At 56.3% G+C, this 55,947-nt stretch carries 58 protein-coding genes and 2 pseudogenes (2 of these 60 cut by a window edge); 23 read left to right on the forward strand and 37 right to left on the reverse strand.

Annotation, left to right across the window (positions count from 1 at the left end; translation table 11 throughout):
- Positions 1–29, reverse strand: the start of a protein-coding gene (locus ACIP1X_RS01900) for a hypothetical protein (RefSeq protein WP_400748755.1). Its footprint begins 394 nt before the window's first position; 29 of the gene's 423 nt are visible here — the first part of the coding sequence; its start codon is at positions 27–29; its stop codon lies off the left edge, out of view.
- Between the two features lie 273 nt (positions 30–302).
- On the opposite strand from ACIP1X_RS01900, the pseudogene ACIP1X_RS01905 reads away from it, so the two are divergent.
- Positions 303–1,037 (forward strand): annotated as a pseudogene (locus ACIP1X_RS01905) (MCP four helix bundle domain-containing protein); the annotation flags it as partial.
- A gap of 378 nt (positions 1,038–1,415) precedes the next feature.
- Positions 1,416–1,922: pseudogene (locus tag ACIP1X_RS01910) on the forward strand (methyl-accepting chemotaxis protein); the annotation flags it as partial.
- On the opposite strand, the gene ACIP1X_RS01915 reads toward ACIP1X_RS01910, so the two are convergent.
- From ACIP1X_RS01915 to ACIP1X_RS01925, 3 genes are all read right to left on the reverse strand, one after another.
- On the reverse strand, positions 1,912–2,655 hold the full coding sequence (locus ACIP1X_RS01915; protein WP_400748758.1) for a class I SAM-dependent methyltransferase: 744 nt from the start codon (positions 2,653–2,655) through the stop codon (positions 1,912–1,914). The pseudogene ACIP1X_RS01910 and the gene ACIP1X_RS01915 sit on opposite strands and share 11 nt — an antisense overlap.
- Positions 2,656–2,762: 107 nt before the next feature.
- Positions 2,763–3,272, reverse strand: coding sequence for a nucleoside deaminase (locus tag ACIP1X_RS01920; protein WP_400748761.1), 510 nt, complete (start codon positions 3,270–3,272; stop codon positions 2,763–2,765).
- Between the two features lie 30 nt (positions 3,273–3,302).
- Positions 3,303–4,643, reverse strand: a complete 1,341-nt coding sequence (locus ACIP1X_RS01925) for a nucleobase:cation symporter-2 family protein (protein ID WP_400748763.1) — start codon at positions 4,641–4,643, stop codon at positions 3,303–3,305.
- Positions 4,644–4,868: 225 nt separating this feature from the next.
- On the opposite strand from ACIP1X_RS01925, the gene ACIP1X_RS01930 reads away from it, so the two are divergent.
- Positions 4,869–5,783 (forward strand): LysR family transcriptional regulator, encoded by a 915-nt coding sequence (locus tag ACIP1X_RS01930; RefSeq protein ID WP_400748766.1) that lies wholly within the window; start codon positions 4,869–4,871, stop codon positions 5,781–5,783.
- On the opposite strand, the gene ACIP1X_RS01935 is transcribed toward ACIP1X_RS01930, so the two are convergent.
- The 7 genes from ACIP1X_RS01935 to ACIP1X_RS01965 form a co-directional block, all read right to left on the reverse strand.
- A complete protein-coding gene (locus ACIP1X_RS01935) occupies positions 5,770–6,213 on the reverse strand; it encodes an SRPBCC family protein (RefSeq protein ID WP_400748769.1) in 444 nt (147 codons plus the stop codon). The genes ACIP1X_RS01930 and ACIP1X_RS01935 overlap by 14 nt on opposite strands.
- Positions 6,214–6,277: 64 nt before the next feature.
- Positions 6,278–6,664: a nuclear transport factor 2 family protein gene (locus tag ACIP1X_RS01940; RefSeq protein ID WP_400748771.1), complete on the reverse strand. Its 387-nt coding sequence runs from the start codon at positions 6,662–6,664 to the stop codon at positions 6,278–6,280.
- An 88-nt stretch (positions 6,665–6,752) separates the two neighbouring features.
- The gene (locus ACIP1X_RS01945; protein WP_053119623.1) at positions 6,753–7,496 is read right to left on the reverse strand and encodes an SDR family oxidoreductase; all 744 of its coding nucleotides are present in this window, start codon (positions 7,494–7,496) and stop codon (positions 6,753–6,755) included.
- A gap of 67 nt (positions 7,497–7,563) precedes the next feature.
- On the reverse strand, positions 7,564–8,667 hold the full coding sequence (locus tag ACIP1X_RS01950; protein WP_400748774.1) for an alkene reductase: 1,104 nt from the start codon (positions 8,665–8,667) through the stop codon (positions 7,564–7,566).
- 54 nt (positions 8,668–8,721) lie between these two features.
- A complete protein-coding gene (locus ACIP1X_RS01955) occupies positions 8,722–9,303 on the reverse strand; it encodes a TetR/AcrR family transcriptional regulator (protein ID WP_053119618.1) in 582 nt (193 codons plus the stop codon).
- A 66-nt stretch (positions 9,304–9,369) separates the two neighbouring features.
- On the reverse strand, positions 9,370–10,626 hold the full coding sequence (locus ACIP1X_RS01960) for a cation:dicarboxylate symporter family transporter (protein WP_400748777.1): 1,257 nt from the start codon (positions 10,624–10,626) through the stop codon (positions 9,370–9,372).
- A gap of 113 nt (positions 10,627–10,739) precedes the next feature.
- Positions 10,740–11,165 carry a VOC family protein gene (locus ACIP1X_RS01965; protein WP_400748780.1) on the reverse strand — a complete coding sequence of 142 codons (426 nt, stop codon included), beginning with the start codon at positions 11,163–11,165 and terminating at the stop codon, positions 10,740–10,742.
- A gap of 154 nt (positions 11,166–11,319) precedes the next feature.
- On the opposite strand from ACIP1X_RS01965, the gene ACIP1X_RS01970 reads away from it, so the two are divergent.
- From ACIP1X_RS01970 to ACIP1X_RS01980, 3 genes are all read left to right on the forward strand, one after another.
- Positions 11,320–12,192, forward strand: a complete 873-nt coding sequence (locus ACIP1X_RS01970) for a LysR substrate-binding domain-containing protein (protein WP_400748781.1) — start codon at positions 11,320–11,322, stop codon at positions 12,190–12,192.
- Positions 12,193–12,381 (forward strand): hypothetical protein, encoded by a 189-nt coding sequence (locus ACIP1X_RS01975; RefSeq protein WP_400748783.1) that lies wholly within the window; start codon positions 12,193–12,195, stop codon positions 12,379–12,381. It begins immediately after the preceding gene.
- Between the two features lie 439 nt (positions 12,382–12,820).
- Positions 12,821–13,183: a DUF6124 family protein gene (locus ACIP1X_RS01980; protein ID WP_400748786.1), complete on the forward strand. Its 363-nt coding sequence runs from the start codon at positions 12,821–12,823 to the stop codon at positions 13,181–13,183.
- A gap of 86 nt (positions 13,184–13,269) precedes the next feature.
- Here ACIP1X_RS01980 and ACIP1X_RS01985 read toward each other — a convergent pair whose 3' ends face one another.
- On the reverse strand, positions 13,270–13,725 hold the full coding sequence (locus ACIP1X_RS01985; RefSeq protein ID WP_400748788.1) for a GNAT family N-acetyltransferase: 456 nt from the start codon (positions 13,723–13,725) through the stop codon (positions 13,270–13,272).
- 209 nt (positions 13,726–13,934) lie between these two features.
- On the opposite strand from ACIP1X_RS01985, the gene ACIP1X_RS01990 reads away from it, so the two are divergent.
- Positions 13,935–14,606, forward strand: coding sequence for a lipopolysaccharide kinase InaA family protein (locus ACIP1X_RS01990; RefSeq protein ID WP_400748791.1), 672 nt, complete (start codon positions 13,935–13,937; stop codon positions 14,604–14,606).
- A 154-nt stretch (positions 14,607–14,760) separates the two neighbouring features.
- Complete coding sequence (locus ACIP1X_RS01995; RefSeq protein WP_400748794.1) at positions 14,761–15,648, forward strand: serine hydrolase domain-containing protein; 888 nt, start codon at positions 14,761–14,763, stop codon at positions 15,646–15,648.
- Between the two features lie 18 nt (positions 15,649–15,666).
- Here the strand turns inward: ACIP1X_RS01995 and ACIP1X_RS02000 are convergent, their stop codons facing one another.
- Complete coding sequence (locus ACIP1X_RS02000; RefSeq protein WP_400748797.1) at positions 15,667–17,013, reverse strand: DUF1254 domain-containing protein; 1,347 nt, start codon at positions 17,011–17,013, stop codon at positions 15,667–15,669.
- A gap of 258 nt (positions 17,014–17,271) precedes the next feature.
- Between ACIP1X_RS02000 and ACIP1X_RS02005 the strand changes: the two genes are divergently transcribed.
- Entirely contained in the window at positions 17,272–18,738 is a 1,467-nt protein-coding gene (locus ACIP1X_RS02005; RefSeq protein WP_400748798.1) for a DUF1254 domain-containing protein, read from the forward strand.
- Between the two features lie 208 nt (positions 18,739–18,946).
- On the opposite strand, the gene ACIP1X_RS02010 is transcribed toward ACIP1X_RS02005, so the two are convergent.
- From ACIP1X_RS02010 to ACIP1X_RS02020, 3 genes are all read right to left on the reverse strand, one after another.
- Positions 18,947–19,675, reverse strand: coding sequence for an SDR family oxidoreductase (locus ACIP1X_RS02010; protein WP_400748801.1), 729 nt, complete (start codon positions 19,673–19,675; stop codon positions 18,947–18,949).
- 122 nt (positions 19,676–19,797) lie between these two features.
- Positions 19,798–20,274 carry a nuclear transport factor 2 family protein gene (locus ACIP1X_RS02015; RefSeq protein ID WP_400748803.1) on the reverse strand — a complete coding sequence of 159 codons (477 nt, stop codon included), beginning with the start codon at positions 20,272–20,274 and terminating at the stop codon, positions 19,798–19,800.
- A 46-nt stretch (positions 20,275–20,320) separates the two neighbouring features.
- Positions 20,321–21,061 (reverse strand): SDR family NAD(P)-dependent oxidoreductase, encoded by a 741-nt coding sequence (locus ACIP1X_RS02020; RefSeq protein ID WP_400748805.1) that lies wholly within the window; start codon positions 21,059–21,061, stop codon positions 20,321–20,323.
- Positions 21,062–21,235: 174 nt separating this feature from the next.
- Between ACIP1X_RS02020 and ACIP1X_RS02025 the strand changes: the two genes are divergently transcribed.
- Positions 21,236–21,826 carry a TetR/AcrR family transcriptional regulator gene (locus tag ACIP1X_RS02025; protein ID WP_400748808.1) on the forward strand — a complete coding sequence of 197 codons (591 nt, stop codon included), beginning with the start codon at positions 21,236–21,238 and terminating at the stop codon, positions 21,824–21,826.
- A 32-nt stretch (positions 21,827–21,858) separates the two neighbouring features.
- Here the strand turns inward: ACIP1X_RS02025 and ACIP1X_RS02030 are convergent, their stop codons facing one another.
- Genes ACIP1X_RS02030 through ACIP1X_RS02040 form a run of 3 tightly spaced genes read right to left on the reverse strand, consistent with a single transcriptional unit; the run spans position 21,859 to position 24,015 of the window.
- Entirely contained in the window at positions 21,859–22,836 is a 978-nt protein-coding gene (locus tag ACIP1X_RS02030; protein ID WP_400748810.1) for a saccharopine dehydrogenase family protein, read from the reverse strand.
- Entirely contained in the window at positions 22,833–23,234 is a 402-nt protein-coding gene (locus ACIP1X_RS02035) for a VOC family protein (RefSeq protein ID WP_400748813.1), read from the reverse strand. The genes ACIP1X_RS02030 and ACIP1X_RS02035 overlap by 4 nt, the downstream gene beginning before the upstream one ends.
- Before the next feature lie 37 nt (positions 23,235–23,271).
- Positions 23,272–24,015: an SDR family NAD(P)-dependent oxidoreductase gene (locus tag ACIP1X_RS02040; protein ID WP_400748816.1), complete on the reverse strand. Its 744-nt coding sequence runs from the start codon at positions 24,013–24,015 to the stop codon at positions 23,272–23,274.
- 138 nt (positions 24,016–24,153) lie between these two features.
- On the opposite strand from ACIP1X_RS02040, the gene ACIP1X_RS02045 reads away from it, so the two are divergent.
- Positions 24,154–25,038 (forward strand): AraC family transcriptional regulator N-terminal domain-containing protein, encoded by an 885-nt coding sequence (locus ACIP1X_RS02045; protein ID WP_400748819.1) that lies wholly within the window; start codon positions 24,154–24,156, stop codon positions 25,036–25,038.
- A 5-nt stretch (positions 25,039–25,043) separates the two neighbouring features.
- On the opposite strand, the gene ACIP1X_RS02050 is transcribed toward ACIP1X_RS02045, so the two are convergent.
- Positions 25,044–25,793, reverse strand: coding sequence for an SDR family oxidoreductase (locus ACIP1X_RS02050; protein WP_400748821.1), 750 nt, complete (start codon positions 25,791–25,793; stop codon positions 25,044–25,046).
- A gap of 155 nt (positions 25,794–25,948) precedes the next feature.
- Between ACIP1X_RS02050 and ACIP1X_RS02055 the strand changes: the two genes are divergently transcribed.
- Positions 25,949–26,860 (forward strand): LysR substrate-binding domain-containing protein, encoded by a 912-nt coding sequence (locus ACIP1X_RS02055; protein ID WP_400748824.1) that lies wholly within the window; start codon positions 25,949–25,951, stop codon positions 26,858–26,860.
- A gap of 4 nt (positions 26,861–26,864) precedes the next feature.
- On the opposite strand, the gene ACIP1X_RS02060 is transcribed toward ACIP1X_RS02055, so the two are convergent.
- Both ACIP1X_RS02060 and ACIP1X_RS02065 read right to left on the reverse strand, forming a co-directional pair.
- The gene (locus ACIP1X_RS02060; protein ID WP_400748827.1) at positions 26,865–28,064 is read right to left on the reverse strand and encodes an MFS transporter; all 1,200 of its coding nucleotides are present in this window, start codon (positions 28,062–28,064) and stop codon (positions 26,865–26,867) included.
- Between the two features lie 62 nt (positions 28,065–28,126).
- Complete coding sequence (locus ACIP1X_RS02065; protein ID WP_400748830.1) at positions 28,127–28,876, reverse strand: glucose 1-dehydrogenase; 750 nt, start codon at positions 28,874–28,876, stop codon at positions 28,127–28,129.
- 191 nt (positions 28,877–29,067) lie between these two features.
- On the opposite strand from ACIP1X_RS02065, the gene ACIP1X_RS02070 reads away from it, so the two are divergent.
- The 3 genes from ACIP1X_RS02070 (at position 29,068) to ACIP1X_RS02080 (ending at position 31,130) form a co-directional block, all read left to right on the forward strand.
- Positions 29,068–29,979 carry an AraC family transcriptional regulator N-terminal domain-containing protein gene (locus ACIP1X_RS02070; RefSeq protein WP_400748833.1) on the forward strand — a complete coding sequence of 304 codons (912 nt, stop codon included), beginning with the start codon at positions 29,068–29,070 and terminating at the stop codon, positions 29,977–29,979.
- A 320-nt stretch (positions 29,980–30,299) separates the two neighbouring features.
- The gene (locus ACIP1X_RS02075; protein ID WP_400748836.1) at positions 30,300–30,716 is read left to right on the forward strand and encodes a glycine zipper domain-containing protein; all 417 of its coding nucleotides are present in this window, start codon (positions 30,300–30,302) and stop codon (positions 30,714–30,716) included.
- A 141-nt stretch (positions 30,717–30,857) separates the two neighbouring features.
- Entirely contained in the window at positions 30,858–31,130 is a 273-nt protein-coding gene (locus ACIP1X_RS02080; RefSeq protein WP_212546112.1) for a hypothetical protein, read from the forward strand.
- Between the two features lie 44 nt (positions 31,131–31,174).
- Here the strand turns inward: ACIP1X_RS02080 and ACIP1X_RS02085 are convergent, their stop codons facing one another.
- On the reverse strand, positions 31,175–31,696 hold the full coding sequence (locus ACIP1X_RS02085) for a hypothetical protein (RefSeq protein WP_053119598.1): 522 nt from the start codon (positions 31,694–31,696) through the stop codon (positions 31,175–31,177).
- Between the two features lie 270 nt (positions 31,697–31,966).
- Entirely contained in the window at positions 31,967–32,848 is an 882-nt protein-coding gene (locus tag ACIP1X_RS02090) for a LysR family transcriptional regulator (RefSeq protein WP_400748839.1), read from the reverse strand.
- A 139-nt stretch (positions 32,849–32,987) separates the two neighbouring features.
- On the opposite strand from ACIP1X_RS02090, the gene ACIP1X_RS02095 reads away from it, so the two are divergent.
- The gene (locus ACIP1X_RS02095; protein WP_400748842.1) at positions 32,988–33,965 is read left to right on the forward strand and encodes a hypothetical protein; all 978 of its coding nucleotides are present in this window, start codon (positions 32,988–32,990) and stop codon (positions 33,963–33,965) included.
- A 116-nt stretch (positions 33,966–34,081) separates the two neighbouring features.
- A complete protein-coding gene (locus ACIP1X_RS02100) occupies positions 34,082–34,888 on the forward strand; it encodes a sulfite exporter TauE/SafE family protein (RefSeq protein ID WP_400748844.1) in 807 nt (268 codons plus the stop codon).
- A gap of 63 nt (positions 34,889–34,951) precedes the next feature.
- Here ACIP1X_RS02100 and ACIP1X_RS02105 read toward each other — a convergent pair whose 3' ends face one another.
- From ACIP1X_RS02105 to ACIP1X_RS02125, 5 genes are all read right to left on the reverse strand, one after another.
- A complete protein-coding gene (locus ACIP1X_RS02105) occupies positions 34,952–35,113 on the reverse strand; it encodes a hypothetical protein (RefSeq protein ID WP_400748847.1) in 162 nt (53 codons plus the stop codon).
- A 100-nt stretch (positions 35,114–35,213) separates the two neighbouring features.
- Positions 35,214–35,396 carry a DUF1289 domain-containing protein gene (locus tag ACIP1X_RS02110; protein ID WP_007974813.1) on the reverse strand — a complete coding sequence of 61 codons (183 nt, stop codon included), beginning with the start codon at positions 35,394–35,396 and terminating at the stop codon, positions 35,214–35,216.
- A 1-nt stretch (position 35,397) separates the two neighbouring features.
- A complete protein-coding gene (locus ACIP1X_RS02115) occupies positions 35,398–35,754 on the reverse strand; it encodes a hypothetical protein (protein WP_400748850.1) in 357 nt (118 codons plus the stop codon).
- Between the two features lie 34 nt (positions 35,755–35,788).
- Positions 35,789–36,706 (reverse strand): CDF family Co(II)/Ni(II) efflux transporter DmeF, encoded by a 918-nt coding sequence (gene dmeF, locus ACIP1X_RS02120; RefSeq protein WP_400748852.1) that lies wholly within the window; start codon positions 36,704–36,706, stop codon positions 35,789–35,791.
- Positions 36,707–36,726: 20 nt separating this feature from the next.
- On the reverse strand, positions 36,727–37,002 hold the full coding sequence (locus tag ACIP1X_RS02125) for a metal/formaldehyde-sensitive transcriptional repressor (RefSeq protein WP_400748855.1): 276 nt from the start codon (positions 37,000–37,002) through the stop codon (positions 36,727–36,729).
- A gap of 142 nt (positions 37,003–37,144) precedes the next feature.
- On the opposite strand from ACIP1X_RS02125, the gene ACIP1X_RS02130 reads away from it, so the two are divergent.
- From ACIP1X_RS02130 to ACIP1X_RS02155, 6 genes are all read left to right on the forward strand, one after another.
- On the forward strand, positions 37,145–37,603 hold the full coding sequence (locus ACIP1X_RS02130) for a metallophosphoesterase family protein (protein WP_400748981.1): 459 nt from the start codon (positions 37,145–37,147) through the stop codon (positions 37,601–37,603).
- Positions 37,604–37,685: 82 nt separating this feature from the next.
- Positions 37,686–37,988 (forward strand): helix-turn-helix transcriptional regulator, encoded by a 303-nt coding sequence (locus tag ACIP1X_RS02135; RefSeq protein ID WP_053119590.1) that lies wholly within the window; start codon positions 37,686–37,688, stop codon positions 37,986–37,988.
- Between the two features lie 63 nt (positions 37,989–38,051).
- On the forward strand, positions 38,052–39,032 hold the full coding sequence (locus ACIP1X_RS02140) for a zinc-dependent alcohol dehydrogenase family protein (protein WP_400748858.1): 981 nt from the start codon (positions 38,052–38,054) through the stop codon (positions 39,030–39,032).
- 37 nt (positions 39,033–39,069) lie between these two features.
- A complete protein-coding gene (locus ACIP1X_RS02145; protein ID WP_053119586.1) occupies positions 39,070–39,366 on the forward strand; it encodes an antibiotic biosynthesis monooxygenase in 297 nt (98 codons plus the stop codon).
- A 202-nt stretch (positions 39,367–39,568) separates the two neighbouring features.
- Positions 39,569–41,944, forward strand: a complete 2,376-nt coding sequence (locus ACIP1X_RS02150) for a DUF3772 domain-containing protein (protein ID WP_400748862.1) — start codon at positions 39,569–39,571, stop codon at positions 41,942–41,944.
- A gap of 241 nt (positions 41,945–42,185) precedes the next feature.
- Positions 42,186–42,647, forward strand: coding sequence for a DUF3574 domain-containing protein (locus tag ACIP1X_RS02155; RefSeq protein ID WP_400748865.1), 462 nt, complete (start codon positions 42,186–42,188; stop codon positions 42,645–42,647).
- Positions 42,648–43,023: 376 nt separating this feature from the next.
- Here ACIP1X_RS02155 and ACIP1X_RS02160 read toward each other — a convergent pair whose 3' ends face one another.
- The 8 genes from ACIP1X_RS02160 to ACIP1X_RS02195 form a co-directional block, all read right to left on the reverse strand.
- Positions 43,024–45,222, reverse strand: a complete 2,199-nt coding sequence (locus ACIP1X_RS02160) for an OsmC domain/YcaO domain-containing protein (protein WP_212550649.1) — start codon at positions 45,220–45,222, stop codon at positions 43,024–43,026.
- Positions 45,223–45,338: 116 nt separating this feature from the next.
- On the reverse strand, positions 45,339–46,907 hold the full coding sequence (locus tag ACIP1X_RS02165; RefSeq protein ID WP_400748868.1) for a diguanylate cyclase domain-containing protein: 1,569 nt from the start codon (positions 46,905–46,907) through the stop codon (positions 45,339–45,341).
- A 23-nt stretch (positions 46,908–46,930) separates the two neighbouring features.
- Entirely contained in the window at positions 46,931–47,236 is a 306-nt protein-coding gene (locus tag ACIP1X_RS02170) for a hypothetical protein (RefSeq protein ID WP_400748871.1), read from the reverse strand.
- A gap of 90 nt (positions 47,237–47,326) precedes the next feature.
- Positions 47,327–48,958, reverse strand: a complete 1,632-nt coding sequence (locus tag ACIP1X_RS02175) for a methyl-accepting chemotaxis protein (RefSeq protein WP_400748874.1) — start codon at positions 48,956–48,958, stop codon at positions 47,327–47,329.
- Positions 48,959–49,234: 276 nt separating this feature from the next.
- A complete protein-coding gene (locus ACIP1X_RS02180) occupies positions 49,235–49,882 on the reverse strand; it encodes a response regulator (RefSeq protein WP_159812139.1) in 648 nt (215 codons plus the stop codon).
- A 42-nt stretch (positions 49,883–49,924) separates the two neighbouring features.
- A complete protein-coding gene (locus ACIP1X_RS02185; RefSeq protein ID WP_400748877.1) occupies positions 49,925–53,134 on the reverse strand; it encodes an ATP-binding protein in 3,210 nt (1,069 codons plus the stop codon).
- 85 nt (positions 53,135–53,219) lie between these two features.
- Complete coding sequence (locus ACIP1X_RS02190) at positions 53,220–54,407, reverse strand: EAL domain-containing protein (RefSeq protein WP_256671825.1); 1,188 nt, start codon at positions 54,405–54,407, stop codon at positions 53,220–53,222.
- A protein-coding gene (locus tag ACIP1X_RS02195) for a response regulator (protein ID WP_400748879.1) crosses the window boundary here: on the reverse strand, positions 54,397–55,947 show its 3' portion. 1,221 nt of this gene lie beyond the right edge of the window; 1,551 of the gene's 2,772 nt are visible here — the last part of the coding sequence; the start codon falls outside the window, past its right edge — the gene reads right to left on this strand; its stop codon occupies positions 54,397–54,399. The genes ACIP1X_RS02190 and ACIP1X_RS02195 overlap by 11 nt, the downstream gene beginning before the upstream one ends.

Here is a 55,947-nt window from a genome sequence, read left to right on the forward strand (position 1 = left end):
AACTTGAGTGCTTGCAGTCGAGTGATCAATTCTCGCGCTCCTGCGGGTCGTCCTGGCCGAGTCCGGTGGCCGGTTCAGTGACTATAGATCAGAAGTCGAATGCCACACGAGGCCGCGATCGGCAGGCGCGACCGTGCCCGGCATCTGGCCGGCACGTGTATCGATGGCGGCTGTTTTTAGGGTTTACCTGATGTTTCTGGCCTCCGTGGGCCGCTAACGTGGGTGCGTAGCTAACCTACCCCACCCTCGGCCAATCGCGGGCCATGGAAACTGTCAATTTATACTGGACCTCTAAAAAAATGATGATCAGACGCATACGGCTAAGCGCACGCGCCACCCTTTGCTTTGGGGTGATCAGCCTCTTGTTGATGTGCATGGGCGGTCTGTCCGCCTGGAAAATGTCGGTCATTGGCGCGCAGGCGAAAAGGCTGGAAGTCGACTGGCTGCCGAGCATTCAGGCGTCTGCGTTGATAAAGTCGACCGCCTACAACGTCCGCCTTGCGCTGACAAACTTCATTGTTCAAGGGGCAAACGATAACGGCGAGTCCCGCGCCAAAGTCATCGAGTTGGAAAACAAACTCGATGAAGTGACCCGTAACTACGACCCCAATGTTTCTTCGCCGGCCGAGCGCGAAAAATACGAGAAAGTCCAGGCGCTGGTAAAAAACTACCACGACAAAGTCGAAGTCTTACTGGCGCAGGCGGACAAGCAATCCCAGGCAGACTCCTTTGCGTATATACGCAGCGTCACCGCTCCTTTAGCGGTGGATTTGATGGACGGTATCGATACGTTGGCCGGCGTTAACACCGCTGGCGCTGCCACATCGGGCGTCGCCGCGCGCGCTGCGTTTGAGAGCGGTCAGATGTGGGTGATCGCGATCATCATCATTGGCTTGGCACTCACGGTGTCGATCGCCATCTTCTTTACCCGTAGCATCGTATTGCCGATGCAGGCACTGCTGAACGTCAATCAGAAAATTGCCGAAGGCGATCTGCGCGGCAACGTGGAAGTGTCAGGCGCGGATGAACTCACGGCGCTGCAACAGTCAGCCGCGACCATGCTGAGCAACCTCAAAAGCACGATCAATCACATCTCCGAATCCTCTTCGTTGCTGGCCTCGGCGGCTGAAGAAATGAGTGCGATCACCGAAGAGTCGAAAAGCGGCATACAACGCCAAAATGTCGAGACCGAACAAGCAGCAACGGCCGTCAACGAGATGACCGTGGCGGTGGAAGATGTTGCGCGCAATGCCGTGTCGGCCTCCAAGTCCACTCAGCAATCCGGCACAGCCGCGCAGACCGGTCTGGACCGGGTCTCGCAGACCATTTCGTCGATTGAGAACCTCGCCGGTGCGGTCGGTCAGACGAGCAACGACCTTGAGCAATTGGCACAGCAAACCCAAGGCATCAGAAAGGTGCTGGACGTGATCCGGGCGATTGCCGAGCAGACCAATCTGCTGGCCTTGAACGCCGCGATTGAAGCCGCGCGCGCGGGCGAACAAGGCCGGGGTTTTGCCGTGGTCGCCGATGAAGTCAGAGCCTTGGCTCACCGCACACAGGAATCGACTCAAGAAATCGAGCAAATGATGAGCGGCATCCTCGCCGGCTCGGACAAGTCCGTGTTGTCGATGCAGCAGAGCAGCGCCGAAGCCATCAGAACCCTGGAAATTGCCCGTCAAGCAGGTCAGGCGATCCGCGATATCTCCGCTGCGGTGGCTGACATCAACGAACGCAACCTGTTGATCGCCACGGCGTCCGAGCAACAGGCACACGTTGCCCGATCCGTAGATCAGAATTTGATGAGCATCAAGGATTTGTCGATTCAAAGCACATCGGCGGCTGATCAAACGTCGATTGCCAGCAATGAACTGTCGAAGCTGGCGATCGGATTGAGCAAAGTGGTATCGCGGTTTACGGTTTAACGGCGCGTTTTTCGAAGGTGCGCGGTTGCTCTTCCTTAACCATCAGCCATGCCCCCCAGAATAAACTGCTGAAAAATCGCGTCGCCTGAGCAAAACCCGCCTCCTGCAACAACGCCTGAACCGCCGCCTCAGAGTGCGGCGGATCAGCACCCTGAAGAATTTTCCCCAGTTTTGCTTGCACCTCATCGGCACTCGCGCCCTGCTGCCGCCAGCGCTGGCCCCACGCTTGCAGCATCAACGGTTGGCTGGCGTAAGCGTAATGATTGCCGGCCACAATCAGCGGTGCGCCGGGTTTGAGCCGAGCCTCAATTGATCGAAAAATTTCGCGTTTGGCCTCGTCGCCATTCAGGTGATGCAGCACACCGATGAGCGTGGCCGCATCAAAGGATTCGTCCGCTGGCAAATCATCTACATGACCAAGATGAATCTCGGTTCTGTGCAGCACATCGTTTGCCTGTAGCTGTTGCACGGCGGCGTCCAGCATCGGCTCGGAAGGATCGACTGCAGTGAAATGCCAGTCCGGCTCCAGTGCCGCCATGGCAATGATTTCCTGTGCGGTACCGCCAGCGCCGACCACCAGGATTTTCGCCGGCCGTGATTGGCCAAGACTGGCGGCCAGCATGCACGCCGCCAGATCATGGCAGGCGTCATAACCGGCCAAAGCGATGCGGCTTTGCTTCGCGTATTCACTGGCGCGGGAGTTATCGAATTTTTCAGCTGAGGATGATTTCACTGGCAGGTCTCCATGTCCTTTTTCAGCAAATTACGCCGGCCAGTGCGACAAGAGAAATTCAATGATTTCATGCACTGCATTCCCATCGGGAATGCAGTGCTCAAACGTTAAGACCAGAACCCTTTATGTGGCTCGGCCGCCTCCCCCTCCAACATCGGCCCGAACACATTGACCTCGCGCTGCCCCTTGGCAAACACTTCGCGGCACGGCAGCGAGAACGTCGGGTTCTCCGGATGGTCACCCGTCAGTCCCAATAACGCGTGCTCCGACAATGCATAAACCACACGGCCGATTCCCGTCCAATACACCGCGCCAGCGCACATGCAGCAAGGTTCGGCGCTGGTGTACAGCGTGCACAGTTCCAGCTCTTGCGGCGTCAGCAACTTGGCCGCCGCAGCCGCCGCAACCAGTTCCGCATGCTGAGTCGGATCGCCTTCCGGCGGCATCGAGTTGTTCCCCGCTTCGACGATCACTTTGCCGTTGCGGTCGGCGACCAACGCAGCAAACGGGTGGCGGCCACGCTGTTTCGAGGCCTCGGACAAGGCGATGGTCTGGCGCAGCAACGCCAGATCGAGATCGCTGACGCCTGCTGGAATGAGCTGAGTGAATTGATTCATGGGTAACTCCTGGGCAGTGGAAAACAAAAGTCAGTCGGCCAATTCAGCCGATGCAGCGCCGATGGTTTCGGTCGATTTTTTTTCATTGTTGAGCAGAATATTGAGCACGATGGCGGTGATCGCACCGAGGAAGATCCCGCTGTCGAGCACCAGTTTCAGCGTCGGGCCGACGTGTTCGAACAGCGCCGGAAAAGACATCGGCAGCACGCCGACACTCACTGACACGGCGACGATGATGCCGTTGCGAGTGCCCTCGAATTGCACCCGCGACAGCTCTTGAATACCGGCCACCGTGGTCATGCCGAACATCACGATCGCGCAGCCACCGAGCACCGGTGTCGGCACCGCCGCGATCAACGCGCCGAGCTTCGGGAACAAGCCCATCAGCACCATGATTGCCCCGGCCGCCGCGACGACGAAGCGGCTCTTCACGTTGGAAAGCGCAATCAAACCGGTGTTTTGCGTGAAGGCGTTGTACGGAAAACTGTTGAACAAGCCGCCGAGCATGGTCGACAAACCATCGGCGCGGAATGCGTTGCCGAGGGTCTGCTGTGTGGTTGGTTTGCCGGTCAATTTGCCGATCGCCAGGCAGTTGCCGGTGGTCTCGGCCATGATCACCAGCATCGCCAGAGTCATGATCAGAATCGGCACCGGCGAGAATTCCGGCGCACCAAATGCCATCGGCGCACTCAGCTCAAACCACGCCGCTTCGCTCACCCGACTGAAGTGGGTCATGCCGCACGCCGCCGCGATCAGGCTGCCGACGAACAAGCCGATCAGCACGCTGAGGTTGCCGAGGAATCCCTTGAATTTGGCGTAGATCACCAGCGTCACGCTGACCGTGGCCAGGCCCAGCAACAGATTGGCGGGGTTACCGAAATCCGCTGAATCAGGATTGCCACCGCCCAACCAGATCGCCGCCGCTGGCATCAGCGAGATACCGATAATGGTGATCAAACTGCCAATCACCACCGGCGGAAAGAAGCGCAGCAATCGGCTGAACACCGGCGCCAGCGCGATGGTAATAAACCCCGCCGCGATCACCGCACCGAATATCTGACTTAGCCCGAACTCCTTGCCGATCATGATCATCGGCGCCAGCGCAATAAACGAGCAGCCCTGAATCAGCGGAAGTCGCGCGCCGAATTTCCAGAAACCCAAAGTCTGAATCAACGTCGCCACACCAGAGGTCAGCAGGTTGGCGTTGATCAGCAACACGACCTGCGCCGAGGTCAGCCCCATTGCGCTGCCGAGAATCAGCGGCACCGCCACCGCCCCCGCGTACATCACCAAAACATGCTGCAAGCCAAACGTGAACAACTGTCGCAGCGGCAAAACCTCGTCCACCGGATGAATGCGTTGTGTGGTCATTTCACACGCTCCTGAAGGTGCGGCATCTGTTGAGATCGCGGGCATTCTCAGGGGCGTTTGAAGGGTAGAACCGCCCCGGAGATCGTTTGACGCGGGGCCATAGTTGAACGTTTATAGCGATGAAACAAATTAGCAACCATCGCTTTTTTCGATGGCGCGAACGCGGCGAAATCGGTTATTGATGACGCAGTTTCACCCCTTTTCTTCGACCCGGGAGTTCACTGCTTGCGCTTCTCACTCGATCAACTGCTGATGTTCGTCCAAGTGGTCAAAAGCGGTTCGTTCTCCGCCGCCGGGCGCAAACTGGGCAAGACCCAATCGACCATCAGCGCAGCGATTGCCAACCTCGAAACCGACCTCGGCGTCGACCTGTTCGACCGCAGCAACCGCAGCCCCACCCTCACCGCCAGCGGCCACAAACTGCTGATCCAGGCCGAAGCCGTGCTCGAACGCTGCATGACCTTCGAAGCCCACGCCGACTGCCTCTCGGACAACGTCGAACCCAGCCTGACGCTGGCAATCGAAACGCCGTACGGCCCGATCATGCCGGTACTCAAAGCCTTTGAAGCAGCGTTCCCCTTCGTCGACCTGATTATCCGCCACCCGGTGCATGGCGACGTCAGCGAACTGGTCAGCAGCGGCCAAGCCGTGCTCGGCGTCGCCTTCTCCCAACCGGGCTACCCTGAGGAACTGGCGTTCCAGCAACTGGGCAAACTGATCATGCTGCACGTCTGCCACCCGGATCACCCGCTGGCGCAACTCGACAACGTCACCTTCGACGACCTGCACGTCCACCGCCGCCTCGCCTTCAGCGCCCACGCGAGCAAACTGCCGAGCAGCGAATACCTGCGCTCGACGCAGTTGTGGCAAGCGGAAAGTTATCTGGCACTCCTGGAAATGGTGCGCGCCGGACTCGGCTGGGCCACCCTGCCCCGGCAGCTGATTCAACGTGAGTTGGCAAAGGGCGAGTTGGTCGAATTGCAGCTCACGGCGTATCCGCATACGGACTGGCAGATTGGCGTGGATTTGCTCTGGGCGCGGCAACGTCCGCTGGGCAAAGCGGAGCGTTGGCTGAAGGAGAAATTGCAGGGGAACAAAGTGTATGAGCTGGATCGGAATGGGCAGATTACGACGCTTTGACGAGCAAACCCTGCAAGCCCTCATGCCCATCAACAATCAGGCTTCGAATCAGCGCCAGATAATGCTCGGCAGTACTCGGCTCTCGCAGCTCGAAACTCGCAGTCCAGGTAACGAGCGTTTGATTCGTATCAGACACAGCCACCAAACGTACCGTTGCCACGTAGTTATCCAGCGGCAAGGGGGCTTCTTCGAAACGATAGGACAGCGTCAACCGACGATCATCGACCGATAACAACCGCTCTCTGACCACTGCGCCATCGGCGAGGATCAGTTGGCGAACGCATCCCGTCAGGCCATCCGGCATCTCGTCTTCGATAACACTTCTCGCGATAGACGGATGCCATTTCTGGATCTCCCCAAACTGCTTTAAAACGTCCCACACCTGTTCTGCCTGAGCCTCCAGAACAGCGGAATATTCAACCATTGGCATCGTACAAATCCTTTAAATCAATGACGTTGATCCCGGCATTACGCATGCCGGGATCGATCGAGGTTTACACGTCGAATTGGTGATAAACCTTGGCGATAACCTTCCAGACGCCGTCCATTTTGATCAGGGTCAGGTAGTCGTTATAGTCGGCGCCGATCGCATCGTTTTCCATATCAACACGCACCACGGCGGTGGTCGGAGTGATGGCCAGCACGTCGAGCCGCGTGGTGATTTGAGGGGCGCCACCGTTCTTCTCGACGAAATCAAACAGGTTGTTGATCGGGCCACCGAGTAGTTCGCCATTCGTGAAGCCGTACATCACGGCGTCTTTATGAAATGCTTGGGCAACGCCTTCTGCACTGCCGATCCGCAGACCTTCAACGTACTGATTGGCGGTGGCGATGACAGCGTTGTACTCGGCGGTCGGTACGGCTTTGATGTTCTTGGACATGGTTGTTTCCTCTCGATGATGGCGAGCGACAAGCAGCGCTCTCGGGATAAAGCGATTGACTGGGTGGAAAAGGACGGGGTCGCGGTTGTCACCAATCCTGGCGGGTCGGCGAGATAATCAAGTCGTTGACGGTGACGTTTTCTGGTTGATTGAGCGCGTAGATGACTGCTCGGGCGATATCGTCAGGAGCAATGGCGATACGGTTCAGTGCCTGTGCTGCCTTGCGCCCTTCGGGGTCACTGACTTTGTCCGCCCAGCCTGTGTTGATCACGCCGGGACTGACCGTGTTGACGCGAATACCGTGCTGCACGCCGAGTTCCTTGCGCATCGACTCGGTCATGGCCTGGACGAAGAATTTGGTGGCGCTGTAAACGCCTGCCGCCGGCCCGACCTGGTGACCGGCGACGGAGTCCATGTTGAGGATCTGCCCGGACTTCTGCTCCAGCATCAACGGCAGCACCGCCGCAATGGCGTTGAGATAGCCTTTGATATTGACGTCGATCATCTTTTCCCAATCCTGTACGGCCAGATCGACCCAATTGGAGAAAAGCATCAGCCCGGCGTTGTTCACCAGAATGTCGACGCTGCCGTAGGTATCCCGGGCAAAGTCGGCGAGTGCCTGGGTTTGCTCCGCTTGGGTCACGTCAGTGGTGAACGCGACCACCTCATTGCCCGCTTCCCGCAGTTCAGCAACGAAGGATTCAAGGCCCTTTTGATCCAGTGCGGCGGCCACTACACGTACCCCCTCTGCGGCCAGTGCACGGGTGGTGGCTGCGCCGATACCGGAGGATGCGCCCGTGACGATGGCGACTTTGTTTTGCAGATAATTCATGTTCAGTGCCTCTGTGCTATGAATACGGTGCGATCCCTGCGCTTTGCTCGGCGCAGGAAGTGGCTGATCAAGCGCTGGCAGTCGGCCAATCGATGTAGCCTTTGGCGCCGCCACCGTAGTAACTCTCTCGTGGCGCGATAGTCAGCTCGATACCGCGACGCAGACGCTCCACGAGGTCAGGGTTGGAAATGAACAGGCGACCAAACGCCACCGCGTCAATCCGGCCCTGCGCCCGACGCTCAAGTGCCATCGCCAGGTCGTAGTTGTTATTGCCGATGAATGCCCCTGTGAACTGCGCACTCAATGCGTCCAGGTCCACACCTTCAGGCACCGTGCGCGACGTGGCCGTGGCGCCTTCGACAAAATGCAGGTAAGCCAGATTGAAACGATTGAGTTGCTGGATCAGATACCCGTAGGTCGCCATGACATTGCTGTCGGGCGGTGTGTTGCCGGCATCCGGTGTCACCGGCGAAAGGCGAATCCCGACCCGCTCGCTGCCCCAGATCGACACCACGGCCTCGGTCACTTCCAGCGTCAGTCGAGCCCGGTTCTCAATGGAACCGCCGTACTGGTCAGTGCGCTGATTGGTGGAATCGCGCAGGAACTGATCGAGCAGATAGCTGTTGGCGGAATGCACTTCCACACCATCGAAACCTGCGCGCTTGGCATTCTCGGCGGCCAGTTTGTACTGTTCGATGATGCCGGGAATTTCCGAAGTCTCGAGGGCGCGAGGCATCGATACTTCGACAAAACCTTTTTCGGTGTAAGTGCTGCCTTCAGCCTTGATGGCGGAAGGTGCTACGGGCGCCTCGCCATTGGGCTGTAACTCGACACTGGAAAAACGCCCGACATGCCACAGCTGGCTGACGATTTTGCCGCCGGCCGCATGCACGGCGTCGGTGACTTTTTTCCAGCCAGCAACCTGGTCTTCCGACCAGATCCCTGGCGTCATCGCATAGCCACGCCCTTGCGCAGAGATATTTGTTGCCTCGGCGATTATCAGGCCGGCACTGGCGCGCTGGGCGTAATACGTCGCATGCATTTCATTCGGTACACCGTCCTCGGCCATACGGCTGCGTGTCACCGGCGCCATGACAATTCGGTTAGCCAGTTGCAACGCGCCCATGTGTACAGGCGAAAAGAGGTCGGTATCAAAAGCGTAATCAGTCATAAATCTCCAAACAATTAGACCGGTCGTCTAGTTAATAAGTAAAAAAAAACGCCCCTATGCCAGCAGGCGTGCACTCGTGATCAGTGCTGTTTCAAAAGCAGCGGTCGTGTTGCGGACTTTCACCAACAACGATGCCCCCAGCCACAACTGATAAAGCGACTCAGCCAGTGCTTCGGCATCCTGGGTCGTCGTGATGGAGCCATCGGCCTTGCCTTGCTCAACACACCGCGTGATCCTCTGGATGATCAGCGCAGTGCCCTCCTCCAACACGCTGCGCATGTCTTGCGACAGGTCGCACACTTCGGCGCCGAGCTTCACCACCAGGCATTTCTCCTCGGGATGATCGAAAGCCTGCGTCTTCGCCCAATAACGTAGATAGCCCAGGAGCCGCTCTGCGCCATTGCCTTGCGCTGCCATTACGATGTCTACGCGGCCGATATACTCCTGAAAATATTCTTCCAGTAGCGCCTGGCCGAATTCCTCCTTGGAGCGGAAGTAGTGATAGAACGACCCTTTTGGAACACCCGCCGTCTTCAGCACTTCGAGAAGACCGACAGCGGTGTAGCCCTTGTGGGTCATCAGTGACTTCGCCACATCGATGATGTGTTGTCGCATGTCTTGATTAGGTTTTTTCATAGTGGGAAAAGCCTAATCAAAACTAGACCGGTCGTCTAGTAACAAATTTCATCACCTGACGAACGACTACGCCCTTGCTCTCGAGTGAGCCTGCGAAGGCTCGAGCTCCACCCGCTCCCATTTGGCAATCACCAGCGGTGCAATCGCGTTGCCCAGTACGTTCAACGTGGTGGTGCCACTGTCGATAATCCTGAAGATGCCGGCGATCAATGCGACACCCTCTAGTGGTAACCCGGCGGACGCCAATGTGGCCGACAGGATGATGATGGCAAAGCCAGGCACCCCCGCAGCTCCTTTTGAGGTCAATACCATCGTCACCACCAACAAAATCTGTTGAGACAACGACAGGTCGATGCCATAAAGCTGCGCCACAAAAATCGTCGCCACCCCGAGAAAAATCGATGCGCCATCGAGATTGAACGCATACCCCACCGGCACCACGAAACTGACGATCCGACGCGGTACACCGTAGCTCTCAAGTTTGGTCATCAACTGCGGCATGACGGCGGCTGAGGCGGCACTGGAAAATGCCAGAATCAGCTCGTTACGGAAGTAACGGATCAACTTGAAAATGTTCTCGCCAATCAAGTAGCAAATCCCACCGAGTACCACCAAAGCGAAAACAATCAGCGCCAGATACACCACACCAATCAACTTGAGTAACGGCAACAGTGAGGCGAAACCAAACGTCGCCACGGTCGCGCCGATCATGCCAAACACCCCGATTGGCGCGTAAGCCATAACAATCGAGACCACTTTGAACATCGCATCGGAAATGCTCTGCACAACGGCGATGAAAGGTGCGCTTTTCTCCTTGGGTAAAGCGTTCAATGCCAAGCCCAGCAGCACCGCAAAGAACAGCACCGACAGCAACTTCGCCTCCGACATCGCAACGATGACGTTGTCTGGAACGATGTTCTGCAATATCACCAGTGCGCCTTTGGAAGGCTCCAGGGTTATCGCTGCCGAACTATGAGAAACCCCTGAAATATCGGTGCCCGTTCCAGGCTCGAAGAGGTTGGCGAAACACAATCCTATGACAATAGCCAGTGCGGTGATTGCGAAGAAGTAGCCCAGCGACTTGATCCCCATACGACCAAATGACTTGCTGTCTCCCCCGCCTGCGATGCCCAAAATCATGCAGCAGAACACAATCGGCACAACCACCATTTTCATCATCTTGATGAAGATGTCGCCGAGCGGTTTGAGAATCTCCGCACTGACCCATGATTGATAATGCGGATGGGTATTGAAGTACCAACCGACAAGCACGCCAAGCAACAGCCCGGCAACGATTTGCCACACCAAGGGAATACGTTTCATGTCTAGCCTTCTTGTTGGAATGAAAGGTCTGCGTCTATTCGCAGTTGCTAGAGTCATGAGCTTCCAGCTCACTTGAGATCAAATGGCACAACGGGGTTGTGCCATGCGTGTTCTTATTTCGCGAAGAGCTGGCTCATATCCTTGAAAGCCTTGAACTCAAGGGCATTGCCGCAAGGATCAAACAGGAACATCGTGGCTTGTTCGCCCACCTGACCTTTGAAGCGAATGTACGGCTCTATCACAAACTCAGTACCAAACGACTTCAGACGCTCGGCCAACGCTTCCCACTGCTCCCACTCCAGGATGATGCCGAAGTGCGGAACAGGAACGTCGTGGCCATCGACCGGGTTGCTGTGAACGCTTTCTTGCGAGGCCGTTTTCGGGTGTTCATGAATCACCAGTTGGTGACCGTAAAAGTTGAAGTCGACCCACTGAGTGCTGGAGCGTCCTTCTTCAAGACCAAAGACCTCACCGTAAAAGGTTCGCGCTGAAGCCAGGTCGTAAACAGGGATTGCAAGGTGGAAAGGCGAGAGGCTCATCAGAACTCCAAATATTTGTTGTTGGTTGGCGAACAGTCCCAACGACATTGGCGCTTTGGGTTCAGCCGTTGCCCGGGATGGGAAACATCGTAGGGCGGAATACCTAACAGAAAAATCAATATATATTTCTTAGAAACACAATTAATATTTGTGAATGATCAAAGAACTCAAGACTCTCATCGCTGTGGCGCGCGAAGGCACCTTCGCTGCCGCTGGCAACAAGATCGGCCTCACCCAGGCGGCCGTCAGCGCGCAAATCCAACGCCTGGAGGCTGAGCTCGGTTTCGAAATATTCGACCGAAAAGGACGCTCGGCCCACCTCAACAAAATGGGCCAGCAGATTCTTCTGCAGGCGCAAGAGCTGCTCAGGCTCTACGAAAATCTGGGATCGACGACGGTTGGACAACCGCCCAGCGTACTGGTCAACATCGGCGCGATCGCGTCAGTCCAGCGCTCCTGTTTGCCCGATGCGCTGGCGAAATTTCATCAACAATGCCCGCAGTGCCGCACGCGTGTCATTCCGGGGTTGTCGATGGAATTGGTGAACCTCGTCGATGCCGGCGAGATCGACATGGCCGCCATCATTCGCCCGCCCTTCTCTCTCCAAAGCGATCTGCGCTGGACGACGCTGGCGCTGGAACCCTATCGTCTGATCGTGCCGCGCGACGTGCCGGGAGAAGACTGGTCGGAACTGCTTTGCAGCCAGCCCTTCATTCGCTACGACCGATCATCCTTCGGCGGCAGACAGGTCGACCGCTTTCTGCGACAGCTGCATTTCAACCTGCACGAAGTTTGCGAACTGGATGAGCAGGAGGCGATCATCAAACTTGTGGAGAATGGCGTAGGGGTTGCGCTGGTGCCGCAAACAACACCCGATCCACAATGGCCCCCCGGCGTTCGCGCAATAGACCTCGGCCCACATACTTTCCACCGCGATATCGGGCTGGTACATCGTTCTCGCAGCAGCTTTACCGAGCCGGTGCGGATATTGGCGGAGCTGATCAGTGATCAATTCAAGGGGGGCTAAATGAAGTCTGTCCCCTTATACAATTTCAAAGTGTTCGAGAGCGTTGCTCGGCCAGGCAGTCTGGCGGCGGCCGCGCTTGAGTGGCACGTGACCATCGGCGCGGTGAGCCAGCTTTTGCTGTCGGCGGACGGCAGCGTGTTTTCTGCCGTGCCTGTCTCACGGGTTGTCGGTTCGCCTATCAATGGATGATTTCTAAAGCGGGATGGTTTAGATCGGCTAAATCGTGCGGTCGATGGCGTAGAAAAACGGCGTGAGGGGCGTGAGTGTTTAACGTTTTTCGTGTTGTGTTTAAGGACACTTGGCGTTACGCCCGAAAGGCTACAACACCTTGCGCCTTTGCCTACGACTACGCCAGAATCCGCCGGCTTGTGCGCTTGGAGCGCGGGTTCTATCGTGGGTCGGTCACTGAACACAGTGATCGGGTTTGGTAGCCTGCTACTCCACATGGCGTATCGCGTCACCTAACGCAGATGCTTTCTCGCATTTGCTTGATGGTGGCCATGCGCAGGGCGTCTTCGGGCGCGCCGGTTTTTTCCATGTGGGCCGGTCTACCAACCTTCGTATGGCCGCCACCCCTCGTTTGGTAGCGAGAGTGATGGCTCCTCTAACCACACGTGGAGTTTCATCAATGTTCAAACCAACACCAAACCCACCGGAAACCGATTCGGTCACACCTTACGAATCGCTCGATTCAAGAAAGCTTCACGACGCAGCTGAGCGTGCGCTCGATCATTACCTCAACCCGACTGCGGCGATCATGGCTGCGCCGTATCAGGCGAGTACGATGTTTTTGGTGAATCCGGAAACGGACACCGAGTCATTACTGGTTAACGCATCCGAATCACTGGCCTCGGCTTCCATCATGCTGGGTGATGTTGCGGGGTTGGTAGACGGCCAGATTCGCAGGACGTTGTTGGGCATTGCGCAGGTGGTGATGCTTGGAGAATTGGCGGTGAATCGGGCGTTGGACAGGGTTGAAGTTACGGACTGAGTAACCCGTTCAGTGGCGACTTGCCGTCGCCACTTCATACCTTTTTAGCCGTGATACCGATCGTCATTTGAGTTCATACAGTAACGCTACACATCCAATGTCTTCGACATGATGATCGTGCGCTCGGACTCGTGAAATGCGTCTCGGATTTTTATAAAGCCAAGCGAAGCATAAAAGCCCTCAGCCGTAATCGAAGAAGGCACATGCAGCAAGTTGCGCCCTTCAGCAATGGCGCTTGATTGAATGCTTTTCATCAACTGTCTCCCGATGCCCTTCCCTTGATAAGCCGGCTCGACATACACACTTCGAACAACGTCGTGATCAAGACTGGCCGTTGCAACAATACGATTTCCGAGTAGGGCAACGAACACCTGACGCTGCGTCATCAAACAGAGGATTGCTTGTGGAGAAAAGCTCAGCTCCACTTGGTTGATGATTTCGGCTGAATAGTCCTGAGCATTGGACTCGCGAAGGGTGCCAATGATGATCTGGCTGATGGCGGCAGCGTCCGCATTCATTGCGATTCGAATCAGGCACTCCATTCAAGCAATTCCTTCCGTGATGTCTTGATACTTGTGAGTATCCCTCCCATTGCCCATATTCGCCACGTAGTTGCGTAAAAGCCAAAACCAAGCACTAACATCTGCGAATGACGGGGAACTATTGACGTCCACCAATAGACTGAGGTGCTATTGCGACCATAATGCAACCGTCGCAAGCAAACAGATTTCTACAATAAATGGAGCACACAATGGGCCGGGCACGCGATGAGTTTGAATTTTGGTGGGGTACGTCCGGGTCATGGGTGGAACCACCGAATGTGCGCCGGAGCGGCACCAGCGGCGTCCAACTGATCGTTCACGATAACAGGACGTTCTTCGTGAAGCGTCAGACCGGACACCTGTTTCGCAGCCTCCGCTACCCCACTGGCCGGCCCACCGCACTGCGTGAAGGTATTGCCCTTTCCAGACTCGAGAAACTGGGCGTGAACGCACCAAGACCGGTGTTTTACGGTGCGAGAAAAGTCCAAGGCACGTGGCAAGGTGTTCTAGTTACCGAAGACCTGGGCGGCTTCATCGATCTGGATACCTGGTATAGCCAAGGGTCAGCAAGCATGTTGACGACAGAGCAGCATCAGCGACTTTTTGAACGTTTAGCGCAAATGCTGGCACGGATGCACTCGGGCAAATGGCAGCACGGTTGCATGCGTTCCAAGCACATCTTTATCAAGGCATCGATTACCGACGCAGACTTCGACTTCGAACTGGCGCTGCTCGACCTGGAAAAATCTCGCGGTCGCGCCACGGCCATGGGCGCAGCGCGTCACGATATTCCTCAACTCAGACGGCATTCTTTCTGGGATGAGTCGCAGTGGCAGCATTTCCTTTCCTACTACGAGCAAGCCACCGGCAGAACCATTTAAGTTGTTGATCGTCTGGCCAAGTGACAGAAGTTATCCATGTTATGAGCGCGCCGGATTTCACCGTGAACAACGAGAGCAAGATCCCCTGGTACTGATTCTTGAGACCCAGCCGTGAATGCCGCTTCACCAACTTCCTGACACCCCAGAGACGCCAATGCTCAGTTCGCTCATAGCAAATGGTCAGCCACAACCCCCTGCCCCATTGGAACTGGTCGTCCCTTGGTGGAGTTTCACTAAAACCGTTTTAGCGGCGACCGCCCTGTCATTGGTACAAGACAGGCTGATCGGATTGGACGATCCCATTCCTGATCAGCCTTTCACCTTGCGTCAGCTCTTGCGACATGAAGCCGGTCTGGCTGATTACGGTGAACTGGCGGAGTATCACGTCGCCGTTGCGAACGGTGAACCGGCATGGTCGCCCGAGGAAATGATGCGACGCCTTGACGGTGCTCGCGTTCGATATAACCCAGGCACCAATTGGCGTTACTCGAACGTGGGCTACTTGCTCATTGGCCGGTTAATTGAACGGCTAACGGATTTGACGCTTGAAGAGGCAGTGATTCAACGCGCACTGACGCCTTTGGGCCTCTCTGATGTGCGCTTTGCTAAAACGCCAGCCGACGTCCAGTCGACCCATTCTGGCAGCACTTCAAATTATGATCCTGCCTGGGTCTATCACGGCTTGCTGATTGGACCGGTTTCTCAAGCAGCGCTGTTTCTCGATCGACTTCTCGACGGAGCGTTGCTGTCCTCGGACTTGCTTCAGGCAATGCAGACCGTACGTACATTGGGCGGCCCGATTGCCGGGCGCCCATGGATCACGCCGGGTTATGGCCTTGGTCTGATGCAGGGATCGATAGATGGCGGATATTCCCTTAGCGGGCACACCGGCTGCGGGCCCGGCAGCGTCATGGCGGTTTACCGGGTTTGCGACGGCGGCACGTCCGCGTGTTGCGCTGCATTTGAGACGGGCGCCAGTGAAGGCGCCGTCGAAGCACGCGTTGTCGAACAGCTCCTGCAAGCTCTGCGGGATCGGGCTTGAGGCGTCGCTCTCACCCCTTCAATTGACTTTGTTCAACTGCGGCAACTGCCACTTGCCGGACAATACTTCTTCTTTCGGCTGGTACAAACGCAGCAGTACATAGAAGCCGCCCTGCGGGGCCGGCAGCCAGTTGGCGGCATTTTCGCCTTGAGGTTTTTTGTGCGAAATCGGAATTGTGATCGAACCGTCCGCCGCAACTTTCAGACCCTGGGTATCGGTGCCGACCTTGTAGCGATTGATCTCGTTATCAACCAGCATTTTGTCGCTGGCGTCGTACATGGTCAGTGACCAGAAGGCATTGACCGGCGGTGCCGACGCCAGTTTGACCTCGTATTGATTGTCGCCGGTGAGCGGTTGGTTCTTGCTGTCGGTGAAGCGGATCGGGTACATCGCTTCATGCTCACCCTGGCCGCCAAGATACGGCCCCGCCACCATGGCGCGCAGCGGATAGTTGTAGCCAAAGCTATCCAGCCCCGTCACCCAGTTCCAACCATTGCGCACTTCTGACGTGCTGGCCAGCGACGCAATCGCTACGTAGGGCGCATCTTTCAAACCTTCCTCAAGCCCTTTACGCGTAGCCGGATTGAGTTTATCCGGTGAGAAACCTTTCTCGGTCAGGCCGATACGGGCGAATTGGGCAAACAGGGCGGCGTCAGCAGGTTTGACCGGATTGTCCTTGAGCACCGCAGCCAACTCCGTGAAGAAGCCCAGCGGATCGTCCGTTTGCGGCAGAGCCGGCAAGGTCTCGTCCTTGTGCGACTTGCCACTCAGTGGCGCGACACTGAACTGTTTTTGCAGCGCCAGAATCGGCGCGACATCTTCACCCTGTTTGACTTGAATGCGGCCCCACAGCCAGATTTTTTGTGTGGTGACGTCCAGACGTTTGGCATCTTTGGGCAATTCACCTTTCCACCCCGGCGGCACTAACACGAACTTACCAGCCTGGGTGCCCGTGGTGCGGCGCCCGACATAATGCTCAAGTTCTTGCCACATGTTGAACACGTCGACCACGTAATAGCGATCATGGGTATCCGGCACGCTCAATACATACGGTTCGGTCAGATCCAGCACCGCACTCATGTAGTAGGTGTCATTGTTGGCGGTCGGCATGTCCTTGGCGGACGGTGAAGCCAGCGCAGTGGCCCAGCCAATCTGGTTCAGACCGGCGCGATAACTGGTGTCGGGTTTGGGCGAAGGTACGGTTATGTATTCACGAGCCACTCTTTCCATACGTACCAGCGCATAACCCCAGTTGTAGGCCGAGATCGCCAGGCTGTAACCATCGGCCTGCATCCCCTTCTCTACTGCATCGGGTGTCGCCGGAGTAGACAGTAATAAATCCGGAGTACTGGCTTGTGCGGACATTGCGCTACCCAGCGCGGCACAGAGGGGCAAAACACAAAACAACAACTTGCGAGATGAATTCATAACGAGCGTCCTTTCACGAGGAAGTGCGCCGGGCAATCCCGGTTCAAGCACTGGCCTGACGGCTGAATGTCTGCAAGAACCCTAGGCACAGAGTCGCTTGGCGTCAAACAGGCGTGCCAACGCTGGCGGTTCAGCGGTTGTCTATAGTGTTGAGCGCTTGTTGGAATTTCAGGGATCAATCGCGGGGATCAATCGATGCGCAACAACGGAATGCTTAACGTCAGCCTGCTGGCCTTGGCGATGCTGGCCAACCCGCACGCGACCCTCGCCCAGACCAACATGGAGACGCAGGGTGGACAACCGCCTCCCGGTTCGCGCAGTTCTATTGTGGATTTCGACTACCAGATCAAATACCAGCGCGCGTTTGAAGCCGTGCTGTGGAATATGCCGGCGATCGCCATCTACAGTTTCAGACGCGCCGCGTTTGACAATCTGGGGGTCAAGGACAACGACATCATTGCCTACTCGGCGCCGGCGACACCGAAGCTGGAAGCCATCACCGCCAACAGCAGCACGCCTTACATCACAGCATTCACCGACCTGCAAAAAGGCCCGGTGGTTCTGGAATTACCCGCCGCCAGCGAAGAAGGTAGCGTCTATGGTCAAGTCGTTGATGCCTGGCAGTTGACCATCGCCGACGTTGGCCCCTCGGGTCTGGACAAGGGCAAGGGCGGCAAGTTGCTGTTCACTCCGCCGGGGTTTACTGGTGAGGTGCCGGCGGGCTACATCCACGTCCCATCACCGAACTACCGCATCGCCCTCGCCTTTCGCTCCGTGCGCGCACCAGGCAAAACCGCTGCTGACGCCTATCAATATGCAAAGAAGCTGCGCATGTATTACCTGGCCGATGCGAGCAATCCGCCACAGCAACGCTTTATCGACCCGATCGACAAGGTTTATCCGACGCTGCCTTTCTATGACGAACGTCATTTCGCGGACATGCATGCGGTCATGAGCGTCGAGCCTGCACGCCCGCAGGACAAAGTGATGATCGGGATGCTGCGATCGCTGGGCATCGAGAAAGGCAAGCCGTTTGCCCCGGACGCAGTGACCAAAAAAGCCATGCGCCAAGCGGCCATTGATGCCTGGTTCTACCTCCAGCACTGGTTCGATAATCTGCCAAAAGACAAATTCTACTGGCCAGATCGGCACTACGCGTCGCTGCTGATGACCGATGAAAACAAGCGTTTCTCGTTCGAATACGAAGACAATATTGATCTGATCGGACGCGCGGCGGAGTACTTCTGGTGCACCTATATGCCGAAGGAGTTGAGCGACTCGCCGGCCACTCAGTACTTGATGGCGATGGCGGATAAAAACGGCAAACCGCTCGAGACTGGGAAGACTTACAAACTCGACGTCCCTGCCCAAATGCCGGTGAAGCAATTCTGGGCGTTGACTGTATATAACCGCGACACCATGTCGTTCATTTACAGCGAAACCAATCGCACCACCCTGTCCTCGTACGACCTCGACGCAATGAAGAAAAATGCCGACGGTAGCGTCACCATTTACATCGGCTCTAAAGCGCCAAGCGGACTGGAAAGCAACTGGATTCCAACCGCGGGCAAGCGGCCGTTGCCGGCCATGCGCTTTTATGGCGGCACCGAGGCGCTGAACGACAAGAGCTTCAAACTGCCGGACTTCGAATTGTTTGAGTGAACCCTCTATCTGGTGTTGGGTTTAGAGTTTGCCGATGTCCACTATTGGCCGCTCACAGATGTCCGCTTCCGGCCAATTGCTGACAGTCGCGAAGTTGCGGTGTCGGCCAATAGCACTTGCCTCTGTCATCCTGACAACGCGACTGGAAGCAGCGCTACCCTCACTGCGCTCAGGTCTCCTGCGGATCATCAGATTAAGTAGTCAGGAACTACCACGGTTGCCGACCATGGCTTCCAAAGAAGCCACCAGTAGGACCGTCGGATTCGAGCAATGCCATCTTGATCGCGATAGCCGCACCCTCTTCAGGGGTTAGCAGACCCGAGTTGCCATTAAGGTCGGTCCTTACATGACCAGGCTCGACCGCATTCACCTTGATGCCCAACGGCGCCAGCTCCTTGGCGAAAGAGACGGTGACCGCGTTGAGCGCGACTTTCGACGAGGTGTAGTCAAGCAGGTTGACGGTCGAATAGAGCGAGGTGGGGTCGGTGATCAATGTGAGCGAGCCGACGCCGCTGCCCATCATGACAACCCGTGCCTGATCGGCGGCCTTGAGCAATGGCAAAAACGCTTGGGTGACGCGCACTGGGCCAAACAGGTTGACCTCATAAACAGCCTTCATGTCCCGCATGCGCACCTGGCTGGGCGCCCGCGTCATGTCGACTGCAATGCCCGCATTGTTGACCAGCACATCAAGCGCCTCAATGTGCGCAGCCAGAGTCGTGGCAGCGTCTTGCACGCTGGCGTCGTCTGCAACATCCAATTCAAGAAAGCCGGCGTCGAGCCCTGCTTTACGCAGCTCAGCGACGGCGTGCTCGCCACGTGCAACGTCGCGTGCGCCGATCCAGACAAAAAAACCAGCCTCGGCAAGACCTTTGGCAATCGCGAGCCCAATGCCTTTGTTGGCACCGGTGATCAGCGCCTGTCGTTTGTTATTCAAATTCGAATTCCTCGGGAGTAAAAACGCCTTGGCGAGACAGGCATTCATGCGAAATGAGCGAGAAGCCAAGCCGCCCCCCACCATTCAGGAACGGCGCGGGCGTGCTTTTCCCATCAGGCGCTCTAAGCAACTAGATGGCGCTGGGCGCCTTGCACGTGGTGCTGAAGGTCACCGGCGAAGCGCAAAGTCACCTCGCGACGACTGAATCGCCATTCGCCATCGTGCAATTCAAATTCGTCGAGGTACTTGCCGGTGCAGATAGGCTGCAAGGGAAACCCATCAAGCTGTTGATGCACGGTGTAATAGCTGGCCGAACTCGCCTTGTCGCCCGACGGCGCGACATCAATCAGCACGTTGGTGATCGAGTGCCAGGTGCGTGGCGTGCCGTCTTCATGCACTTGCAGGCCGGCGTCGAAGAACGCCAGCAAACCCTCCCGAGTGGACGCTTCGGTGCCAAGAACATGAAGCACTGCATGCTGAAGCACGTCTGCCACACCGGTAAAATCGCCACTGTCCAGACGATGAATATAGGTAGCGTGAAGGCGGTGGATGGCGCTCTCGGCGGCGAGACGTGCAAGCAGTTGTGAGGTATCACTCATGTTTTTCTCCAGGGATTAAGGGCGAGCCGGAGTGACAGCGATGGGGTCACACCTGAGAGGCGCCGCCGTCGGCGAATAGCTCCACGCCATTGATGTAGCTCGCGGCATCACTGGCCAGAAAGGCCACGGCCTTACCGATTTCGTGGGCCTGGCCGATTCGGCCTATGGTGCTTTTTTCACTCAATGCCTTGATGACTTCATCGGCCTGCTCGGCCAGCATCTTGCGCAACGAATCGGTGTCGACGGGGCCCGGACTGACCATATTGATCCGCACCCCACTGCCGCGAATGTCGAGCACCCAGCTTCTTACCAGCGCGCGCAGTGCAGCCTTGGTCGCGCCATAGACGCTCAGGCCTGGGCCTGGATCGATAGAGGCCGTTGAGCCAATAATGACGATGCTGCTGCCTTTTCCCATAAGGGCGAGCGCCCCCTGAACGGTGAAGGTCACGCCTTTCACATTGGTGTTGAACACCCGGTCGAAATACGCTTCTGTGATGCTGCCCAAAGGCTCTACTTCGCCCATACCGGCGTTTGCCACGAGTACGTCAATGCGGCCGTGGCGCGACTTGATCTTGCCGAACAACATTGCCAAATCTGCCGCGATTGAAACATCCGCCACGATTGCGGTGGCACGATCACCCAGGATGGCCACGGCATCATTGAGCTGCGCCTCCCGGCGACCGGTGATGACTACATGAGCCCCCTGCTCCACCAGCTCCTGGGCAATAGCGAGCCCGAGGCCCGACGACCCACCGGTGACCAGAACGACTTTGTCTTGAAATTGCATTGCGATGTCCTCTACAGGCGATTTGGAAGATTGAATTTATGTAGCGAACACTACATACGCACGATCAACCACGCAACACATTTAGTAATCGCTACATAAATTGAGCGATCCGCACCGGACAATTGATGTTGAATTTAGTGATCGCTACACTGGGCGCTTATCCACGAGGTCACCATGAACGAGAAAACTCGCCAACGTCGCCCGGCCTTCGACAGAGAAGCGGGAGTCGCCATCGCTCAGGCCATGTTCCATGAACACGGTTTCGACGCGGTGAGCCTTACCGACCTGGTCGACGCTATGGATATCAAGCCGCCAAGCTTCTACGCGGCATACGGCAGCAAAGCCGAGTTGTTTGAGCGGGCGATGCAACTCTATGCCAGCGAAAACGCCCTCCCGCTGGACAAGATCCTCGCGCCGGAGCACCCGCCCGGCGAGGCGCTTTGCGCGCTGTTGGTCGCCGCTGCAAAGCAATATGGAAAAGACACCACATTGCGAGGCTGCATGATTACCGAGGGCCTGCGTGCCGATGACGAAGTGGCCCGTACGATGGCTGAAACCCTGGCTAACGGCGGCCTTAAGGTCATACGGGCTTACCTGGACAACGTGCAGCCGGGTAACGCGCAAACCCTCGCGGATTACATTACGGTTACGTTGCGCGGGCTTTCAGCCGCCGCGTGCAATGGCATGTCGCGCAAACGACTGATCGACGTGGCGCAGACCGCAGGGAGGTTCATCAGCCATGAACTAGCAGGCCCGCAGGATTGAGCGCTATTCGCGTGGAATGATCAGCGGCCCATCTATCGATCAGTCACCCACGTACCAGGAATGCTTTGAGCAAAGCCGACGCCAAACACCTGTGCCGGCGTTGCAAAGCCCTGCCTGACTTCACCGCCCAATACCCTGCGCGCTGCCTCTACTGCGGCCAGAGGCGTATAGGAATAACCGTTCACCGTCCCGATCACCGAGCTCGCCACGGTTCCGTCAGCGCCGGTCACTTCAGCGACCGCGTGAGCGGGTTGCGCCAGCCGCTGCTCGGCGCTCGGGCCATCAGGGAGTTGTGCCAGATCACCTGTCGGAAATGCATCACCGGTGACGTGAACGTACATTGCGATATTGGGGATAGCCGTCGAATGCCATGCGGTAATCAGGTCACCAAAAGACAGCGGTGCGCAGAGAACCGGGCCGTTACCAAAGTCGAACAACTGTGGCTGGGCGTCGGGGGTGGCAACCAATCGCCCATCGATCCGCGCCATCAAGCCTGCGCCGATGATTTCGCTGGCGCTGATCGCCGAACCTCTCGACATGGACCCCGCCACCTGAAGTGCAACACGCAGTGATTGAGGGCTACGCACACGCTCCGCTACGTGCATGGCCAGGCAGTCGGTTGGCACCACGTCCCAGCCAACACCGGGCAGCAGCATCACCCCCGCTTTGGCAGCCTGCACGCTAAGCCGCTCAGCCAATCGGTAAACGTTGATTTCGGCGGTGATGTCCAGGTAGCTGACGCTGGCCTCAATGCAGGCGTGCATCAAGGGTTGCGCGGTGAGTGCAAACGGTCCCGCGCAGTTCAGGAGTACATCCACTCCTTCCAAGACCCTGGACAGCGGCTCATCGAGCGAAAACACCCGGTAGGACACGCCCAGGCGCTCGGCCAGTTTTCGCAGCTTGGCGGCATCGCGACCGGCAATTTCAACGTTCAGCCCATCGGCCTTGGCTTGTTCTGCAACCATGGCGCCGGTGTAACCCGCAGCGCCGTATATCATTAGTTTTTTCATGCGCTGTGCTGCCATTTTTTGTAGACGAATTCGAGGCTATAGCCGTCCGGGTCCAGCACATTGGCGGCGTAGTACTCGGGGTCGTAGTGCAAACGGGCGCCAGGCGGACCGTTGTCTGTGCCGCCGGCCTGAATAGCGGCGGCGTAGGCGGCATCTACCTGCGCGCGGCTATTGGCGACAAAGCCGATATGCGCCGCGCGCCCTTCAACAACGCCTTCGCGCAGCCAGAAAAATACGCGCCCGTTTGCCCCAAACCCCTTGAGGTCGGGATGACCGGGCGGGCCATCCTTGCCGTCGTAGTCAAGGCGGCTGGTGATGCCTAACGGTGGCAGCGCGGCGCTGTAGAACGCGATGGAGCGCTCCAGGTCTGCGACAGAAATAAAGACATGGTCGAGCATGGTGTTTTCCTCGCTTAAAGGGTGTGTGTGGAGGGGCCTAGATCATGTAACCGCCTGCAACCTCAATGGTCTGGGCATTGATCCAGGCACTCTCCGCAGACAGCAACGTGGCGATCACACGGCCCACATCTTCTGGCTCGCCTACCCGGCCCAACGCGGTTTGCCTGGCGAGCAACGCTTCGAACTCATCGTTCAGGCCGCCACCCAACTCGGTACGAATGGCTCCTGGCGAGACTGCGTTGGCGCGAATGCGGCGCTCGCTAAACTCCTTGGCCATGTAACGGGTCAGCACTTCCAGCCCGCCTTTGAACGCGGCGTACGGCGCAACGCCCGCCGTGGCCACACGGGTCGTGGCGCTAGTGAGGTTGACGATGCTGGCACCATCGGCCAGCAACGGCAGCAGTGTCTGGGTCAGAAAAAACGGACCCTTGAGGTGGACGTTAAACAACCCGTCGAATTGCGCTTCGCTGACCGTCGCGATTGGATTGAACAGCCCGTAGCCGGCGTTATTGACGACACCGTCGAGGTGCGCCACATCCCATACCTGCTGCAAGACCTGATGAACTGTCTCAGCAAAAGCGCCAAAGCTGCTCACGTCGGCCACATCCAGCTTCAGCGCAACGGCTTTGCCACCACCTGCCTGAATCTGCTCGACCACTGCCTGCGCCGCTTTCGGGTTGTTGTTATAGGTCAGGACTACGCCCATACCTCGTTCGGCGCAGAGGGTGGCTGTACTGGCGCCGATGCCACGGCTGCCCCCGGTGATCAGAATGACGCTCATGGTGTGCTCCGGTGTGGATTAGATGAGATGCCACAGTAGCTATCACCGTGCGCAGCCACGCAGCCATTCCTACTTAAAACCTGCCTGTTTCTGCTTTTTGCTTGCGCGGCCTACCCGCTCTGGCGTCAGATGCTCAGCATGAATAATCAACTGAACGAACTCCGGGCGCTGGCCGCCCATGCCGAGAACCGGCGTACCGAAACCGGCATTCCCCGTGTCGCCATGGTGCAAGGCGAGGTACCGGAACATCTGTTGGCCGCTGTGTACGACCCGATGATCAACCTGATTTTGCAGGGCAGTAAGTCGATGACTGTTGGCGACCGCACCTTGCGCTACGACCCGGCGACCTACTTTGTAATGTCCATCGAGTTGCCGGCCGTGGGCAAGGTGCACCCCGCCGCCACGGGCGAGCCGTACCTGGCCGTGAGCCTGACGTTGGCCCCGACGATTCTCGCCACGCTGTTGGCGGATCTGCCCAAACCTGCCGAGCGGGTTGCACAGGAAAACGGCTTTTCCGTAGCCGCTGTCACGCCCGAACTGATGGACGCGTGGGTGCGTATGTTACGACTGATGGAGCGCCCGCAAGACATCATCGCTCTGGCGCCGGCGTATGAGCGGGAAATACTCTACCGCGTCTTGCAGGGGCCTCAAGGCTGGATGCTGCGTGAAATCGCAGCCCCGGACACCGCCATGGCCCGAGTAAGCCTGGCCATCCAGTGGATTCGTCGCTACTTCGCCGAGCCCATTCGTGTCGACGACTTGGCTGAGAAAGCAGCGATGAGTGTGTCGGCCTTCCACCGCCATTTCAAAGCAGTGACCAACTTGAGCCCATTGCAGTATCAGAAACGCGTTCGGCTGCTCCAGGCCCGCACGCTGTTGGTGTCCAGCGCCAAAAGCGTCACCACGGCGGCCTATGAAGTGGGCTATGAAAGCCCCACCCAGTTCAGCCGCGACTACGCCCGTGTTTTTGGCTTGCCGCCAGCGCGGGATGCCGCGCGAATTTTGGCGGACACACGGGCTTAACCCGTTTAGCTGTTCTGACCACCATCTACGTTCAAGGTGGCGCCGGTGATATATCCGGCGTCAGGCCCCACCAGGAACGCCACGGCGCCCGCCACTTCTTCTGGCTGGCCGTAGCGACCCAATGCCGTCATCTGTTTAACCATGGCAGCCACATCACTTGTTTCTGGGTTCATCTGGGTGTTGATCGGGCCCGGCTGCACGGTATTGACGGTGATATGACGCCCGCCTAAATCGCGCGCCCAACCACGGCTATAAGCAGCGACCGCTGCCTTGCTCGCAGCGTAGTCAGCGATACCTGGGAAAGGCGCACGGCTGGCAAACATGGTGCCGATGGAAACAATTCGTCCACCGTCAGCCAACAGCGGCACCGCCGCACGAACAGCCGCGACAACGCCACCCACATTGATGGCGTGCTGGCGCTCCAGCTCGGCAATATCGGCCAGCGGATCGCCGATTACGCCGGTGACAAACACCCCGGCGCTGTTCACCAGAATGTCCAGGCGACCGAAGTGGGCGTGTACCTGGTTGACCATCGCAGCGACAGCATTAGCGTCCGCCTGATCGGCAGCTAGGGCCAACGCCTGCACACCCAGTGATTCGATGTGGTGCGCCACCGTACGGGCATGCTCCGCTGATGTGGCGTAGCTGAACGCCACATCAGCACCTTCGGCGGCCAAACGTTTGGCTATAGCGGCACCAATGCCACGTGAGCCACCGGTAACCAATGCAACTTTACCTGCCAGGGACTTGCTCATGATTTTCTTCCTGTGTAGTGAGGGGCCAGTCGCGAATGACAAACCGTGCCGCCACACTAACCACCACCAAAGCGGGGATAAACTGGTCTAATCGGTATGCTCTATCACTGCTTTGGTGATAAACGTACTTCTCCAGATCCTCAAGAGGTGCACGCGTGGACTACTTTCTTGCCGTACAAGCGTTCAACCGCATTGTCGAAACCGGCAGCTTCGTCAAAGCAGCCACGCAAATGGACCTGCACCCCAATGCCGTGACCAAGCTGGTACAAGCGCTGGAAGCACACCTGCGGGTAAAGCTGCTTAACCGCACCACGCGGCGGGTCACGCTGACCAATGAGGGCGGCGTCTATTACGAACAGATGAGTCGGGTGCTTGATCGCTGGCTGGAGGTGGAGGCGGAAATTGCGCTCACCCAGTCGGCCCCGAAAGGCAAGGTCAGAATCGATATGGGCACCACCATCGCCACCCTACTGGTGATACCGGCGCTGCCTGACTTTCACGCCCGCTTTCCGCAGGTGCAGATTGATATTGGCGCGAGTGATCGCACAGCAGACCTGGCCAGCGAAAACATTGACTGCGTGATTCGCGGCGGCGTCCTGCAAGACTCCTCGCTGATTGCGCGACGCCTGGGAAGCCTACCGTTTGTTACCTGCGCAACGCCGGCTTACTTGGCTAAGCACGGTGTGCCCAGCCACCCAGGTGAACTGGAAGATGGCCATGCGCTCGTACGTTACTTTTTCCCGGGCTCCGGAAAGCAGAACAACCTCGAGTTCGTCAAGGGCGATGAACACGTCGCCGTGCAAGGCCATTACGTGGTGGCCGTCAACGACAGCAACGCCTATCTCGCCGCAGGCCTTGCAGGATTAGGGGTGATCCATACGTTACGGTTTATGGCGCAGCCGTATATCGACGCCGGCAGCTTTGTGCCGGTGTTGCAAGATTGGCAGGCCGAGCCCAACCCGCTTTCGGTGGTGTTCATGCCCAACCGACACCTGAGCGTTCGCGTGCGCGCATTTGTCGATTGGCTGGTGGACCATTTCGCTGCCCACCCACACGTGCTGCCCTAAGGGACTACCTGGGGAAGCTCGCGACAATCCACAATGTGGCGCCCAACGTACCCGCCACTCCCACCCCCATCGCCATTTGAACGCCGAAGTGATCAACCACTACACCGCCGATCAGTGCGCCGAGCCCCATCGCCAACTGCCCGGCAGCAACGAATAGCGCTGCTACAACCTCAAGTTGATCGGGCGCGGCCTTGAATATCCAACTCTGGATGGCGATAGGCAGCATGCCAAAACCAACGCCCCAGACAACGACCCCTGCTGCCGCCCACCCTGAACTCGCGCCACAGATAACCAGCGCCAACATGGCACCACCTAAGAATATTGATGTGGCCAGCACCGCTCTGCGTACATTGCGCTCGACAAACCAACCGCAAAAAAGGTTGCCGAAAACTCCCGCCACGCCATAGGCGAGTAGCAACGCACCCAGGCGGCACGACTCGATACCGCTAATTTGCGTTAAAAACGGTGCGATATAGGTGTAGGCGGCGAACTGCCCGATAAAAATGAGCACAACCGCCACGAGCCCTGCCCGAACGATGTTCATCCTCATCACCACCGGTACTTGAGCGAAGCCCAGGGATTTTTCAGGTGGAATACGCGGCAGTAGCACCACTAATGCCACCACCACCAGCACAACCAGCGCTGCGAAGGCTGCAAACGCTAATCGCCATCCTAGTAGCCCGCCAAGGAATGTCCCTGCTGGTACGCCGACTACGGTGCCCAATGTCACCCCGGAAAAGATGACGGACGTTGCCCGGCCAATGGCGTCGGGCCTTAGTCTGGGGCCCAGTGAAACCCCAATGGTCCAGAAACCGCCCACCGCGACGCCGAGAAGCATCCGAGCCATGAGAAGAACGCCAAGGCTATTGGCGCAGGCGACCAGTGCATTGGAAATGACCAACAGACTGAGCAACATCAACAAGGCGTGCTGACGCTGAATACGCTTGCCCACGCTGATGGTTAGCAGCGCCGCACCGGCGGCCACGATGCCGGGTGCCGTGACCATAAGGCCGGCCTGCCCCTCACTGATCGCAAGGTCCTGGGCAATTTGCGGCAACAGCCCCACAGGTAAAAATTCTGCTGTCACCAGCGTGAACGCGCCTACGCCGATGGCAACAACTGCACTCCAGGAGGCCGGTGGGGATTGGGTGCTTGGAGTGGTTGATAACGCCAAAGCAGATGCGGCTTTTAAACTGTCCGTCATTGTCGAAACCTGAAGGCATACAGGCGCACGTTGCCGAACGCCCGTGGGTTATTCGGCAGACGTCAGTAGCCCACGCCGCGCACACCACCGGATGCCCGGATGGATTCACCTGTCACCCAGTGGGCATCTTCGGACGCTAAGAACACGGCAAGCGGCGCAATGTCCTCAGGCTCGCCAAAGCGACGCAACGGCGTACCGGCGATAAGTTGCTCGCCAAATTCACCGGCGAAATTGCCGTCTGTGGCAGGTGTGTTGGTATGGCCTGGAAGGATGGAGTTAACCCGAATACCCCGTGGCCCCAGCTCTCTGGCCAACGCGAAGGTCAACGTATCGATTGCGCCTTTGGTAGCCGAGTAAACGCTCGAAGCAAGGTAGGGGTCGGTGCTGAGGATTGAGCTGATATTGATGATGCTGCCGGATGTGCCCAGCAGTTTTACAGCCTCGCGCGCCGCCAGCAGATAGCCGAGCACATTGAGGTTGAACTGCTTATGAAAGGCCTCTTCGGTTAAGTCTTCAATCATTTGAAACACGGCAACACCCGCGTTGTTCACCAGAATATCCAGCTTGCCGAAGTCAGCGGCAACGGTTGCAAATAGGCGCGTCACGTCAGCGCCGCTGCTCATGTCCGCTTGTATGGCAACCGCATTCGCACCTTGTGCTTGAATATGTGCAACCACCGATTCCGCGTCGTCTTTGCTGGAGGAGTAATTGACGATGACGGTGGCGCCAGCTGCGCCCAGTGCTTTGGCTATCCCAGCACCGATGCCTTTGGAAGCGCCCGTTACTACCGCGATTTTTCCTTCAAGTTTCATAGGAGACCTTTCTAAAGTGGCAAGTGACGCAGCGTCCGTTATTGGCCTCCGGTCAGTCTCGAAGGCCTAACGCTGCTTGCCATCAGTATTGGCTCGGCGCCGCGTAAAGCCGTTGCCGGTTCTTCTCGAACCCTTGCCTATTCTTCTCACCTGCATTGCTTTACGCACCGGTCTACGCCATCGTGACTCGCATGAACGACACCATGAATGAATTGCGCAGCATCGTTATGCGTGCTCAAAGCCAGTGGACGGAAACCGGTTTGCCACGTGTGGCGATGGTCCATGCCGAGGCCTGTGCCAGCAAGGTTTACCAGCCGATGCTGCACCTCGTACTGCAAGGCTCGAAAACCTTGTCCATTGGCGACCAGTTGCTGAGTTACGGAGCGGCCACGTATTTTGTGGTGCCTATTGATGTACCGGCTACCGGGGAGATTTACCCAGGCGGGCCGGACGAGCCCTATCTCGCCATCAGCTTGACCCTGGACCCCAGCATCATCGCGTCGTTGCTGGCGGACAGACCTAAGACGGAAAGTCAGCCTCACCCCAGTTCCTTCGCGCCTGTTGCGGCGCCCACTGAAATGCTTGATGCCTGGTTGCGCATGCTGCGCCTGATTGACCATCCTGATGAGGCGCCGGTGCTTGCCCCGATGATCGAACGCGAGATTTTGTTTCGCGCGCTTCAAGGGCGCTTTGGGGAGATGTTGCGCGAGATAGCCCGCCCGGATGGCCGACTTTCACAGGTTCGCCGAGCTACCCAATGGATACGCGAGCATTACACCGAGCCCTTTCGGGTAGAACCTTTAGCGGCCATGGCCGACATGAGCGTCGCGGCGTTCTATCGGCACTTCAAAGCCATTACCGCAATGACACCGATCCAATACCAAAAGCGCCTGCGCCTACTCAGAGCGCGATGGCTCCTGCTATTCGAAACGCACAACGCGGCCGCCATCGCATTCACTGTTGGCTACGAAAGCGCCTCGCAATTTAGCCGTGAGTACTCACGCTTGTTCGGGTTGCCGCCTGCCAGAGACGCCGCAAGGTTTAAAACGCCGGCGGATGCCAGCGACCCAGACAAGATGAATGTGACGGCATTAGGGGGTTAACGAAGCATTCGAAGGTTGTCAGTCCGAGTCGCAAGATGAAAAGCGCGGCCAAGTTCTGGCCGAGCGGACAGTCCGCTAATGGCCGAAAGCGGTCACTCATCAACGGCCGTTTTTTGCCAGAAAAGATCATTCTGTAACTCGAAATAGGCACTCCGTCGATCTTGATAACTCGCACTACGAATCTGACGGCTTACGCGATAAACGGCACCCCTACCCGGCAATTGCTTGACCCAGATTAATGCACGGCCGAATGCGCATTGACCTGACTAGCTCGGGCCAACAGACTTTCCTGCTTATTTGAATAGCGGGAGGTGAGTTCGATGCGCAAATCATTATCGGTTGTTGCATTAAGTCTGTTTGTTGCTCATTACGCCGTCGCCGGTGAAACCACCAACACAGCACTGGGCGGAGGTCTCGGTGGTGCGCTTGGAAGTGTTGTCGGTCAATCGGTCGGGGGAAGCACTGGCGCGTTAATCGGTGCCGGGGTTGGCGGTGCAACCGGGGGCGCAATCAGTGCAAAAAGCGGCAAGAAAACTGAAGCGGCGATTGGCGGCGGTATTGGCGCCGCTGGTGGCCAGGTCGTTGGCGCCAGTCTGGGCGGATCAACAGGTGGCCTGATCGGCGCGGGATTGGGCGGCGCAGCCGGCGGTGCAGTGGGCAATAACCTGGCTGACGATAACGACCATCACTCCGGCCATGACCACAAGCACAAGAATAAACACAGTCACAAACATTGAAACTGAGCGCCTGATCTTCTCCTGCTGGCAGCCTGTCGCGACGCGTCAATAAAATTTGAACCGCTTCAGAACGCACTCGCCTAATGATCAGCTTGTGAGTATTCCCACAGGCAATGTGCCAATACCGGCATGCTCCGAGAGGTGATCAACGTGGCTAAAGACGAGAAGAAAAGCAAAGGTGAAGCTTCCAAGGCCAGCAAGGACTTGAAAGACAAGAAGTCATCACCGGAAAAGAAATCCGCGGCAGCCTCGGCGCTTTCGAAATCTTCCGATAAGAAAGACAAGAAAAAAGACGCCGAACCGAAAAAAGCCGATAAGAAGGCCGATAAGAAAGCCACCAAGAAAGCTGATAGCAAGCCTGAAAAGGCCAAGAAATCAGAGAAGGCCGACAAGCCGGCGAAGAAGAAAAAGTAACCTCTGCTATCGGCTAGGGCGCTACGCCCTAGCCTCTTCTCTTCTTACAAATCTTTGTTGATGTCTGGTGGCAGCGGGCCGAGGAACATTCTTTTCAGTCGATCACGACCCAGTGCGCGCGTCAGTTCTGAAAAGACGCAATACACAAAGATCAAAGTAATCAGCAGAATCTGCACTGCCCAGAATTGGGGCCAGTTCATCGAAGTCCACAACGTGGCGTTCGCGTCCATGAAGCTGTGTGCCTCTTTCCAGAACTCATACAGCCGCTCCAGATAATGAACGACCAGCGCCACCAGCGCGTACATGAGCGTTTTCCAAGTGACGTTCCAGATCAGCGGCTTTTCCGGAAAGCGATTGATGAACGGCAGCATGTCCGCGACCAGCACGGATTTGCCGAGCACCAGCGACGCGATCAGGATTGACGTGGAGACCGGCAGTGAAACGCCTGTGCCCTTCATCATCAGCGTACGGATGAGGGCGACGATGTGCAGAATGATGAAGAAAAATACCGTCGGCGGAATGGCCTTCATGACTTCGTGCTTGATCGTGTGGAGTACGGCTTTCATATCGATCCCCTGAGCGAGTACAGCACAACGCTTGGTGTTTAATGATCGAACGAGCTTAGTCGAAAATTACGCGTTACCCCTCCCTTGCGCCTACCTTAAAGACGTAAACATGATCATCGGAGGATTGATGTGCTCACCAAGGTCTGCCTTCAGTAAGCAAGGCCCGCTCGCTGGTTCTTTCAGACTTCACGAAACGGAGATAGGTACGATGAAGTTTGAACCGGCGTTCACAACTCACACCATTCAACAAACCCGGTTAAACAGCCACTCTCAAAAACCGCACCTCAAATCTTTAAACTCTGCCTGCAACAGCTCTGCAAACTTATCTTTTGCATGATGAAATTCGACATTTTTGTTAAAAACAAAATAATTTTTTACGGGCAACAAATCCTCAAACACATACTCACTTAAACTTCCGCCTCGGCTAAACTGCTCACACACACCTTTCGGAACTAACGAAACGCCCGCCCCGGAACTGACGCAACCAAGGATCGTACCGTAACTGGCTATGCTCGTTATAGGGCTCGACACTTCGTGCCTCTGCAGCCAATTTACTAACTTCTTCCTGTACGGGCACCCTTCGGGCCACATGAATATATCGATGCCATTCAAATCATGCGGCTCATGTATCCACCCCATATCCGGAGAGGCAATTAATACCAGCTCCTCCATGTAAATCTCAACACTTTCAATATCCGGGTGTTCAGGCTTGACAGCGATGATCGCTCCATCCAGATCATGGCTGAGCACTTCGTTAGATAATTGTGTCCAATTTCCCGTACTGAACTGCATTTGCACAGAAGGATAGAGCTGATGAAACTTTGACAACAGCTTAGGTAATCTGCCTATAGCCGCGGACTCTATGGCGCCAATTTTTAACTTCCCGGACGGTGCTGAGGCGGGATCAAGGGCCCTTTGCGACTCCTCACACAGAGACAGAATCCTGTTAACGTAGCCAAGGAACAACCGTCCGGAAGGGCTGATTATAAGCCCCCTGCCTTTCCTGATAAATAAAGGGGCCCCGAGCTCCCTCTCTAAAAGCTTGATTCTGTTTGTGATGTTTGACGGAACACAGTGCAACAGTTCCGAAGCCCGGATAATGCTTCCTTGATCGGCAACTGCTTTGAAAATCTTTAACTGAGACAACTCCATGTCATCGCTCACCAAAAGTGAATAGTGAGATCACTATAAATCACTTGTTTCGGTCGTTCAACTCGTTTAGTTTTTTTGAATTCTGCGCCCATAACGTATATTTCAAAAATAACAAGGCCAGTCTTATGGAGTGAGACAGATGATCAGTTCAGCATTACCGCAAACTCGTTATAAGTCAGAAAAATTTAAATCCATGCATGAGTTTGGCGAGATTTTCATTGAAGCGCTAACAAAGCATATACGGAGTTTAAAAATCCCAGGACGAGCCATATTTAAAGACAACAGAAGCCCACCTATATTAGCGCACATCACTCAAATAGCCGAACTTCAGGACGCAATGTTTGAGGTGCTATGTCACCCAATTACACAGGAAGCTCAAAACCATTGTGAAAGTGCCTTTCGGGCTCTTTTGGAAAAACCAACGCCGGATTCTGCCATTATGAAATTTTTTAACGGCTGGAATGAAACCCATAAAACTACCAGTTTGGTCTCGGCTAAAATCATAATGCGGCTATCAGCAGATGTGCTTTCAGTGCCTGCCGAAAAACTAACGGGCCATCATCGAGTCATGGCGCACATGCATGAAGTCACGAAAGATGATTTTGGACTTGGTCATCCGGGCCACGACTTCATGTACGGATACATGACCGCAGCGTTTGGCGCTACAGCCTGGGTTGAAGATAAATACAAAATACGCGAATGTAACGAGTTTTCAGAATTTCTTTACATTACCGGAGTAGAGCAACACACAGCTGCTTTAAACTCGCCTGAGCACAATAACTCAATCATGGAGGCGATAATGGTGTCTATCGCTTCGGAGCTTTGGAATGGTCGAGAGTACAACTTCATCGCCCAATACATAGAGGAAAAGTTAATCAGCCTCCACCCTTCTCTGCGAACGAAAACTCAGAGTCTGCGTAACGCTAAAGGATATGTCGCAGGACATTCTGGTGAAGTAGAACACAGGCATGGCTTGCATGCTTTAGCCGCAGCACAAACATTTGGTCGAACAGCCGACATAGCTTTTACTCCCGAAAAACTCAAAGGGGTGATGTTGAATTACAATGACAGAGTAGGAAACGCTTTTTCGGCTATGCACCAAGCTTTGCTCTCATAGAACCCAGTATTACTATTAAAGAATATATCAGCTACATCTCTTGAGAGAAGTCTTAGACCAATCAGCCGATCGCGAAAACGCACAAGTCAAACCAAGAGGGTACGTCATGATATTTTATGAGCAAAACAAACTTCAAAAAGCTCCCCTGCATGCACTTTGATCAAGCTTTATTCGTGCTAGGTTTTTTTGCCTTTTGCGGCGGCTTGATAGATGCTGCAGTTGGTGGGGGCGGGCTTGTACAGTTGCCGGCACTGCTGCACGCCCTTCCTCAACATAGCTTGGCCACTGTGTTGGGGACTAATAAACTCGCTGTTTTGGCCGGTAATTTGTCTTCCATGTTCAGCTATGTGAAACGAGTAAACATCATGTGGCGGCTAATGCTTCCCACCATGCTTTCTGCATTTGCATTTGCATTTATAGGCGCCTTTTCAGTATCTCTTGTGCCAAAAAGGCTGATGGAGTTTGTTGTTTTTTTTATCCTGATATCAATGACCATTTATACGTTCAAGGAGAAGAATTTAGGGCTGGAAAGTTCGAACAAACACTGTGGAACAAAGGAAATCATATTAGGGATTTTTTTCGGCGGACTTATTGGCTTCTATGATGGTGTCTTTGGCCCTGGTAGCGGAAGCTTTTTGCTTTTTATATTTGTGAAATTTTTTGGCCTGGATTTTTTGAACGCATCAGCCTCCGCAAAATTAGTTAATTTGGGCACATTTATCGCAGCGCTTACATTTTTTATTCCATCTGGTAACGTCTTGTGGACTGTCGGCGGCATAGTTGCTCTGTGCAATATGGCCGGCTCTCTCACTGGCGTTTTCCTGGCACTCCGTTATGGAAGTGGTTTTATACGGATTTTTTTTATTATTCTGCTTTTATTTTTAATAGGCCGAATGGGGTTATCTCTGTTTTTTAGGGGATAAGCGATCAGAAACAGTCACTGAAATCCCATTCCCCCACTAATAGCGAGCATCCCAATGCCCGTCCTAACTTGGGCGCCAAACCAGGCCTTCAAGCCCACCGGGATTGAACTCGACCACCCGATCGAGCGCTGCCACGTCACTGCGGCCGTAGATAATCTGCGCCAACGCTACACCCACCCACGCCACTACGAAAATCCGCAGGAACGTCACCGCGTAGAACGGCATGCCGAAGTTCCAGCGACCATGGTACTTGGCGTCGCCAGGTACGTGGCTGCCTCATGCCTTCCCAATGTTTCATTTCCTCGGCGATAAAGTGGCCCACTTTTTACCCCTGTGCTTTCCTCAACCCCTTCAAACGCACATTCGCCCTTTGCACGGCGGCCATTTTTTCCGGCCGTTTCATGCGCTTCCATTTTCTGATGTCTTCCTTGCTTCGCCCGCAACTCACACACAGATCACCGCTGAGTTGGCACACCGCGATGCAGGGGTTTTCGATCTCCTTCGCCATCTCAATAACCCTTGGCCAGACGCTTTTGCCAATCGCCACCCTGGCTGCTTTGACATTCCTGCTCGGAGTCAAAGCGAAGATTGCGATCGGTTAGTTTGAGATCGATATCGGCTTCTGTCAGCGCGATGGCCGTCAGCTCAAAGATGCGTGCTTTCGCTTCAGCCTGAGCAAACTGTCTGTCGGCCAGTGTTTCAAACACCCAGATCACTTTCAGGGTTTGCGCCAGCACGTTCAGGTCAGCGGTGTGGGTGAGCCAAGTAAAGCCTTTGATTTCACTTTTTGCCGTTTCGCACGCTTCGGTTAGCGTGGTGATCAGCCGACGCTCCATTCGCGCCAGTTCACGTTTCCCAGCAGGCATTGCAAGTTCCTTGAAAGTCGTTAAAGCAGCGAAGTCAGGCCGATCGAAATTCGACGGTCAGGTGGCTGATTTCATGAACCGGTTTGAGACGTTCACGAATGCTGTCGGCGTTCGCACTGGCTTGCCCAAGCACGCTGACAATGGCTGCGTGGGCTTGCGGCCCAACACGCCAGACGTGTAGGTCCGTGAGGGTGGCATCCCCCGGTTTCTCGATGAGTTCGCGGATTTCCTCGGCGACGTGCGCATCGGTCTGATCGAGCAGTACCGCAGCGCTGTCTCCCATCAGAGTCCATGCCCAGCGCGCGATAACAATGGCGCCGACGATGCCGATGACCGGATCCAGCCAGACCCAACCCAGATAACGCCCGGCGAGCAGTGCAGCGATGGCCAGCACCGACGTCAGCGCGTCGGCGATGACGTGGACATACGCCGATTTCAGGTTGTTGTCATTGCCGTGATGAGCATGGTTGTCATGATCGTGGTCGTCATGATCGTGTCCATGACTGTGCCCATGGCCCAGCAACAGCGCACTGATGATGTTGACGATCAAACCGGCAATCGCGATGAGCGTGGCAGTGCCGAACTGGACGTCGGTGGGTTGCAGGAGGCGCATGACGGACTCAACGCCAATCCCCAAGGACACCATGCCGAGAATCAGCGCGGAGGCGAACCCGCCCAAGTCGCCGACCTTTCCGGTGCCGAAGCTATAGCGTTGGCTGGAAGCGTGGCGCTTGGCGTACCCGTACGCAAACGCCGCGATACCCAATGCGCCGGCATGCGTTGCCATGTGAAAACCATCGGCCAGCAAGGCCATCGAACCGGTGATATACCCGGCAGCGATTTCGCCCACCATCATCACTACCGTCAGCGCTACAACCCACAGCGTGCGCTTGGCATTTTCGTCGTGCGCTGAACCAAGGAACACATGGTCGTGCGAGTAGTTGCTGTTCATGAGTGTTTACCCGAATGCGTTTACTTGGAGTAACGGCGAATGGCCTCAAGGAGCTCTTCAACACCCTTGTTGCGCTGCTCTTCGCTTAGTGCAGGGTTGGCAACATGCTCGCGAGCGTGATCCTCGATGATTTCTTCCATTAAGCCATTGATGGCTCCGCGAGTGGCCGCCACGAGGTGCAGTGTTTTCGCGCAGTCGAGATCCGACTCCAGTGCTCGTTCAACGGCCTGGATTTGTCCGGCGATGCGTTTGACGCGCTTGAGAAGATCGTCTTTGTTCGCTGCGATATGACCCATGGGATGCCCCTCCTGCCTATATTGGCCGCATCATAGGTATACCCCCTACCCCTATGCAAGCACTGGAAGATAAATGGATCATTCGATAGCGCTTAATACGATCAAGCGCTGCCCTCCCACCTACCCTGCTAATCTCTCCTCCATGAGAATCGCCATCATTTCCGACACTCACGGCCTCCTCCGCCCCGAAGCGTTAACCGCGATCGAGGGCGTCGAACTGATCCTCCACGGCGGCGACATCGGCAGCGCTGACATCCTCAGCCAACTGGCGCAAATCGCCCCGGTTCACGCCGTGCGCGGCAACAACGACCTGAACCTGCCTTGGGCCGCCGACCTCCCCGACCACCTCACCCTCAACCTCAACGGCTGGCTAACCCTGCTCACCCACGACATCGCCGACGTTCCCGCTCTGCTCGATAGCCACACCCGAATCGTCATTACCGGCCACTCGCACAAACCCTTGATCGAATGGCGCGGCGATCGGCTGTATTTGAATCCAGGCAGCGCCGGGCGGCGGCGTTTCAAATTACCAATCACCCTCGCGCTGCTGGAAATAGGGTCTGACGCGCTTGATCCACAACTCCTCCACCTTCTGCCCTGAAGATTTTGTGTTCCGGCGCGTCATCAAAAAAACTCATCGAACATCGCATTGACATATCGATAAATCTCGATATCCTCGGCGCATGGACTTACTCGAAATATTCAAAGCGCTGTCAAACCCTACCCGCCTTCAAATCCTGAAGGGGCTCAAGGATCCCGTGAAGAACTTCCCCGCGCAGGACGAGGGCGACGTTCACACGGTTGGGGTCTGCGTCAGCAGCATTCAAGAAGGCATCGGGCTGTCTCAGTCAACGGTGTCGGGTTATCTGGCGACTCTGCAACGTGTGGGCCTGGTCGAAGTCAGGCGCATCGGTCAGTGGACGTACTACAAACGCAATGAAGCAACCATCAGTGTTCTTGCCGAGATCATAGGAAAAGAGCTGTAGATTTTTTTACCGCACAATATCGAGATATCTCGATATCCCTTTTTATAGATATGAGGAAACACCATGAAAGCGATGTTGCTAAAAGCCTTCGGAGGCCCTGACGCGTTCGAGCTGCACGACGTGCCCAAACCCTTGCCGCAGGCGGGCCAAGTGCTGGTTCGAGTCCACGCGACTTCCATCAATCCTTTGGATTACCAGATCCGCCGTGGCGATTATCCCGATCTGGTATCGCTGCCGAGCATTACCGGCCACGACGTCTCAGGCGTTGTCGAAGCGGTCGGGCCAGGAGTAACGGCGTTTACTGCAGGGGACGAGGTTTGGTACACCCCGCAGATATTCGACGGTGCGGGCAGCTACGCCGAGTACCACGTCGCCGCCGAAACCATCATCGGCAAGAAACCGCCTTCGTTGAGCCATCTCGAGGCGGCAAGTCTGACGCTGGTGGGCGGGACGGCATGGGAGGCATTGGTCACCCGGGCGGCGTTGCGAGTCGGCGAAAGTATCCTCGTGCACGGCGGCGCTGGCGGCGTCGGGCATGTGGCCATCCAAATGGCAAAAGCGATGGGCGCCAGAGTGTTCACAACCGTGCGTGAAACCAATGTCGAGTTCGCTCGGAGCCTGGGTGCCGACACCGTCATCGACTACGAAAAAGAGGACTACGTTGACGTCATCCTTCGCGAAACGGCTGGCCACGGGGTCGATGTGGTGTTCGACACCATCGGCGGCAACACGCTGTCGCGCAGCCCGGACGCACTCGCGCAACTGGGTCGTATCGTGACGATTGTCGACATCGCCCAACCGCAAAACCTCGTTCAGGCCTGGGGCAAGAACGCCAGTATCCACTTCGTGTTCACCCGCCAGAACCGCGGCAAACTGGATGAGCTGAGCGCACTGGTCGCACGCGGACAGCTGCGCCCACACGTTGGCGCGGTCTTTTCACTCGCCGACCTGCCCCTCGCTCACAAATTGCTTGAGACGCCCAACAACGGTGTTCAAGGAAAGATCGTGATCGACGTCAGGCCCTCGATCGTCACGCCAGTGTGAACTTCAAATCGTTTCAGTCCTTCCCGAGGAACATCGCATGATTTATGAGATCGCTGTACTTCCCATACACCAACAACACATTGAAAGGTTCAGAACGGCGTTTGCCGAGGTCGCGCCGTTGCTCATGCGTGCCAAGGGCTACAAGGGCCACGTGCTCGCGCAAGGGATCGAAACCGCCGACGTTTTCAATCTGATCGTGAAATGGCAATCACTTGAGGATCACACACCAGGCTTCGAAGCGAGCGAAGACCATCGGCTGTTCATGCAGGGTCTGGAAGATTACTTTTCCGCAGAACCCACGGTTTACCATCTCGAAGGGCCTGAGATGTCTTAGCGGTCGCTTATCATGCTGACAGTGAGTCGCTGCAGAAGCGGCCACTGTCAGCTCGATTCAGGCCATCACCTGCTGCACCGCAAGGCCTCACACGGCACACCCGTCCTCGTCGGCAAGTGGGCCGCCCTGAAACTTTTTCCCCTCGACCTGCCTGATCACCTAACCTCTTAGACTGTGTGTTCATCGAGAGTCGGTCTGTCCCATGCGCAACACGTTGAAGTCGTTGTTTCTCATCGCATTCATGCTGCTCACCGCCGGCAGTCCATCGCTGTGGGCCGCCGATCTGCCAGCACCTGCCGCGACCGCCGTCGCGCCGCTCCCGGTCATTTCGCAAAGTGACCTGCAAGCCCTGCAACAACGCCTCGATGGCCTCAAACAGCAAATCTCCGCCGCGAACAATTACAACCAGCTCGAAGGCCCACAGGATCGGGTGCAGGCGTTCATTCTGGACGTCGATAAATTGTCGGCGGCGTTGTTACCGCAACAGGCGCAACTGACGGTGCAACTGGGCGTTTTGGGCGCAGCGCCGGACACCGAGATCGCCGCCGAGCAAGCGGATATCGTCGCCCAGCGAGCGACGCTGACGGAGCAAAAAAACAAAGTCGACGGCACGCTGAAAAGTCTGGCGGCGCTGAAGCAAAGTGCGGCGGATCTGATCACGCAGATCGCCGGCATCCGCCGCACATTGCTTGAAAGCGAGTTGACGCTCGGCACCCTGAGCGTGTTGAACCCGGACTTCTGGGCACCGCTGGTCAATCCTTCGCGGGATGATCGGCAGCGTTTCAGTTTTTTCGTTGATCAAGTTTCTGACACCTGGGCGACGGTGTGGGCGCCGGGGCGGTATTTTTATACGCTGGTGTTGCTCGCGCTGGCACTGGTGGTGTGGACGTTCGGCCGTCGTCTGGCCGAGCGCGGCTTGACCTGGGTTTGCATCCACCGCATGCCGGAAGGTCGTTTGCGCCGCAGTGCGCTGGCGTTTGCGTCGGCGCTGGCGACGATTGCGACCACCGCCCTCGCCTTGCATGTGCTGTATTACGCGCTCACCCGTCACGCGCCGCTGACGCCGGTGTTGTCGACGTTTTCCGAGGAATTCGAGAAGGCTGTGTACGCCTGCGTGCTGATTACCGGGCTGAGCCGTGCGCTGTTGTCGATCGATCATCCATCGTGGCGCTTGCCGGCCATTCACGATCAGGTCGCGCAGGCACTGAAGCGCTTCCCGCGCATCCTTTCCGGCACATTGCTGGTGCTGGTGACGCTGGTGCAGGTGTGCAACGCCACCGGCATGAGCAGTCAGATCGTTCTGACCGGGCGCGGCGTGACATCGATTGTGGTCATGGTGATTGTGGTGACACTGCTGCTGCGCGTCGGCAAGGTGCGCAAAGCGTTGGTCGCCGCCAATGACACGCAAGCGAACAGTACGTTCGCCGGGGTGATGTACACCATCGCCAGTATTTCGATGTTCGTCTCGGCGATTGCGCTGCTCACCGGTTACGTGTCGCTGGCCCGTTTCATCACCTATGAAGTGGTCTGGGCCTACATTGTGCTGTCGGGTTTTTACTTGCTGATTCAGGTGATCAAGGACGGCTGCGAATACGCGTTCTCGCCCAAGCATGGGAGCGGCAAGGCGCTCAAACAGTTGCTCGGGATTGGCGATCGACGCCTCGATCAGATCTCGATTCTATTGTCCGGTTTCAGCCGCGCGGCGCTGTTGCTGCTGGCGGTGATCGCCTTGTTTGTCGGTGGCATCGGCACCACGCTCGGGCAGTTGGCGACCAACATCATGGCGATCCTCGGCGGTGCCGGGTTGCGCAAGTTCAACATCGTCCCTTCGCATTTGCTTAACGCGGTACTCGCGCTGTTGATCGGTATCTGGCTGATCCGCGCCCTGAGCCGCTGGCTCGACAATGAATTCCTGCCCAAGACCGACATGGATCCGGGGATGTGCGCGTCACTGAGCACGCTGTTTTCCAACATCGGTTACGCGTTCGTGATTCTGCTGACGCTGTCGTCGTTGGGCGTGCAGTGGACGAACCTGGCGTGGATCGTCAGTGCGTTGTCGGTGGGTATTGGTTTCGGTTTGCAGGAGATCGTGAAGAACTTTGTTTCCGGTCTGATTCTGCTGACCGAGCGGCCGGTGAAGGTGGGCGATTTGATCAGCATCAGCGGCGTCGAGGGTGATATCCGCCGGATCAACGTGCGCGCCACCGAAATTCAGCTCAGCGATCGCTCGATTGTGATCGTGCCGAATTCGCAGTTGATCTCACAGAATCTGCGCAACGTCACGCTGGGTGGCAGCGCTCAGGGTGTCGCGTCGCTGGAGTTGGTGTTTCCGCTGGATATCGATCCTGAGGCGGTGAAGGATCTGCTGCTGAACACCTACCACGAGAACGAAACCATCCTCGAAAAACCGGCGTCGTTCGTGCGCTTCAGCAAGTTGTCGCCGGACGGGATTACGCTGACGGTGACCGGTTATGTCGGCAGCCCGAGGATTGTCGGGGTGACCAAGAGTGATCTGCTGTTCGAGATTCTCAAACGGCTAGGCGCTGCCGGCATTGCATTGGCATCGCCCCCACCCTGATGCCCCTGCAGGAGCTGCGGAACGCTGCGATCTTTTGATCTTGTCTTGTAAAAAAAACACGATCAAAAGATCGCAGCCTCGTTTCACTCGACAGCTCCTACAGGCTTTCGGATCGTTCGTTGCGCAGCGACCCAAGGGTTATTCCTGAAGCGCCTATCAGCCTGCTTTTTAGGTCTTTATTGGTGATGAAACGGCGACCTTATACTCGCCGGGTTCGCCCAATGATCAATAAGGATGTTCCATGCCTCAACGTCTTTTACTGGCGGCACTGTTCGTCGCAGTCGCCGGTTGCGCCAGCGCTCCTCCTGCTTCCGTTCACACCCACGATCCCGCCAGTTCAACCCTGCAAGGCGATGCCTCCCGGCCGGCGCAGGCGCAGTGGTTGCGCACTGAGTTGTACTTCTCGGTGGGGTCGATTGATCGCCAGGAAGGCGCGGTCAGCCCGGCGCGCTGGCGCGAGTTTCTCGACAAGGAAGTGACGCCGCGTTTTCCCGATGGGTTCACGGTGCTCGATGCTTATGGGCAGTGGAGTGATAAAGGGGCGAAAGAGCCGGAGCGTTTGAGCACTAAAGTCATTGTGATTTTGCATGAGAACAGTGCGAAACGTGGCAGCGATATTGAGGCGATTCGGTTGGCGTATAAGCGTATTACCGGGGATTTGTCGGTGCTCCGGTTGTCGCAGCCGGCGGAGGTGTCGTTTTAAGAGCCCCTCACCCTAGCCCTCTCCCGGAGGGAGAGGGGACTGAAATGGGGGATATTTGAGGGGTTCGCCGACTTGGACGAATTTTAGGGAATCCAGAATCGACTGTTTTTTTTGAGGTCGATTGAGGTACAGCTTAAGAGCCCCTCACCCTAGCCCTCTCCCGGAGGGAGAGGGAACTGATTGGGGGATATTTGAGGGGTTCGCCGACTTGGACGTGCGTTGCCGAATCCAGAATCGACTCGGTCTTCTGAACGTGCCATGCCGAATCCATAATCGACTCAGTCGTTCAGGTCGCTGTATGACGCAAGACACCTCGGTCGGCCCCCTCTCCCTTTGGGAGAGGGCTGGGCGGGCGGCGTTACGATGAGGGTGATGCTTAACGAGCCTGAAAATCAGCCCGAGCCGAATGCAATTTCTTATAGCTCTCAATCAAGCGCAAATGCCGATCCAGCCCTTCCAGCTTCATGCTCGTCGGCGTCAAACCGTAGAACCGCACGCTGCCATTCACCGAGCCAATCGCCGCATCCATCCGTTCGTCACCAAACATCCGGCGGAAGTTGGCTTCGTAGTCTTCCAGCAGCAAATCCTCATCCAGTTCCATCTCCAACACCACGTTCACCGCTTGATAGAACAAGCCGCGTTCAACCGTGTTGTCGTTGTATTGCAGGAACGCTTCAACCAGATCCTTCGCCTGTTCAAACTTCTGCAATGCGAGATAAATCAGCAGACGGAGCTCCAGAATCGTCAACTTGCCCCACGGCGTGTTGTCGTCGAATTCGATGCCGATCAGCGTGGTGATTTCGGTGTAATCGTCCTGCTCGCTGTTTTCCAGGCCTTGGGCGAGGTTGCGCAGGCCGACTTTGCTCAGGCTGTGCAGGTTGAGGATGTCAGCGCGGAATTGCAGGGCTTTGTTGGTGTTGTCCCAGATCAGGTCTTCGATCGGGTAGATCTCCGAGTAGTCCGGCACAAGGATGCGGCACGCCTTGGCGCCGATGTGCTCGTAGACCGCCATGTAGACTTCTTTGCCCATGTCTTCGAGGATGCCGAACAGCGTCGCGGCCTCTTCGGCGTTGGAATTTTCGCCTTGTCCGGAGAAGTCCCACTCGACGAATTCGAAGTCCGGCTTGGCACTGAAGAAGCGCCACGACACCACACCGCTGGAGTCGATGAAGTGCTCGACAAAGTTGTTCGGCTCGGTCACCGCTTGCCCGGAGAAGGTTGGCTGCGGCAAGTCGTTCAAGCCTTCAAAACTGCGGCCCTGGAGCAATTCGGTCAGGCTGCGTTCCAGCGCTACTTCCAGGCTCGGGTGCGCGCCGAACGAGGCGAACACGCCGCCGGTGCGCGGGTTCATCAGGGTCACGCACATCACCGGGAATTCACCGCCCAGCGACGCGTCCTTGACCAGCACCGGAAAGCCCTGCTCTTCCAGACCTTTGATGCCGGCGAGGATGCTCGGGTATTTCTCCAGCACTTCCTGCGGCACGTCCGGGAGGGCCATTTCGCCTTCGAGAATTTCGCGTTTCACCGCGCGCTCGAAGATTTCCGACAGGCACTGCACCTGCGCTTCGGCGAGCGTGTTGCCCGCGCTCATGCCGTTGCTGAGGTAGAGGTTTTCGATCAGGTTCGACGGGAAGTACACCACTTCGTCATCCGACTGGCGCACAAACGGCAGCGAGCAGATGCCGCGCTGAGTGTTGCCGGAGTTGGTGTCGTACAGGTGCGAACCGCGCAGCTCGCCGTCGCGGTTGTAAATGCCGAGGGTGTACTCGTCGAGGATTTCAGTCGGTAGTTCGTCTTTCGCGCCGGGCTTGAACCACTGTTCATCCGGGAAGTGCACGAACTCGGCGTTGGCGATTTCTTCGCCCCAGAACTGGTCGTTGTAGAAGAAGTTGCAGTTCAGTCGCTCGATGAACTCGCCCAATGCCGACGCCAGCGCGCCTTCTTTGGTCGCGCCTTTGCCGTTGGTGAAGCACATCGGCGAATGCGCGTCGCGGATGTGCAGCGACCAGACGTTTGGCACGATGTTGCGCCACGAAGCGATTTCGATCTTCATGCCGAGGTCGGCGAGAATGCCCGACATGTTGGCGATGGTCTGCTCCAGCGGCAGATCCTTGCCGGCAATGTAAGTGCCCGCGTCGGAACTTGAAGCTGGCATCAACAAGGCTTGCGCATCGGCGTCGAGGTTGTCGACTTCTTCGATGATGAACTCAGGGCCGGTCTGCACGACCTTCTTCACCGTGCAGCGATCAATCGAACGGAGGATGCCCAAGCGATCCTTGTCGGAAATGTCCGCTGGCAGTTCGACCTGGATCTTGAAAATCTGGTTGTAGCGGTTTTCCGGGTCGACGATGTTGTTCTGCGACAGGCGAATATTTTCCGTGGGGATGTTGCGGGTGTCGCAGTACAACTTCACAAAGTAAGCCGCACACAACGCCGACGAAGCCAGAAAGTAGTCGAACGGCCCCGGTGCCGAGCCATCGCCTTTGTAGCGAATCGGCTGATCGGCGATCACCGTGAAGTCGTCGAACTTGGCTTCAAGTCGAAGGTTGTCGAGAAAATTGACCTTGATTTCCATGCGGGATTACCAGAATACGGCTAAACGAATGGCCGCCATTATCCGGTTTTTGCGCGGGAAGTCTTGCGGTTTCGGGAACGGCCGCTGACCGGTTCCAGAGACCGCAACCCCGGTTGCTACCCCGCTTTCGCAACAATATCGAGCATCTGGGTGAAGAAGCGCACAGCGTTCTTGCCGGATTTTTTCGCCTCATACATGGCTTTGTCGGCCTGATCCACCAGCTCAATCGGCGAGTGGCCTTGATCCGGGTAGAGGCTCACGCCAATGCTCGGGGTGACGGACACCTGATGACCTTTCGCCAGAATCGGCTCACCCACGGCGGCGAGCAGTTTGCGTGCAATCGGTTCGATCTGTGTGGCCTCGTGAATATCTTCAAGGATGAAAGCGAACTCGTCACCACCCAGTCGAGCCACGGTATCAACGTCGCGCAATACGCTTTTCAAACGTTTGGCCACAGTGATCAGCGTGTCATCGCCGACGCCATGCCCCAGGGTGTCGTTGATTTCCTTGAAGTGATCCAGATCGAGAAACATCACCGCGACTTTCAAACCGGAGCGATGAGCGCGAGCGAGGGCCTGGGTCAGACGTTCGCGAAATAACAGGCGATTGGGCAGCCCGGTCAATACATCGTGGGTTGCCAGGTAGCCCTGAAACTCCTGATCGGCGTGCTGTTGGGTGATGTCGCTGCAAACCGCCACGTAGTTGAGATCGGTTTTGTTCAGGCCCGCAATCGCGGTAATCGACAGTGATTCAAGATAGAAATCACCATTCTTCTTGCGGTTCCACACTTGCCCTTTCCAATGCCCTTCATCAATCAGGCATTGCCACATCTCTTTGTAAAACTCCGGGGACTGCCGGCCGGAACTCAACATGTTCGGGTTGCAACCCAGCACTTCCTGTTCCGTATAACCGGTCATGCCATAAAAGGCCGGGTTAACTTTGGTGATATGCCCGTGGCGATCAGTAATGATCACGCTGTCCAGCGTGACGTTGAACACCTGATTGACCAACCACAGATGTTCACGGGATCGACGTACGGCATTGTCGCGCTGGTGCCGCCAACGCAGCGCCAGGCCGGCGACTCCGACGATTCCCAAACAGAACAACAAGACGGCGACGCTGACAAACCGTGCAAATACCTGTTGGCTCAGAGCAGAAAACTGGGCGGCCTGTTCAATGTTGGTGTCGATGTCCCGAGCAATCAACTGATCGATATGCTCCAGATAGGGAATGCGCGCCTGGTACCACTGCGTTGAGTAATCATTGCTCGCCAAACGTTTCAGGCTGGCGCGTACGATGGCACTGGCTTTGGGCAATTCGATTCTGATCTGGCCGGCCAGCAACGTCTCTTTCGTACTGCTGATACCGTTGGGATCGTACAGCGCCCATTCCTTATTGATGACCGCCAATTGCGCATTGATCGCTTGGGTGTATTCCGCTGTTTGCGCAGGATCGCGCAAAGCGAACGTCCGCCAGTGCAATCTACGGATATCAAAAAGTGCAGAGCGGATGGTCGACAGGTGGCCAATAGTTGCAACATTGCCGTTAAACATCGTACTGACATAACCGTCGACTTTCTTCACCGCAAACACGCCACCCACAGCCAGCAGTATGGCCAGGGTGACGCCCGCCGACAGGACAACCAGAAAGCGCGGACTGGAATCAATAGCCAGAAAATTTCGCATTATTATTATTCGCCACCAATAAACTACAGGACGCGTGAAGACCAATCATTATTGACCACTAACTTCAATGCCCGAACCCCTGGATGACATAACACCCTGGACACGAGGTTATGATCAAGCCAGGCGTTAAGCTCATAGATCCTGACAGGCGACGCTCCCGGATAACTTCTCAGCAGCATGACGATTTCATTCTTTGCATGAAAGTTTGCATGCAGAAATCGACTGTCGACGTATTGATTGATAAACCAGTTAACATCGCAGGTTTCGACCCGCGATATATAAATGGTGCGCAAGCTTTCCGGATAGTGAGCTTTGAATTCGGGAATCATGTTAACTCCTGCCGCCGTGTTAGTTAAATCGTCGTCCTTAAGCATTTCTGCCGATTGTCTGAAACCTGCAACGGGCCAACCGCTGCCTACTTAGAATTCGAAACGAGTAACCAGTTTGTTCAGGTTGGTCGCCAACACCGACAACTCATTACTGGCGGTAAATATCTGATCCGCCGCTGCCGTACTTTGCATCGACAGGTTATTGATGCTGACCAGGTTTTGATCGACCGACTTCGCCACTTGCGCTTGCTCTTCGGAAGCCGTGGCAATCAAGCAGTTTCGTTCATTGATGTCGAACACCGCTTTGGTAATTTCGGTAATCGCCACCCCGGCCTCGCGGGCGATGCTCAGCGTGGCGATGGCCTCAAGATCGGTCTGTTTCATCGAAGACACTGCGCTTTCCGAACCGGCCTGCACGCCTTCGATCATCTTCTCGATTTCCTGGGTGGAAACTTGAGTGCGATGCGCCAATGCGCGAACTTCATCGGCCACCACGGCAAAGCCGCGACCCTGCTCGCCCGCCCTCGCCGCTTCAATGGCCGCGTTCAGTGCCAACAAGTTGGTCTGCTCGGCGATGGCTCGAATCACGTCGAGTACTTTGGCGATACTTTGCGTCTGCAACGCCAGTTGTTCGATCTGCGTGCCCGTACTTTGTACGGCACCGCTGAGGTTTTCGATGGACGCAATGGTTTCACTGACGCGCTCCATGCCCGTGCGTGCAGAGCGTTCCGATTGTTGCGTCGAGACGGACGCCGCCACCGCATTGCGCGCCACTTCCTCCACTGCTGCGGTCATCTGGTTGACGGCCGTTGCCGCCAACTCGGTTTCACTGCTCTGCTGTTGAACGCTGGCATTGGACTCATAGGTGATGGCGCTCAACTCTTCCGAAGAGGCCGCCAGCATGGAGGACGACTCGGAGATATGCAGGATGGTCTGTTTCAGGTTGGTGAGCATTTCTGCGGTCGAGGTCTGCAACTCGGTGATTTCGTCCCTGCCGGACACCTCCACTTCGCCCACCAGATTGCCGGCGGCAATTTTTTTCGTCGACGCCAACAGCGCGCGGACTGGCAAAATAATGCTCCGGGTGAAGAGCATGGTGATAACGGCGGTGGCGAGCACCGCCAGCAACACGATGATGATGGTCGCAGTGGTGCTGTGTTGGGCTTCGGCCTGAGCCATCGCGCCGGAGGTTTCCGAGCGATCACTCATCAGGCTTTGCAGACTTTCCGCTGCGGCCATCACATGATCCGCTGCAGGCGCAGTATTGGACCGGATAAACGCGACGGTGTCGTCTTCGGAGCCTTTGCGGCCAATCAACAGAAGTTGATCAACCTGTTTCAAATAATCCTCAACATTGGCATGCAGAATATCGTAGCGCGCCTGCTCTTCGGGCCCATAAATCAACGGAACATAAGCCTGAGTTTCGACGTTCAATGAGTTGCGCAACTCTGTCAGCGTTGCACCGGCCTTATCGATTTCAGCGGCGCCCCGTGAGCTGCTGATGGCAAAAAACAAATTGGCCAGGCGCAACTTATAGGTCGCGGTTTCAATCTTGGCGGCTTGACGCACGCTGGGCAGGCAATTGTCACGCAAGTCACCCACGGCCCATTGCACATTATTCATGCGCCACAATGATTGCCCACCCAATATCAGCAGCAACAGACAAGTAAGGCCGAAGCTCAATAATGTCCGAGGGACTAATTTAATGCTTCTGATAGACATCTACATCACCGTGTTCGATAGTTTTTGTAACTTACTTGTCCCACGACACTAAATCGAAGAAACCGGCCCACGCCTGCGCATTCAAGCCAGGCAACGATGGGCGTCCACTTACTAAGCGTGCTCATGAGAAAATATGGAAACGTCCGCCGAAAATCCCGGCTAACCGTTATTTCAGGCACAGTACGTTTGAACAAACAGCCGGGCTATCAGGCAATCCTGAAAAATGAAGGGTGTTGTGACGAAAAAACCTGGATTAGAGCAATCCAGGTGATGGACTTATTGGAACAAATTGGCCTCAAGACAATAGGTTATGAGGTCTTGATCACTGGCCACTTCAAGTTTGCGCATCGCCGCCACTTTCTGGCTACTGATAGTCTTCGCGCTGCGGTTCTGGTTAATCGCGATATCCCGCAAGCTCATGCCAGAAACGAACAGCCGAAGGATTTCCAGTTCACGCAGGGACAGCAAGGCAAGTCGTTCGTCAATCTGGCGATTGTTTTCGACCACGGTGATCTTGTTGAACCCGGGGGATTTGTAGCGACGCTTTTGGCTAAGTGCATCCAGCGCCCGTTGCACCTCCGCATGCAACTGGCTCTTTTGCACCACCCCGGCCACGCCGAGTTCGTAAAGCCTGGAAAGAATCAAGTTGTTCGAGACCATGGTCAGCACCAGGATCTGCATCGACGGATAGCTGCGCACCAAATACTTGATGAGTTTCAGCCCGTCTCCGTAGATCGAGTTTTCCGGCATGTTGTAGTCGGTCACCAGTATGTCCGGCCTGACAGTCTCTAACAGTCCAGCCAGTCCGCTAGAGCTGGTCGCCTCCCCTATCACTTGAAAACGGCCATCACGCTCAATGAGCTCGCGAACGCCCAACAGGACAATCGGGTGGTCATCAGCGATGACGACGGTGATTTTTTGCATGCTCATTGCGCACTCACATTAATTCGAATCGATTTGCAGCCATCATAAAGAACCCACTAAATCTTCCAGTGCAGACAGCGCTTGTTCGACTTCGCCGATCAACTCGGCATCGAGACGCTGGTCACGTACTTTGTATTCCAGTTGCGCAAACGACGCCGACAACTGATCAGCGCGCACCACTGCCAGGGCGCCGCTGACCGAGTGCAACACTTGCGCAAGTTCCTCAACTTGCGCCATGTCGAGCGCGGATCGGGCACTTGCCATATCCGTCTGCATGGTGCTGTGAAACAACGCGCGCATCGCCTCGGACAGGACAATCGGCACGGCGCTTACAAGCCGGGCCGGAGGTTGCGCTATAACCGCAACATCCTCGGACTTCAAACTCGCCAGCACCCTGAGCAAATCCGCGAGGCTCAAGGGTTTCACCAGCCAGGCGTTCATGCCGGCGGCAAGGCAGCGCTGTCCTTCGTCGCGCATGGCGTTGGCGGTGATACCGAAAATCGGCAAATCGCTGTCGGTCTCACGGATCGATCGGGCCAGTTCATAACCGCTCAGCACAGGCATATTCACGTCGGTCAACACCGCATCAAAGCGCTCTTGCTCCCAAAGTTTCAGCGCCTGCAAGCCGTTGCCCGCCAACAGGACATTACAACCCAGCGCCTCCAGTTGCTCTTTGAGAATAGCCTGATTAATCAAGTTGTCTTCTGCCACCAGCACGTTCAGATTCAGCGACGGCCAGGCGCTGTTCAGGGGCGCCGCAGCCGTCACACTCTGTTGGTTTTTCTCCATCATCAGCGCATTGGCAATGGCTTTAACGAAGTGAGCGCTGACGCGTAAACCGTTGTCCGTGCGCTCCGCCACCCGGGAACCATCACTCAGGCAAGTAATCGTTCTGCCCGACCACTGGAAGGGCCGTTCTGCGCTGCCAAACACATCAATCAGCACGGCGCCTGAATGGACGTCCGCTGACTTGTTCATGAACGCCGTTGCACGACATCCCCAACGGGTCAACCATCCACAGATATTGTCGGCCACTTCCCGTGCCGGAGCGCGGACGTAAACATCGATGCCTGCGAGGTCAATGTCCGGACTCAGGGCACTGGCTTCATCAGGCTTGTCGAGCGTTAACCGCAGGGTGAAACTGCTGCCCAGCCCCGGCTCACTGATGACCGTAATCTCGCCGCCCATCAGTACCGCGAAACGGCTGCAGATCGATAAACCAAGCCCGGTGCCACTGATCAGATTACTGGTGCGCGCCTGGTAGAACGGTTCAAACAAGTGCCGTTGTTGCTCGGCAGTGATGCCGATGCCGGTATCCGCCACCTGAAATTCGAGGGTGACTTGATGTTCCTCATCTTTCAGCACGCGACAGCGCAGAACCACTCTGCCGATGTTGGTGAACTTGATCGCATTACTCAAAAAGTTATTGATGACCTGCGCGGTTCTGACCTCGTCGCCTACCAGCACATTCGGGATGCCGGGATCGATGCAGGCGTAAATCTGCAAGCCCTTGGCCCTGGCATTGGCAACGTGCGCAGAGATGACGTTTTCGGCGAGATCCAGTGGATTGAAGATCATCGAGTCGAGCTTCATTTCACCTGACTCGATTTTCGAAACGTCCAATACATCACTGATTATTTGCAGAACCGTCGATGACGAAATACGGATAGTTTGCAGGTACTCAAGCTGCCTCTTTTCAAGAGGCGTTAAACCGAGAAGTTCCAGGGTGCCCAGAACGCCGTAGAGCGGTGTGCGAATCTCGTGGCTCATGGTCGCGAGAAAGATGGTTTTCGCTTCGTTGGCTTTTTCTGCCTGCCGTTTGGCATCACGCAACGCCGCGGCGAACTCCTGGTTTTGCGTGACATCGGAAAAGGCGCACAACAGCACATCCTGTTCCTGATACCTGGCCGTCGAGGCGTTGATCAGGTAATAGCGGCCCTGCATCACCATGCACGCTTCACCTTCAAGCGTTGTCGCAGGGTGACGCAGCATCTCGACCAGGGCTTGAGAAACCGGCCGGTTATTCTGTGCCTGCTGATTCTCGATAACGAGCGCACCATCATTCAGGCGAATGGCAATTAACGCCGCTGGGCCATTCTCGATGACCGACTGATTGAACGCCTCACTTTCGACGAGTTGCACTTGGGCGCTATTGGCCGGCAGCACGATGCGGTTGTAGAAAGTCCGGTACAGCCATCTGAAAGCGACAAACAATAGCAGCGATATCACCAGCAATCGCAGCAAGGGAAACAGTGCCCAACGGAGCAGGCTTGCGTAATCAATGAAGTACTGCGCGGCCCAACGCTGACCGCTGATTGATTGATCAATCACCGAGATCGACAAGCCATTGTCACTGAAGAACAGGCCTTCTTCCTGCACCGGCGTATCCAGTAGCCCGGTCAATACGGCGCCCTTCGGTGAGATCAACGCGAAGTGACCATGAAACGGCAAATCCGTGTTTCGGCCGACGCCACTTAGCCGTTTAGTGTCCAGCAAAGTGGCCACCACCATATGTTCCATACCACTTTGCGTGCGAATCGGGCCGCTCGGTAAATCACCCACGACGTAGGCCAATACTTTGCCACTCCAGCCCATGTCCTGTGCATTCCCCGGCACGTGGCTCCAGTGAACTTTCGGTGTTGTCGAAGAGATCGGTGTTGCCGCCACCTGTTGATTGATCTGTTGCACCAGATCCTTGTAATTCTGCAATGAAAGAAACGTCTGGCTGCGGAACTTGCCAATGGCCGGCACGGCGATACTGCCGGAAGTTTCCGGACTGAATGCGAAGACCTGTGGCGAGAGGAAATTGGATTGGGCCCAAAAGCGGCTGTAGTAATTAGTCAGATGCCAGCCTAGAGAAGACAACACCGCCAGGCTTCCCTCGCGCAGACCTGTTGGCTGGGCCACGGTAAATGGCAGAGAAAAGCTGCTTTCGCTGACTTCAAATATTTGATGATCGACGTCGCTGTATTGCGCAGTGGGTTTCAGGGTGCCTGGAGCCGTCAGCGTCTGTTCGGTGGTAGTCGCCATTTTATCGGCGATTGCTTGCAGGAACGTTTCCTGCTCGCGAACGTTCTCGATGATTCGCGTGAAGTGTGCCCTCGCCTTTTCTTCCTCGCCGCCCAGCAAAAGCATGATCGCCCTGAAGTTGGTCAGGACCAACACCGCCACTACGCCCAACGACAGCAGAAGCCCGCCGCTGAGTCGCGTGGAGCTTTTAGCCAGTTTTCCAAACAGGGTGTCCGCTCTCATCAATCGCCTCGAAAAGGATGTAACGCGCCAGGCGCCCTTCAATAGTAGTCAACGTGGCTATTTTGAAAGGCGAGCCGTGCATGGTTCAGCAATGTGCACGGGTATTTTCGCCAAGCAGGCGTAAGAACAGATCGGACTCGATGGCTTTCGAAATAAGGAACCCCTGAATTTGATCGCAGTGCATTCTTTTCAGCAGTGCAAGCTCTTCGGCTGTTTCAACACCTTCAGCCACCACGTTCAAACCCAGTTGCCTGCCGAGCGCGACGATGCTGCTGAGTGCCGCGGCGAGGTGCTCGTTCTCGACACTACCGTGGACTAACGACCGGTCTATTTTGAGCTCGGTAAACGGTGTCGAGGCCAGATTGAAATAGGAACTGTAGCCCTTGCCAAAGTCATCCTGGGCCAGGCCGAAACCCTTGAAGCGCAGTCGGCACACACCGGCGAAATAGTGTCCCTGATTATCGGTGGTTGAGCTTTCCATCAACTCGAAACCGATTTTAGTGGGGAACCCGCCTTCGCTGAGTACGCGCTCATATAAACGATCGGGTAAGTCGTCATCATTGAGCAGATGGGTCGGCAAGTTGATCGTCACCGGCACGTCGTAACCTTGTTGCTGCCAGCAGGCCTGAGCGGCAATCGTGCGAGAGACGACGCTCATCAGTAACTCTTCCTCAAGGTTATGACGCACGAGTTCCGATAGAAAGTCGCCCGGCAATAACACTCCGAGCGTTGGATGAGCCCAGCGCACGAGTGCTTCCGCCGCAACAATGCGGTCACTGGCAATCGACTTTTTCGGCTGAAACCAGGGATGTATCTGCCCGTCGGCAATTGCATGGCGCAAACAGGCGATGCCGAACTCCTGCGGCATTTTTTTATGGGCATGCGCACTGGCGCCGAGCTTTAGCATCTTGTCGTGCAGAGTTCGCAGTGCAATCAGATCCACCGGTTTGGAGATCAGGCCCACCACCTCAAACCCCAGGCTTCTGGCCGCCAGACTGGCACTGATCATGATTCGCCGCGAGGCACTGCTCATGATCGCCAACGCAGGTTTGTACGGTAAATGCCCAAGCCGCTGAATAAACTGCAGACCGTCCATGCCGGGCATCATCAGATCACTCAAGACCATGTCGAAATGATGAGTTTTCATCAGCGTCAATGCTTCGTCACCGTTGCGCGCAGCCATGAGCGAGATGTCGTGCATTGAGCCGTACAAGTCCAGAAGATGCCTTTGCTGAAAGGGATGATCCTCGACCACTAAAACGCTATAGGCCACGTGTGCTAGTCCTTTTGTACTGTTGCAAACAGTTGGAAAGTGCCGCCAGACCGAACGGTTTAACCAGCAACTGTTGCATGCCTGCGCCAAAACAGCGTTCACCTTCATCGCGCATCGCATTGGCCGTCGCGCCGATAATCGGCCCGGTGCAACCGATGCTGCGCAGTTGTCTCGCCAGTTCGTATCCATTCATGTTCGGCATGTTGATATCGGTGAGAACGACATCGAAGTGTTCCCCCCGCCACAGCGTCAGCGCTTGCGTACCGTCGCTGGCCAACGCCACTTCACACCCCAGTGTTTGCAGTTGGTCTTTCAAAATGGACTGATTGACCTGATTGTCTTCAGCCACCAGTATCTTCAAGTTCAGTCGTTCGACTACGTCGCTGACGACCACCTCGTCGACAATGGCCTTGCGGCCTTGCGCTTTTCGAACGGCATCGCGGATGGCGTTCAAGTCATTCAACTGCACGGCACTGTCGTCTTCGCGCTCTTCCAGGCTGATCAACACACGCGGCCCAGTCCAGGCCGGGTAGATCGGCCGCCACTCAGCGGGATGCACTTCGACCAGGACGGCGTTTTCTGCGCCGCCCGTGTTGGCGGGCCAGCCGGTTTGCACGCGCGCGCCCCACTTGCGCAGCCAGTCGGCGATGTAATCCGCCATGGCCAGCGACGGCGAGCAGACATACACCAGACCTTGCAAAGGCACCGGTGCCAAAAGGATGTCATCCGCCGGCAGCAGGTTTTCCAGTGGCACGCTGAGGGTGAAGCTGCTGCCCAGCCCCAACGTGCTGACCACCCGCACGCGCCCCTCCATCAATGCCGCCAATCGCTGGCAGATCGACAGGCCCAATCCGGTGCCGGCGACAACGTTAGTGTTGCAACCGGCCTGGTAAAACGGCTCAAACAGAAACGCCTGATTTTCCTGGGAAATGCCGGGGCCGGTGTCTGACACCTGCCATTGCACTTCCAGCACATCACCCTCGGCGACGCACAACTTCGCACGCAACACGATCTGCCCACTCTCGGTGAACTTCACGGCGTTATTCAGCAAGTTATTCAGGATCTGGCGGATACGCGTTACATCACCGTGCAACACCGAAGGCATGTCAGGATCGATAAACGAATAAAGCAAAATGCCTTTGCCCCGCGCCGCGCCCGTGTAGTTTTGTACGACGTCGCGCACCAGTTCCAACGGTGAAAACTCACTGACTTCCAGCGCCAGCTGCCCGGCTTCGATCTTCGACACGTCCAGCACATCACACACCAGGTTCAGCAACGCCGCCGACGAGTTACCGATCGCGTGCATGTAGGCTTTCTGTTGCGGGCGCAGTTCGGTCTTTTCCATCAACTCAAGCGTGCCCAGCACACCGTATAAAGGCGTGCGTATCTCGTGGCTCATAGTGGCCAGAAACAAGGTTTTCGCTTCGTTCGCGGTGTCCGAGGTCTGCTTGGCCATTGCCAGCGCAGCTTCCACCTGTTTGTGCGAACTGATGTCGCTGAAGGCACAGAAAAGCACGTCTTCGCCGTTGTAGCGGGTCGG

The sequence above is a fragment of the Pseudomonas sp. NPDC088885 genome (assembly GCF_044750025.1).
In the GTDB taxonomy this organism is placed as follows: domain Bacteria; phylum Pseudomonadota; class Gammaproteobacteria; order Pseudomonadales; family Pseudomonadaceae; genus Aquipseudomonas; species Aquipseudomonas rustica.

Coding starts and splice junctions, on each gene's coding strand:
- ACIP1X_RS02180 (WP_159812139.1), bottom strand. CDS start 49,882: ATGCAAAAAATCACCGTCGTCATCGCTGATGACCACCCGATTGTCCTG.
- ACIP1X_RS01935 (WP_400748769.1), bottom strand. CDS start 6,213: ATGCCAATGGTTGAATATTCCGCTGTTCTGGAGGCTCAGGCAGAACAG.
- ACIP1X_RS02035 (WP_400748813.1), bottom strand. CDS start 23,234: ATGCTCGACCATGTCTTTATTTCTGTCGCAGACCTGGAGCGCTCCATC.
- ACIP1X_RS02015 (WP_400748803.1), bottom strand. CDS start 20,274: ATGAGTGATACCTCACAACTGCTTGCACGTCTCGCCGCCGAGAGCGCC.
- ACIP1X_RS02160 (WP_212550649.1), bottom strand. CDS start 45,222: ATGGAAATCAAGGTCAATTTTCTCGACAACCTTCGACTTGAAGCCAAG.
- ACIP1X_RS02000 (WP_400748797.1), bottom strand. CDS start 17,013: ATGTCCGCACAAGCCAGTACTCCGGATTTATTACTGTCTACTCCGGCG.
- ACIP1X_RS02170 (WP_400748871.1), bottom strand. CDS start 47,236: ATGATTCCCGAATTCAAAGCTCACTATCCGGAAAGCTTGCGCACCATT.
- ACIP1X_RS02115 (WP_400748850.1), bottom strand. CDS start 35,754: ATGCCTGCTGGGAAACGTGAACTGGCGCGAATGGAGCGTCGGCTGATC.
- ACIP1X_RS02135 (WP_053119590.1), top strand. CDS start 37,686: ATGGACTTACTCGAAATATTCAAAGCGCTGTCAAACCCTACCCGCCTT.
- ACIP1X_RS01925 (WP_400748763.1), bottom strand. CDS start 4,643: ATGACCACACAACGCATTCATCCGGTGGACGAGGTTTTGCCGCTGCGA.
- ACIP1X_RS02150 (WP_400748862.1), top strand. CDS start 39,569: ATGCGCAACACGTTGAAGTCGTTGTTTCTCATCGCATTCATGCTGCTC.
- ACIP1X_RS02125 (WP_400748855.1), bottom strand. CDS start 37,002: ATGGGTCATATCGCAGCGAACAAAGACGATCTTCTCAAGCGCGTCAAA.
- ACIP1X_RS01990 (WP_400748791.1), top strand. CDS start 13,935: ATGGGCCGGGCACGCGATGAGTTTGAATTTTGGTGGGGTACGTCCGGG.
- ACIP1X_RS01985 (WP_400748788.1), bottom strand. CDS start 13,725: ATGGAGTGCCTGATTCGAATCGCAATGAATGCGGACGCTGCCGCCATC.
- ACIP1X_RS02070 (WP_400748833.1), top strand. CDS start 29,068: ATGAACGACACCATGAATGAATTGCGCAGCATCGTTATGCGTGCTCAA.
- ACIP1X_RS02185 (WP_400748877.1), bottom strand. CDS start 53,134: ATGAGAGCGGACACCCTGTTTGGAAAACTGGCTAAAAGCTCCACGCGA.
- ACIP1X_RS02175 (WP_400748874.1), bottom strand. CDS start 48,958: ATGTCTATCAGAAGCATTAAATTAGTCCCTCGGACATTATTGAGCTTC.
- ACIP1X_RS02085 (WP_053119598.1), bottom strand. CDS start 31,696: ATGAAAGCCGTACTCCACACGATCAAGCACGAAGTCATGAAGGCCATT.
- ACIP1X_RS01940 (WP_400748771.1), bottom strand. CDS start 6,664: ATGTCCAAGAACATCAAAGCCGTACCGACCGCCGAGTACAACGCTGTC.
- ACIP1X_RS02145 (WP_053119586.1), top strand. CDS start 39,070: ATGATTTATGAGATCGCTGTACTTCCCATACACCAACAACACATTGAA.
- ACIP1X_RS02060 (WP_400748827.1), bottom strand. CDS start 28,064: ATGACGGACAGTTTAAAAGCCGCATCTGCTTTGGCGTTATCAACCACT.
- ACIP1X_RS02025 (WP_400748808.1), top strand. CDS start 21,236: ATGAACGAGAAAACTCGCCAACGTCGCCCGGCCTTCGACAGAGAAGCG.
- ACIP1X_RS02165 (WP_400748868.1), bottom strand. CDS start 46,907: ATGCGAAATTTTCTGGCTATTGATTCCAGTCCGCGCTTTCTGGTTGTC.
- ACIP1X_RS01970 (WP_400748781.1), top strand. CDS start 11,320: ATGATCAAAGAACTCAAGACTCTCATCGCTGTGGCGCGCGAAGGCACC.
- ACIP1X_RS02040 (WP_400748816.1), bottom strand. CDS start 24,015: ATGAGCGTCATTCTGATCACCGGGGGCAGCCGTGGCATCGGCGCCAGT.
- ACIP1X_RS02045 (WP_400748819.1), top strand. CDS start 24,154: ATGAATAATCAACTGAACGAACTCCGGGCGCTGGCCGCCCATGCCGAG.
- ACIP1X_RS01980 (WP_400748786.1), top strand. CDS start 12,821: ATGTTCAAACCAACACCAAACCCACCGGAAACCGATTCGGTCACACCT.
- ACIP1X_RS02050 (WP_400748821.1), bottom strand. CDS start 25,793: ATGAGCAAGTCCCTGGCAGGTAAAGTTGCATTGGTTACCGGTGGCTCA.
- ACIP1X_RS02030 (WP_400748810.1), bottom strand. CDS start 22,836: ATGAAAAAACTAATGATATACGGCGCTGCGGGTTACACCGGCGCCATG.
- dmeF (WP_400748852.1), bottom strand. CDS start 36,706: ATGAACAGCAACTACTCGCACGACCATGTGTTCCTTGGTTCAGCGCAC.
- ACIP1X_RS01965 (WP_400748780.1), bottom strand. CDS start 11,165: ATGAGCCTCTCGCCTTTCCACCTTGCAATCCCTGTTTACGACCTGGCT.
- ACIP1X_RS01920 (WP_400748761.1), bottom strand. CDS start 3,272: ATGAATCAATTCACTCAGCTCATTCCAGCAGGCGTCAGCGATCTCGAT.
- ACIP1X_RS02090 (WP_400748839.1), bottom strand. CDS start 32,848: ATGGAGTTGTCTCAGTTAAAGATTTTCAAAGCAGTTGCCGATCAAGGA.
- ACIP1X_RS01945 (WP_053119623.1), bottom strand. CDS start 7,496: ATGAATTATCTGCAAAACAAAGTCGCCATCGTCACGGGCGCATCCTCC.
- ACIP1X_RS02020 (WP_400748805.1), bottom strand. CDS start 21,061: ATGCAATTTCAAGACAAAGTCGTTCTGGTCACCGGTGGGTCGTCGGGC.
- ACIP1X_RS02095 (WP_400748842.1), top strand. CDS start 32,988: ATGATCAGTTCAGCATTACCGCAAACTCGTTATAAGTCAGAAAAATTT.
- ACIP1X_RS02065 (WP_400748830.1), bottom strand. CDS start 28,876: ATGAAACTTGAAGGAAAAATCGCGGTAGTAACGGGCGCTTCCAAAGGC.
- ACIP1X_RS02155 (WP_400748865.1), top strand. CDS start 42,186: ATGCCTCAACGTCTTTTACTGGCGGCACTGTTCGTCGCAGTCGCCGGT.
- ACIP1X_RS02110 (WP_007974813.1), bottom strand. CDS start 35,396: ATGGCGAAGGAGATCGAAAACCCCTGCATCGCGGTGTGCCAACTCAGC.
- ACIP1X_RS02005 (WP_400748798.1), top strand. CDS start 17,272: ATGCGCAACAACGGAATGCTTAACGTCAGCCTGCTGGCCTTGGCGATG.
- ACIP1X_RS02130 (WP_400748981.1), top strand. CDS start 37,145: ATGAGAATCGCCATCATTTCCGACACTCACGGCCTCCTCCGCCCCGAA.
- ACIP1X_RS02100 (WP_400748844.1), top strand. CDS start 34,082: ATGAGCAAAACAAACTTCAAAAAGCTCCCCTGCATGCACTTTGATCAA.
- ACIP1X_RS01950 (WP_400748774.1), bottom strand. CDS start 8,667: ATGACTGATTACGCTTTTGATACCGACCTCTTTTCGCCTGTACACATG.
- ACIP1X_RS01955 (WP_053119618.1), bottom strand. CDS start 9,303: ATGAAAAAACCTAATCAAGACATGCGACAACACATCATCGATGTGGCG.
- ACIP1X_RS02075 (WP_400748836.1), top strand. CDS start 30,300: ATGCGCAAATCATTATCGGTTGTTGCATTAAGTCTGTTTGTTGCTCAT.
- ACIP1X_RS01960 (WP_400748777.1), bottom strand. CDS start 10,626: ATGAAACGTATTCCCTTGGTGTGGCAAATCGTTGCCGGGCTGTTGCTT.
- ACIP1X_RS02140 (WP_400748858.1), top strand. CDS start 38,052: ATGAAAGCGATGTTGCTAAAAGCCTTCGGAGGCCCTGACGCGTTCGAG.
- ACIP1X_RS01975 (WP_400748783.1), top strand. CDS start 12,193: ATGAAGTCTGTCCCCTTATACAATTTCAAAGTGTTCGAGAGCGTTGCT.
- ACIP1X_RS01995 (WP_400748794.1), top strand. CDS start 14,761: ATGCTCAGTTCGCTCATAGCAAATGGTCAGCCACAACCCCCTGCCCCA.
- ACIP1X_RS02105 (WP_400748847.1), bottom strand. CDS start 35,113: ATGCCGTTCTACGCGGTGACGTTCCTGCGGATTTTCGTAGTGGCGTGG.